Consider the following 44,395-nt stretch of genomic DNA (forward strand, 5'->3'; position numbering starts at 1 on the left):
CGAGGGCCGGTTTTACCGGCCCTCTCCCTTTCAAGCCCCCCGAGGCCATGCCGCCCCTGGCTTGCGCCCGCCCGGAGTTCACCCCTTGAGCATCCTGCACTGTGGCCGTTTCCGCCTCGATCTGGCGGAGCCGAAGATCATGGCGATCATCAACCTCACCGATGATTCCTTCTCGGGGGATGGTCTTCGTGCGGACACCCGCGCCGCGCTCGTGCGTGCGGAGCAGGCTCTGGAGGAGGGTGCGGACGTGCTCGACATCGGCGCGGAGTCATCGCGCCCGGGTTCAGACCCGGTACCCGAGGCGCAGGAGCGCGAGCGCATCGTGGCTTTCCTTCAGGCCGCGCGGGCATGGGGGGTTCCGCTGTCGGTTGACACCCTCAAGCCCGCGGTGATGTGCGCGGCGCTGGACGCCGGGGCGGACATGATCAACGACATCAATGGTTTCCGTGCGCCCGGCGCGGTGGAGGCCGTGGCAGGGGGCGAGGCCGGTCTGTGCCTGATGCACATGCAGGGGGAGCCCCGCACCATGCAGCAGGACCCGCGCTATGAGGACGTTGTGAGTGAGGTCGCGCGGTTTTTCGCCGAGCGTGTGGCCGTCCTCGTGGCGGCGGGTGTCGGACGCGAGCGGCTCGTGCTCGACCCCGGCTTCGGTTTCGGCAAGAACACCTCGCACAACTACACCCTGCTCCGCGATCTAGGCCGCCTTACCCTGGGTGGCCTTCCCTTGCTTGCGGGGTTGTCGAGAAAATCGATGCTCGGGGCCGTCACTGGACGACCGGTGGAGGATCGCTTGGCCGCGAGCGTTGCCGGCGCGCTGATCGCGGTGCAGAACGGTGCGGGCATCGTGCGCGTGCACGACGTTGCGGCGACCCGCGACGCTTTGCGTGTATGGAAAGCGACGCAGAATCCGTGCTGAAGCCCGTCTCCCGGAGTGTCATAATTCAGCTCTTTTGACGTCTTCGGAGCGAGGATGGGACGCAAGTATTTCGGTACCGATGGGGTTCGTGGCAAAGTGGGCGAGGCACCGATCACACCCGAGTTCGTGATGAAGCTCGGCTATGCTGCGGGTGTGACCCTGGTGGCGCGGGAGCAACTGCCCCCGGGAGAGCACCCTGCAGTCCTGATCGGCAAGGACACCCGCATCTCGGGCTACATGCTCGAAGCGGCCCTCGAGGCCGGTTTTGCGGCAGCCGGGGTCGATGTCATGCTCGCAGGGCCGATTCCCACGCCGGCGGTGGCGTACCTGACGCGCGCACTGCGCCTGCAGGCGGGTGTGGTCATTTCGGCGTCGCACAATCCGTTCTACGACAACGGAATCAAGTTCTTCTCCGCCAGCGGCAGCAAGCTGCCCGACGCGATTGAAGCCGAGATCGAGGCTAGGATCGAAGAACCCATCGGCTGCGCCGAGTCGGCCAGGCTGGGCAAGGCGCGTCGCATTGCGGACGCGGCGGGACGCTACATCGAGTTCTGCAAGAGCACGTTCCCGAACGAGCTAGACCTGCGCGGCATGCGCATCGTGGTCGATTGCGCGCATGGCGCGGCGTATCACATCGCCCCGAAGGTCTTCCATGAACTGGGCGCCGAGGTGGTCGCCGTGGGGGCGGAGCCGAATGGCTTGAATATCAATGACGGCGTTGGTGCGACCCGTCCCGAGAATCTGCGCAAGGCCGTGCTTGCGCAGGGTGCCGATCTGGGGATCGCGCTCGATGGTGACGCCGACCGGATCGTCATGGTGGATCAGACTGGCGAGATTTACGATGGCGACAAGCTGCTCTATGTCGTGGCACGGTCGCGGCACGCCGAGGGGCGGCTCGATGGGGTCGTCGGCACCCTGATGAGCAATCTGGGTTTCGAGCATGCGATCAAGCGCTTGGGTACACCCTTCGCTCGCGCGAAGGTGGGCGACCGCTACGTGCTCGAGATGCTTCAGGCGCGTGGCTGGAAGCTGGGGGGCGAGAATTCGGGTCACATTATCTGCCTGGACCAGCACACCACCGGTGATGGCATCGTCTCTGCACTGCAGGTGCTCGCCGCGCTCAAGCAGCGCGGCGTGTCCCTCGCCGAGGCTTGCGGCGACCTTGTCTTCTATCCGCAGCGGCTGATCAATGTGCGTATGCCGAGCGGTTTTGACTGGGGTGCTGACGATGGCATCGCGAGCGCGAGGCGCCGCGCAGAGGCAATGCTGGGCGAGCGCGGGCGGGTGCTGCTCCGCGCGTCGGGCACCGAGCCCTTGCTGCGTGTGATGGTGGAGGGTCAGGACGGCATGCTCGTCGAGCAACTCGCGCGCGAGATCGCAGACGCCGTGGAGCATGCCTTCGGTTGATGGCCGGAGTAGAGGCGCAGTGCATCCAGCGCTGCGCCCAGTCGGAGCGCGAGCAGGCATTTGCTCCTGGCCTCCGTTCTGTTTCGATGACATGAAACGTCGCTGTAACAATGCATTGCTACCTTACGGGCTCAGTCTTCCAACCCGAGGTAGTGACCATGCGTTTTTCCACCAAGTTTGCACTCGCCGCGTTCTCCACCGCATTCATCGGCCTCAACGCCCACGCTGCGGACATCACCGGCGCAGGTGCGTCCTTCCCGGCGCCGATCTACGCCAAGTGGGCGGATGCATACCAGAAGGCGACCGGCAACCGTGTGAATTACCAGTCGATCGGCTCCGGCGGCGGCATTCGCCAGATCGGTGCCAAGACGGTCGACTTCGGTGCCTCGGACATGCCGCTCAAGCCTGAGAAGCTCGATGAAGGCGGTCTGCAGCAGTTTCCGACCGTGATCGGTGCGGTGGTGCCCGTGGTCAATATCGAAGGCGTCGAGCCTGGTGAGATGAAGCTCACCGGCGAGGTTCTGGCTCAGATCTACCAGGGCAAGATCACCAAGTGGAACGATCCGGCCATCGTCGCGTTGAACCCGGACGTAGGCCTCACCGACCAGGATATCGGCGTCGTGCGCCGTGCAGACGGTTCTGGCACCACCTTCGTGTTCACCAACTACCTTTCGAAGGTCTCGGCCGAGTGGAAGGAAAAGATTGGTGAAGGCACCGCGGTGCAGTGGCCGGTGGGTCTGGGTGGCAAGGGTAACGAGGGGGTTTCTGCCTTCGTGCAGCGTCTGCCTGGCTCGATCGGCTACGTCGAGTACGCTTATGCCAAGCAGAATAAGCTGTCGCACACCAACATGCAGAACAAGGACGGTCAGTTCGTCGCGCCGAGCAATGAAACCTTCGCTGCGGCCGCCGAGGGTGCGGATTGGTCCAAGTCTGCGTTCTACGAGATCCTGACCAATCAGCCGGGTGCAAAGTCGTGGCCGATCACCAGTGCCACCTTCATCCTGATGCATAAGGTGCAGGACAAGCCCGCGCAGGCAGCCGAAGTGCTGAAGTTCTTCGACTGGGCGTACGAGAATGGCGGTGATATGGCGCTCGAACTTGAGTACATCCCGATGCCGAAGGCAACGGTAGATCTCATCCGTGCCTCGTGGGGTGGAATGAAGGGCGCGGATGGCGCGGCTGTGTATCAGGCCAAGTAATCCGGGTCCGCACGCGTGGCTCAACCCAGTGCTCAGCCAAAGGCCCATGGGGCCTTTGGCGGTGATCTTTACGCGGGTGGCGGTGATGCCGCCCGCTCTGGTAATCAAATGCGAACGACCGAGTTCAAATCTCCGGCGTCGAGCAAGCTCGCCGACAAGGTGTTCGGCGGCATGGCGAAGTCCTTCGCCTGGCTGACCCTGATCCTGCTTGCGGGCATCATCATCGCCCTCGTCTTTGCCTCCTGGCCGAGCATCCAGGCCTTTGGCATCGGCTTTCTGTTCTCCGATGCGTGGAATCCGCCGATGGAAGAGTTCGGGGCGCTGATCCCGATCTACGGCACCATTGTGACGTCGGTGATCGCGTTGCTGATCGCCGTGCCGGTCAGCTTCGGCATTGCACTCTTTCTGACCGAACTCGCGCCCGTATGGCTGCGCCGCCCGCTCGGCACGGCGATCGAGTTGCTCGCCGCCATCCCATCGATCGTCTATGGCATGTGGGGTCTGCTCGTGTTCGCCCCCATCTTCGCCAAGTACATTCAGCCCGCGCTGCAGTCCTCGCTCGGCCAGTTGCCATTGATTGGCCATCTGTTCGCCGGACCGCCTTTGGGTATCGGTCTGCTCTCTGCCGGCATCATCCTCGCAATCATGATCATTCCGTACATTGCCTCGGTGATGCGGGACGTGTTCGAAGTGACGCCGCCGATGCTCAAGGAGTCGGCCTACGGCGTGGGCTGCACGACCTGGGAGGTGATGTGGGGCGTGGTGCTCCCTTACACCAAGACCGGCGTGATCGGTGGCGTGATGCTCGGCCTGGGCCGGGCGCTGGGCGAGACGATGGCGGTGACCTTCGTCATCGGCAACACGAACTTCCTCAACTCGGCCTCGCTGTTTGCGCCGGGCAACAGCATCACCTCGGCGCTGGCGAACGAGTTCGCCGAAGCCGATCCCGGCCTGCATACCGCCGCGCTGATGGAGCTGGGCCTGATCCTGTTCTTCATCACCCTGGTCGTGCTCGTCGTGTCCAAACTGCTGCTGCTCAAGCTCGCCAAGGGCGAGGGTGCGAAGACCTGAGCGAGAACGAACATGAACCTGCTTGCAAGACGCAAATTCACCAACCGGCTCGCATTGACGCTGTCCCTTTCGGCGATGGCGTTCGGTCTCTTCTGGCTGGCCTGGATCCTGTGGACGGTGTTCGAACTGGGTCTTTCCGGGCTGTCGGTGAGCCTCTTCACCGAGATGACGCCGCCGCCGGGGGCGGAAACGGGTGGCCTGCTCAATGCGATCGTCGGTAGTCTGGTGCTGGTCGTGCTCGCGACTCTGCTCGGGACCCCAATCGGCATCCTGGCCGGGGTGTATCTCGCTGAGTACGGGCGCTACCACTGGCTGGGGGCGACCACGCGTTTCATCAACGACCTGCTGCTGTCGGCACCCTCGATCGTGATTGGCCTCTTCGTCTATGCTGTGGTCGTGGCGCAGACGGGCAAGTTCTCGGCGTGGTCAGGCGTGATTGCGCTCGCCCTGATCGTGTTGCCCGTGGTCGTGCGCACGACCGAGAACATGCTCCAGCTTATCCCCAACACGCTGCGTGAGGCCGCCTTCGCGCTCGGCGCACCCAAGAGCGTGGTGATCTCCAAGGTCACGCTGCGAGCGGCACGAGCAGGGGTGCTGACGGGAGTGCTGCTTGCCGTTGCACGTATCGCGGGCGAGACCGCGCCCTTGCTCTTCACGGCGCTGTCCAACCAGTTCTGGACGCTCGACCTGAACGAACCGATGGCCAACCTGCCGGTGACCATCTTCAAGTTCGCCATGAGCCCCTTCACCAACTGGCAGGAACTGGCCTGGGCAGGCGTGTTCCTGATCACCATGGGCGTGCTCGTACTCAACATCATCGCGCGCGTTTTCCTGCGCGCCGAGAAGATCAACTAAGGCATTGGCCGCATGCAATCCGCGCCCGCCGCGACGGCGGACCGGGATTGGAGAAGAGAATGGAAATCAACGACGCGCAGATCGAGTTCAAGGACTTCAACTTCTACTACGGCAAGTTTCACGCGCTGAAGAACATCAATTTCAAGATGGCGCGGCACAAGTGCACAGCGTTCATCGGTCCCTCGGGCTGCGGCAAATCGACGCTGCTGCGCACGATCAACCGCATGTACGACCTCTATCCCGAGCAGCGCGCCGAAGGGCAGTTGCTGTTCGATGGCCGCAACCTGCTGGCCTCGGAGATCGACGTGAGTGTGCTGCGCGCCAAGATCGGCATGGTGTTCCAGAAACCGACGCCATTTCCGATGTCCATCTATGACAACATCTCGTTCGGAGTGAAGCTGCACGAGAAGCTGTCGAGCAAGGACATGGACCAGCGCGTTGAATGGGCGCTGCGCAAGGCCGCCCTGTGGGATGAGGTCAAGGACAAGCTCAACCAGAGCGGGATGAGTCTCTCCGGCGGTCAGCAGCAGCGTCTTTGCATTGCGCGCGGCATTGCAGTCAAGCCTGAGGTGATCCTGCTCGACGAGCCGACCTCGGCGCTGGACCCCATCTCGACAGCCCGCATCGAGGAACTGATCGACGAGCTGAAGGAAGAATTCACCATCGTCATCGTGACCCACAACATGCAGCAGGCGGCGCGGATTTCCGATTACACCGCCTACATGTACTTGGGCGAGATGGTCGAGTTCGGCGTGACCGACGAACTGTTCGTGAAACCGAAGAAAAAGGAAACCGAGGACTACATCACCGGGCGCTTCGGCTGACCGGGTGAGCGCACGCCCCGCGGGGCGTCCACGTGGCCGGCGGGCGCGGGTGGGAGGGCAGCCCCATTCGCGCCCGCAGTGGTTTCAGCCCCCGCGCAGTGCCACGCTGAGTTGATCTACGAGCTCTGCCCAGTCAGCGTCATTCGCCAGTTGTTCGCGCAGGAAGGCAGCTTGGGCCGTGGTCCAGAACGGTGCATCGCAGAGCTTGACGGCTTCGGCGAGTGGTGCGTGCGTGCGGATGAAGGACTCGATCGAGGCCGCATCGTTCGGCAGGCCGAGTTGTGCGAACAGGTCGCTGAATACGTGAATCGGCTTTTCCATGGGCTGCTCCTTCGGGTGTGTGAGATCGGAAGAGAGACTGCGGAGTGTCACGGGCCGGGGCTTGAGTCCTCCACGGATGCTCGAGCGTACTTTTTCCAGTATGGTTCGCGTCGTGCGCCGAGGCAAACCGGGCGGTCGGTGTTGGTCCCCGCGTGCTTCGTGGCTGGGCAGGCACTTTGATGCGCCGATGCGGCTGGCTCGCGGGGTCGGTTGGCTTGTGCTCGCGCGGCCTGCATTTGCAGCATCGGCGCCGGCAGCCCTATAATCCTGCGGTTTATCCCCGATCGCATGATTCGACAAATGACCAGGCTCGTCGCCGGCAACTGGAAGATGAACGGCAGCCTCGCTGCCAACCGCGAGCTTCTGCGCTCGCTGTCAGCCGTATCGGGCGTCGAGATGGTCATCTGCGCGCCTTTTCCCTATTTGGCGCAACTGCAGAAGCGCCCCGAGGGTCTGGCGCTCGGCGCGCAGGATGTGAGCGAGTTCGAGGAGGGTGCCTATACCGGCGAGGTCAGCGCGGCGATGCTCGCCGAGTTCGGCTGCAGCTACGTGATCGTAGGTCACTCGGAGCGCCGTGCGCTGTTCGGTGAGGGCGACGCGCTCGTCGGGCGCAAGGCCGTTGCAGTGCTTGCGCACGGCATGGTTCCCGTGGTGTGCGTTGGCGAGACGCTGGCCGAGCGCGAGGCGGGTGAAGTGATGTCGGTCATTGGCCGGCAACTCGGCGCGGTGTTCGATGTGCTTGGGCGGGCTTCGATGCGAAAGGTGGTCGTGGCCTATGAACCCGTGTGGGCGATCGGCACGGGGCGCTCGGCGAGCGTCGAGCAGGTCGCCGCGGTGCATGGCGACATCCGCGCCTGGCTCGAGGCGAACGGTATCGCCGGGGACGAGGTCCGCATCCTTTACGGTGGTAGCCTCAAGCCCGAGAATGCCGCTGCGCTGTTCGCGGTGCCAAATGTGGATGGCGGGTTGATCGGCGGGGCGTCGCTGATCGGGGAGGATTTCATGGCCATCTGTCGCGCTGCGGCGGATGCGGTTTGATTGTTCAACGTTGGGTTTAATTCAGGGTTTGAGATGGGTGATTATCTTTTTTCTCTCGTGCTGACGGTTCATGTGCTCGTCGGCATTGGTGTCATCGGCTTGGTGCTCGTGCAGCACGGCAAGGGGGCCGACATGGGGGCTGCGTTCGGCGGCGGTGCATCGGGTAGCCTGTTCGGCGCATCGGGTTCGGCGAACTTCCTCAGCCGCACGACCGCCGTGCTTGCAACGGTCTTTTTTCTGACGAGTCTGGGTCTCAGTTTCCTCGCCAGCAACAAGCCTGCTGCGCCCTCGAGCGTGATGGAAGGTGCTCAGGTCGCGCCGGCCGTGGAGTCGCAGCCTGTGGCCCCGGTGGATACTTCGCCGGCCCAGTCGATCCCGAAATAATTGCTCGCCTGGCTTTGCTCAGTCAGGGAAAACTCGTATAATTACGAGGCTTTCAACGTGAAGCGCCGACGTGGTGAAATTGGTAGACACGCTATCTTGAGGGGGTAGTGGCGAAAGCCGTATGAGTTCGAGTCTCATCGTCGGCACCATATTCCGGAAGCGCCCGCAACTGCGGGCGTTTCCATGCAGAACAGCAAAAACAATAATGACGGCGCGCCAATGATGCCGTTCAACGCAAACGGGGGTTTCTGGACATGCTGGAAAACTATTTTCCTGTCCTGATGTTCATGCTCGTCGGTCTTGGCTTTGGCCTTGCGCCCGTCATTCTTGGGCGACTGATTGCCCCCTATCGTCCCGATTCAGAAAAAAACTCTCCCTACGAATGCGGCTTCGAGGCGTTTGAAGACGCCCGAATGAAGTTCGACGTTCGCTATTACCTGATCGCAATTCTTTTCATCCTGTTCGATCTTGAAATCGCCTTTCTCTTCCCGTGGGCGACGGTCTTCCAGGAGTTTATTGCCGCCGGTGAAATTGCCTGGTTCGTGTTTGGATCGGTCATGGTCTTTCTGGCGATTCTGGTAATTGGCTATATCGTCGAGTGGAAGAATGGCGCACTCGACTGGGAGTAATGCATGAGCATTGAGGGCGTATTTCGCGAGGGGTTCGTCACCACCTCGCTGGATGCGGTCATCAACTGGACGCGCACGGGTTCGCTCTGGCCGATGACTTTCGGTCTGGCCTGTTGTGCGGTCGAGATGATCCACGCGGGCTGTTCCCGCTATGACCTGGACCGCTTCGGGGTGGTTTTCCGTCCGAGCCCGCGTCAATCCGATCTGATGATCGTCGCTGGTACCCTGTGCAACAAGATGGCGCCCGCGCTGCGCAAGGTCTACGACCAGATGTCGGAGCCGCGCTGGGTGATCTCCATGGGGTCCTGTGCCAACGGTGGTGGCTACTACCACTACTCCTATTCGGTCGTGCGTGGTTGCGACCGGATCGTGCCGGTTGACGTCTATGTGCCGGGCTGTCCGCCCACGGCCGAGGCGCTGATCTACGGCATTCTCCAGCTCCAGAACAAGATCAAGCGCACGAACACGATCGCGCGCTGAGGGGTGTCCCAGACATGAGTGCCAAGCTTGAACGCCTGAGCCAGTCCCTGCGCGAAGTCTTCGGCGACCACATCCGGTCGCTGGTGCTCGATCGGGGTGAGCTCACCATCGAGGTGCCTGCCTCGGAATACCTGCGCATCTGCCGTCGCTTGCGCGACCATGCCGAGTTGCATTTCGAGCAGCTGATCGACATTTCGGGTGTCGATTATTCCACTTATGGCAACGCGCCATGGGCGGGAAAACGCTTCGCATCGGTGGCGCATCTCACCTCGGTGAAGCACAACCAGCGCCTGCGCGTCCGCGTGTTCGCGGAAGAAGATGCCTTCCCGGTGGTGGATTCGGTGGCAGAGGTCTGGCCAGCCGCCAACTGGTACGAGCGCGAGTCCTTTGATCTGTACGGGATCCTGTATTCCGGCCATCCGGATCTGCGCCGGATCCTGACCGACTACGGTTTCGTCGGCCACCCATTCCGCAAGGACTTCCCGGTGTCGGGTCATGTCGAAATGCGCTACGACCCCGAGCAGGGCAGGGTCGTCTATCAGCCGGTCACCATCGAGCCGCGCGAGAACACACCGCGCATCGTGCGCGAAGAGAATTACGGGGACGTCGGCCATGGCTGAAATCCGCAACTACACGATCAACTTCGGTCCGCAGCACCCTTCGGCACACGGCGTGCTTCGTCTCGTGCTCGAGCTGGATGGCGAGGTGGTCGAACGTGCCGACCCGCATATCGGCCTGCTGCATCGCGGCACGGAAAAGCTTGCCGAGACCCGTACCTGGGTGCAGTCCGTGCCCTACATGGATCGTCTCGACTACGTGTCGATGATGTGCAACGAGCACGCCTACTGCATGGCGATCGAGAAGCTGCTCGGCATCGAGGTTCCGTTGCGCGGTCAGTACATCCGGGTGATGTTCGACGAGATCACCCGCATCCTGAACCACCTGCTCAACATCGGCACGCATGCGCTCGACATCGGCGCCATGACGATGGTGCTGTATACCTTCCGCGAACGCGAAGACCTTATGGACGCCTATGAGGCCGTCTCGGGCGCGCGGATGCACGCGGCCTACTACCGGCCCGGTGGCGTCTATCGTGATCTGCCGGACCGCATGCCGAAGTACGAGGCCAATCGTTTCAAGAACGAGAAGGCGGTGCGCGAGCTCAATGCTGCGCGCGAAGGCTCGATGCTGGATTTCCTCGAGGACTTCACGAACCGCTTCCCGACCTATTGCGACGAGTACGAGACGCTTCTCACCGAAAACCGGATCTGGAAGCAGCGCACGGTCGGCATTGGTGTGGTTTCGCCCGAGCAGGCGCTGGCCTGGGGATTCACCGGCCCGATGTTGCGTGGTTCCGGAATCGCGTGGGATCTGCGTAAGAAACAGCCTTACGAGGTTTACGACCGGCTGGATTTCGACATCCCCGTTGGCAAGAACGGCGACTGCTACGACCGTTACCTGTGCCGCATGGAAGAGATGCGCCAGTCGAACCGCATCATTCGCCAGTGTATCGACTGGTTGCGCAAGAACCCCGGTCCGGTCATCACCGACAACCACAAGATTGCGCCGCCTTCGCGCGAGGCGATGAAGTCGAACATGGAAGAGCTGATTCATCACTTCAAGCTCTTCTCCGAGGGCATCCATGTGCCGAAGGGTGAGGTCTATGCTGCAGTCGAGCACCCGAAGGGCGAGTTCGGGGTGTATGCGGTTTCGGATGGTGCGAACAAGCCGTATCGCCTGAAACTGCGTGCCCCAGGGTTTGCGCACCTCGCGGCGATGGACGAACTCGCGCGTGGCCACATGATTGCCGACGTTGTGGCGATCATCGGCACGATGGACGTGGTGTTCGGCGAGATCGACCGCTGATCCCCCCGCGAACGCACCACACGAATACGAATCGGCAGGCTATCCGGAAGATCAAGACGACATGCTGAGCCAGGAATCGCTGCAACAGATCGATCGAGAGATCGCGAAATATCCGCCAGATCAGAAGCAGTCCGCGGTCATGGCCGCGCTGCGGATCGCGCAGGTCGAAAAGGGCTGGTTGCCGAAGGAGCTCATCGAGTTCGTCGCCCAGTACATCGGCATGCCGGCGATCGCAGCCTACGAGGTCGCGAGCTTCTACAACATGTACGACCTGGAGCCGGTGGGGCGTCACAAGATCACGGTCTGCACAAACCTGCCCTGTGCGCTGTCCGGCGGCGTGCATGCCGCCGACTACCTGAAGCAGAAGCTCGGCATCGATTTCAACGAGACCACGCCCGATGGCAAGTTCACGCTGAAGGAAGGTGAATGCATGGGTGCGTGCGGCGATGCCCCGGTGCTGCTGGTGAACAACCATCACATGTGCAGCTGGATGACCACCGAGAAGATCGACCAGATCCTGGCCGACCTGGACAAGAAATGAGCACGCAAGGAATGATTCTCGCCGGCTGTGACGGCGACCGCACCTGGCGGCTCCAGGACTACGTCGCCCGCGGCGGCTACTCGGCGTTGAAGAAGATCATCGGCGAGAAGGTCACGCAGGACGCCATCATCGCCGAGCTCAAGTCCTCGGTGCTTCGCGGCCGTGGTGGTGCGGGTTTTCCGACCGGACTCAAGTGGAGCTTCATGCCGCGCTCGTTCCCGGGCGACAAGTACCTCGCCTGCAACTCGGACGAGGGCGAACCGGGAACCTTCAAGGACCGTGACATCCTGCGCTACAACCCGCATTCGGTCATCGAGGGCATGATCATCGCAGCTTATGCGATGGGTGCTGCACGCGGATACAACTACATTCACGGCGAGATCTTCGAGGTGTACCAGCGCTTCGAGGAGGCGCTCGCCGAAGCGCGCGAGGCGGGCCTGCTCGGGCAGAACATCCTGGGTTCCGGCTTCTCCTTCGAACTGTTCGCGCATCACGGCTACGGTGCCTACATCTGTGGCGAGGAAACCGCCCTGCTCGAGTCGATCGAGGGCAAGAAGGGGCAGCCGCGCTTCAAGCCGCCGTTCCCGGCGAGCTACGGCCTGTACGGCAAGCCGACCACGATCAACAACACCGAGACCTTTGCCTCCGTCCCGTTCATCATGAACATGGGCGGCGAGGCCTTCCTCAACCTCGGTAAGCCGAACAATGGCGGCATGAAGCTGTTCTCGGTGTCGGGGCATGTCAATCGCCCGGGCAACTACGAGATCCCGCTCGGCACGCCGTTCTCCGAACTGCTCGAGATGGCAGGCGGGATGCGCGGCGGTCGCAAGCTCAAGGCGGTGATCCCGGGAGGGTCCTCCGCGCCGGTGGTGCCGGGTGCGGTGATGATGGACTGCACGATGGACTATGACTCCATCTCCAAGGCCGGGTCGATGCTCGGCTCAGGCGCGGTCATCGTCATGGACGAGACCACCTGCATGGTGAAGGCGCTCGAGCGGCTGTCCTATTTCTATTTCGAGGAATCCTGCGGTCAATGCACGCCTTGTCGCGAAGGCACAGGCTGGCTGTATCGCGTGGTGCACCGTATCGAGAACGGCCTTGGCCGTCCGGACGACCTCGACCTGCTGAACTCGGTCACGACCAACATCATGGGGCGCACCATCTGTGCGCTGGGTGATGCGGCTTCCATGCCGGTACAGAGCTTCGTCAAGCACTTCGGTAGCGAGTTCGAATACCACATCGAAAACAAGAAGTGCCTCGTGCCGCCCGAAGTGCAGCGCGCAGGCAGTCAAATCTACGTGAGCCCGTCATGCTAGAGATCGAAATCGACGGCAAGCAGATCCAGGTCGAGGACGGCAGCACCGTGATGGATGCCGCCTCGGTCGCCGGGGTGTATATCCCGCATTTCTGCTACCACAAGAAACTCTCCATCGCGGCGAGCTGCCGCATGTGCCTGGTTCAGGTCGAGAAGGCGCCCAAGCCGCTGCCGGCCTGTGCGACCCCGGTCACCAATGGCATGAAGGTGTGGTCACACTCCGAGCTCGCCGTGAAGGCGCAGAAGGGGGTGATGGAGTTCCTGCTCATCAACCACCCGCTGGACTGCCCGATCTGCGATCAGGGCGGCGAGTGCCAGCTGCAGGATCTCGCGGTCGGTTACGGTTCCACCGCTTCGCGCTATCAGGAAGAAAAGCGCGTCGTCTTCAACAAGAACCTCGGTGCGCTCGTCTCCACCGACATGACGCGCTGCATCAACTGCACCCGCTGCGTGCGCTTCACCGCCGAGATCGCCGGCGAGATGGAACTGGGCCAAGCCTTCCGTGGCGAGCACGCGGAGATCATGCCCTTCATCGAGAAGACGGTCGATTCCGAACTCTCGGGCAACATCATCGACCTCTGCCCGGTCGGTGCGCTCACCTCCAAACCCTTCCGTTTCGCTGCCCGCACCTGGGAGCTCTCGCGCCGCAAATCGGTGAGCCCGCACGACTCGCTGGGCGCGAACCTGATCGTCCAGACCAAGCACGATGTGGTCAAGCGCGTGCTGCCGCTGGAGAACGAAGAGGTCAACGAGTGCTGGCTGTCCGACAAGGATCGTTTCTCGTATGAGGCGCTCAACGGTGAGCAGCGTCTCACCACGCCCATGGTCAAGCAGGGCGGGCAGTGGAAGCAGGTCGACTGGCAGGCGGCGCTCGAGTTCGCGGCCAACGGACTGCGTGGGATCGCACATGATCACGGCGCCCCCGCGATTGGTGCCCTTGGCTCGCCGCACGCGACGGTCGAAGAACTCCATCTGTTGCAGAAGCTCGTTCGCGGCCTCGGCTCGCAGAACGTCGATTTCCGCCTGCGCCAGTCCGATTTCCGCTGCGACACGCATCGCCTTGGCGCGCCGTGGCTGGGCATGCCGATCGCCGGTGTCAAAGACCTCACCCGACTGCTCGTGGTCGGCAGCTTCCTGCGCAAGGACGCACCGCTCCTCGCGCAACGCGTGCGGCAGGCGGCAAAGAAGGGACTGCACGTCAGCGCCATCGGGCCAAATGCCGAGCAATGGTTGATCCCGGTGCGCAACCGAGCGCTTGTCGCACCGTCGGCGATGGTTGCCGTCATGGCCCAAGTGGTGGTCGCGCTGTCGCAGGAGAAGGGTGTCGAGGTCAGTACCGCGCTGCAGGGCAAACTGCCGGTGGACGTTTCCGATGACGCCCGGGCGATCGCCCAGAGCCTGGCCAGCGGCCGCAAGGTAGCGGTGTGGCTCGGCAACCTGGCCGTCCAGCACGAGCGCTACAGCGAATTGCAGACCCTGGCGCAGGAGATCGCGCGCATTTCCGGTGGCAGCTTCGGCGTCATCGGAGAAGCTGCCAACAGCGTTGGCGGCTATCTTGCCCGCGCCGTGCCGGGCGAGGATGGCCTGAACGCCGCCGCGATGATCGAACAGCAGCGCAAGGCCTACGTGTTGCTCGGCGCCGAACCCGATCTCGATTTTGCCAACCCGGTCGCCACGCTCGCAGCGATGCGCGCGGCGCAGCTCGTCGTCGCGATGAGCGCCTTCGACTCGCCCGCGTTGCGCGAGGTGGCCGACGTGCTGCTGCCGATCGCGCCCTTTACCGAAACCTCCGGAACCTTCGTCAACACCGAGGGCAGGGCACAGAGCTTCACCGCGGTTGCCCGTCCCTTGGGTGAGGCGCGGCCGGGCTGGAAGGTGCTTCGCGTCCTGGGCAACCTGCTCGCCCTCGAAGGCTTCGAGTACGGCGACTCGGAAGCCGTGCGCGCCGAAGCGCTCGGTGGTGACATTCCGGCACGCTTGGACAACGAACTGCGTGGCATCGTGGTCAATGCGGCGCTGGGTGAAAACTCCAGGGTCGAGCGCGTGGCCGATGTCCCGATCCACTTCGCCGATCCGATCGTGCGTCGTGCGCCTTCGCTGCAGAAAACGCGTGATGCAGCCGCACCCGTGGCGCGCATCGCACCGGCGACCATTGCGGCCCTCGGCCTCAGCGACGGAGATCGGGTGCGGGTGACGCAGGGTGGTGGCAGCGTCGAACTGGTTCTTGTGGCCGACAGCGGCCTTGCCGAAGGCTGCGTGCGCGTGGCCGCAGCGCATCCCTCGACCGCCGCGCTTGGCGCGCTGAGCGGTGACCTCAGCGTGGAGCGTGTCTGATGGATTCGATGCTTCAACCCGTAGCCGATTTCTTCGGCCCGAGCTGGACGGCGATCTGGACGCTGATCAAGATCGTCGCGATCATCGCCCCGTTGATGATCTGCGTGGCGTACCTGACCTTGGCCGAGCGCAAGGTGATCGGTTTCATGCAGGTGCGGATCGGCCCCAACCGGGTCGGCCCGATGGGTCTGCTGCAGCCGATCGCGGACGGCATGAAACTGCTGTTCAAGGAAATCATCGTCCCGAGCGGGGCAAGCAAGGGGCTCTTCATCCTGGGCCCAATCCTTGCCATCGCGCCTTCGCTGGCCGCCTGGGCGGTCATACCCTTCGATGACGGGCTCGTGCTCGCCAATGTCAATGCAGGGCTGCTCTTCCTGCTCGCGATCACTTCGCTCGAGGTGTACGGCGTGATCGTCGCGGGCTGGGCATCGAACTCGAAGTATCCCTTCCTCGGCGCCATGCGTGCGGCGGCACAGATGGTGTCTTACGAAGTTGCGATGGGCTTCGCACTGATCTGCGTGCTGCTGATCTCGGCCAGCCTCAACCTCACCGACATCGTGATGTCTCAGTCCCAGGGACGTTTCGCCGACATGGGTCTGGGCTTCCTCTCCTGGAACTGGCTGCCGCTGTTCCCGATGTTCGTCGTGTATGTGATCTCCGGCATCGCCGAAACCAACCGCGCCCCGTTCGACGTGGTCGAAGGCGAGGCAGAGGTGGTTGCCGGACACATGGTCGAGTATTCGGGTATGGCGTTCGCGCTGTTCTTCCTCGCCGAATACGCCAACATGATCCTGGTCTCCATCCTGACCGCGGTCCTGTTCCTTGGCGGATGGCTCTCGCCCGTGGGCTTCCTGCCCGACGGCTTCCACTGGCTGGCGGTGAAGACGGCATTCATCCTGCTGCTGTTCCTGTGGGCGCGTGCCACCTTCCCGCGCTTCCGCTACGACCACATCATGCGTCTTGGTTGGAAGGTGTTCATTCCCGTCACCCTGGTGTGGGTGTTGGTGGTGGCGGTCTGGATGATGTCGCCGTTGTCGATCTGGAGTTGAGAAGACCATGGATGCCAAGGATTACATCGGCAGTCTGTTCCTGAAGGAACTCGTCAAGGGCATGGCCCTGACCGGACGGCATTTCTTCCAGCGCAAGATCACGATCCAGTATCCGGAAGAAAAGACTCCGCAGAGCAACCGTTTCCGCGGTTTGCACGCCCTGCGCCGTTACCCGAACGGTGAAGAGCGCTGCATCGCGTGCAAGCTGTGCGAGGCCATCTGTCCGGCAATGGCGATCACGATCGAGTCCGCGCAGCGGGACGACGGATCGCGTCGCACCACGCGCTACGACATCGATCTGACCAAGTGCATTTTCTGCGGTTTCTGCGAGGAGGCGTGCCCGGTTGATGCGATCGTGGAGACGCGCGTGCTCGAGTACCACGGTGAGCAGCGCGGCGATCTCTACTACACCAAGCAGATGTTGCTGGCAGTGGGGGATCGTCACGAGGCGCAGATCGCCGCCGACCGCGAACAGGACGCCAAGTACCGCTAAGGGGAGGGCGCGCGAGCGCCACAGCCGAGAACATGGAATTCAAGACCTTCGTCTTCTACTTTCTAGCCGCGATCATGGTGTTCGCGGCACTGAAGGTGATCACCGCCCGAAATCCGGTGCATGCAGCGCTGTATCTGGTGCTGACTTTCTTCAACGCCGGCGGCCTGTGGCTGCTGTTGCAGGCAGAGTTCCTCGCCATCACGCTCGTCATGGTCTATGTGGGCGCGGTGATGGTGCTGTTCCTGTTCGTGGTGATGATGCTGGACATCAACCTGGACCGCCTGCGTGAGGGGTTCTGGAGCTATCTGCCGGTGGGGGCACTGGTTGGCGTGCTGATGCTCGTCGAGATGGTGATGATCCTCGGTGGGCCTTACTTCGGCCTGGACGCGATGCCGGCGCCTCCGGCCGCGGCCGAGACCTACAGCAACACGCGCGAACTCGGCCGTGTGCTCTACACCGACTACGTCTATGCCTTCGAGCTCGCTTCGCTGGTGTTGCTGGTGGCGATGGTGGCAGCGGTTGCGCTGACGCTTCGCAAGCGCAAGGGGCTGAAGTACATCCAGCCTTCCCAGCAGGTTTCGGTCACGCGTGAAGGTCGTGTCGAACTCGTGAAGATGCAGGCCGAGAAGCAGGACTGACATCGTAGCTGCGCAAAACAAGAACCGCACCTGCCGGGGGCAGGTGCGATCAGGGGGTCACTGATGCTTTCGCTTTCCCATTTCCTCATCCTGGGCGCGATCCTGTTCGCGATCAGCGTGGTCGGGATCTTCCTCAACCGGAAGAACCTGATCGTGCTTCTGATGGCCATCGAATTGATGTTGCTGTCGGTGAACATGAACTTTGTCGCTTTCTCGCATTACCTCGGCGATATCGCAGGCCAGGTTTTCGTTTTCTTCATCCTCACCGTCGCAGCGGCCGAATCCGCGATTGGCCTCGCGATCCTGATCGTGATGTTCCGCAGCATGCGCACGATCCATGTGGATGATCTGGACAGCCTCAAGGGTTAAGGAAGCGTCACGATGACGGACATGAAAGCACTTTATCTCCTCGTGCCGCTGGCGCCGCTGGCCGGCGCGATCCTTGCGGGCCTGTTCGGCAAGCAGATCGGCAGGGCGGGGGCGCACATCGTCACCATCCTCGGCGTGGCGATCGCATTCGTCGCCTCGGTGGTGATCTATCAGGACGTAGCTGCGGGGAATACCTTCAACGGCACGGTCTACACCTGGATGCAGGCGGGCGGCATCGACTTCGAGGTCGGCTTCCAGATTGATTCGCTGACCGTGATGATGATGCTGGTCGTCACCTTCGTATCCCTGATGGTGCATATCTACACGATCGGCTACATGTCCGAGGACCCCGGCTACCAGCGTTTCTTCAGCTACATCTCGCTGTTCACCTTCTCCATGCTGATGCTGGTGATGTCGAACAACTTCCTGCAGCTGTTCTTCGGCTGGGAGGCGGTGGGCCTGGTGTCCTACCTGCTGATCGGCTTCTGGTACGAACGTCCGACGGCCATCTACGCCAACATGAAGGCCTTCCTGGTCAACCGCGTGGGTGACTTCGGCTTCCTGCTCGGCATCGGTCTGATCGCGGCCCACACCGGCAGCCTCAACTACCAGGAAGTGTTCGCCCAGGCGCAGGCGCTTTCCGCGACCGAGATGGTTGTCACCGGCTGGCCGCTGCTCACCGCGATCTGCATCTGCCTGTTCATCGGTGCGATGGGCAAGTCGGCCCAGGTCCCGCTGCACGTGTGGCTGCCCGACTCGATGGAAGGCCCGACCCCGATCTCGGCGCTGATCCACGCCGCGACCATGGTTACCGCGGGTATCTTCATGGTGGCGCGGATGTCGCCGCTGTTCGAGCTCTCCGATACCGCGCTGTCCTTCGTGCTCGTCATCGGCGCCACCACCGCGCTGTTCATGGGTTTCCTTGGCATCGTGCAGAACGACATCAAACGCGTGGTCGCGTACTCGACGCTGTCGCAGCTCGGCTACATGACCGTCGCGCTCGGCGTGTCAGCCTACTCTGCGGCGGTGTTCCACCTGATGACGCACGCCTTCTTCAAGGCGCTGCTGTTCCTCGGCGCGGGCTCGGTGATCATCGGCATGCACCACGATCAGGACATGCGCAACATGGGCGGCCTGCGCAAGTACATGCCGATCACCTGGATCACCTCGCTGCTCGGTTCGCTGGCCCTGATCGGCTTTCCGTTGTTCTCGGGTTTCTATTCGAAGGACTCGATCATCGAAGCGGTGCATGCGTCCGAGATCGCAGGCTCCGGCTACGCGCTGTTCTGCGTGCTACTCGGCGTGTTCGTGACCGCGTTCTACTCCTTCCGCATGTATTTCCTCGTCTTCCACGGCGAGGAGCGCTTCGGCAAGGCGCATAACCACGCCCATCACGACCACCACGGCGACCATGACGACGAGGAGCCGTCGGCGGACCATCACCACGGTCTCGCGCCGGGCCAGAAGCCGCACGAGTCGCCCTGGGTGGTCACCGTGCCGCTGGTCCTGCTCGCCGTCCCCTCGGTGCTGATCGGGTTCTTCACCATCGATCCGATGTTGTTCGGCGGGTGGTTCAAGGACGTGATCTTCGTCGGTGACAACCACGCCGGCCTGAAGGAACTTGCGGCCAGCTTCCACGGGCCGGTCGCGATGGCGATCCACGGCCTGCAGACGGCACCGTTCTGGCTCGCGCTGGGTGGCGTTGCGCTTTCCTGGTTCTTCTACATGAAGCGCCCCGACATCCCGGCGGCGATCCAGCAGAAGTTCAAGCCGATCCACACCCTGCTGGAGAACAAGTACTACTTCGACCGCTTCAACGAGATCTTCTTCGCGGGTGGTGCGCGTGCGCTCGGCAAGGGCCTGTGGAAGGCCGGCGATCAGGGGCTGATCGACGGGGTCATGGTGAACGGCTCGGCGAAGCTGGTTGGCTGGGTCGCGCAGATGTCGCGCCTGTTCCAGACCGGCCATCTGTACCAATACGCCTTCATGATGATCATCGGCGTGTTCATCCTGCTCACCTACTGGTTCAACAAGGGTTGAGCGGCACATCCCGATGCCGAAACACATAACAAGATCGAACGCGCCGTGCGCGGCGCACTGAACGGAAAGCAACGATGACGGACATTCCTCTCCTCAGTCTGGCGATCTGGGTACCGATCCTCGGTGGCCTGCTGGTGCTCGCGACCGGCTCGGATCGCAATGCCCCGATGGCGCGCATGCTCGCTCTCGCGGTCGCGGTGGCTGGCTTCGTCGTGACGATTCCGCTCTATACGGGCTTCGACGTGACGACCAGCGCCATGCAGTTCGTCGAACTGACCGCGTGGGTGCCGCGCTTCAACATCAACTACCACCTTGGCGTTGATGGCCTGTCGGTCCTGTTCGTGATCCTCAATGCCTTCATCACCATCCTCGTGGTGGTCGCAGGCTGGCAGGTGATCCAGGACAAGGTAGCGCAGTACATGGCGGCTTTCCTGATCATGTCGGGCCTGATGAACGGCATCTTCTCTGCGCTCGATGGCGTGCTGTTCTATGTGTTCTTCGAGGCCTCGCTGATCCCCCTGTACCTCGTGATCGGCATCTGGGGTGGCGCGAACCGCGTGTACGCCGCAATCAAGTTCTTCCTCTACACGCTGCTCGGCTCCCTGCTGATGCTGATCGCACTGCTGTACCTGTTCATGCAGTCCGGTGGCAGCTTCAGCATCCTCGACTGGCACCAATTGCCGCTCCCGATCGAGCCGCAGATCCTGATTTTCCTCGCCTTCCTCGTGGCTTTCGGTGTCAAAGTCCCGATGTGGCCGGTGCACACCTGGCTGCCCGATGCACACGTCGAGGCGCCCACGGGCGGTTCGGTGGTGCTGGCGGCGATCGGACTGAAGCTTGGCGCCTATGGCTTCCTGCGCTTCTCCCTGCCGATCGTGCCCGACGCCGCGCAGCAACTGGCGCCGCTGGTGATCACGCTGTCGCTGATTGCGGTGGTGTACATCGGCTTCGTCGCCCTCGTCCAGGCGGACATGAAGAAGTTGGTGGCGTATTCGTCGATCTCGCACATGGGTTTCGTCACCCTGGGCTTCTTCATCTTCAACCCGCTCGGCGTGGAAGGCGCCCTGGTACAGATGATCTCGCACGGTTTCGTGTCCGGCGCAATGTTCCTCTGCATCGGTGTCCTGTACGACCGCATGCACTCGCGCCAGATCGCCGACTACGGCGGGGTGGTGAACACCATGCCGAAGTTTGCCGCCTTCTTCATGCTGTTTGCGATGGCCAACTCAGGGCTACCCGCCACTTCTGGCTTCGTGGGCGAGTTCATGGTGGTGCTCGGCGCGGTGCAATACAACTTCTGGATCGGCTTCGTTGCAGCCACGACCCTGATCCTCGGCGCGGCCTACTCGCTGTGGATGTACAAGCGCGTCGTTTTCGGCAAGGTTGCGAACAAGCATGTGGCCGAGCTCACCGACATCAACGGGCGCGAGTTCGCCTTCCTTGCAGTGCTTGCGTTCTGCGTGCTGGCGATGGGTCTGTACCCCTTCCCGTTCACCGAAGTGATGCATGCCTCGGTCAACGAACTCCTGCGGCATGTTGCCGTGAGCAAGCTCTGAGCGCTGCTTGGCGCTGGCGCAATAGAGACACTTAACGGACTGGTCAGAAGATGAATTTCGTCGTTCCCGACTTCTACCCCGCAGCGGCCGAGATCTTCGTTGCCGTGATGACGCTGGTGATCATGCTGGCGAGCACCTTCGCGCGCAGCATTGCACGCAACCTGTCCTACCTGTTGACGCAGGCGACGCTGATCGTGGCGGCCTTCATCACCATCTTTACGATGGATGGCGAAGTGGTCTACACCTTCAGCAATCTCTTCATCAGCGACCTGATGGGCGACTTCCTGAAGCTGATGATCTACGGCTCCACGGCCGTGGCGCTGCTGTACGGGCGCGGCTACATGGCCGACCGCAAGCTCGACAAGCCTGAGTACTACATCCTCGCGCTGCTGATGACCCTGGGCATGATGGTGATGGTTACCGCCAACCACATGCTGCCGATGTACATCGGCCTCGAGATGATGTCGCTCGCGCTGTACACGATGGTCGCCTTCGACCGCGATTCTCCGCGCTCGACTGAAGCGGCGATGAAGTACTTCGTGCTCGGTGCGCTCGCCTCCGGCCTACTCCTGTACGGGATGTCGATGGTGTACGGTGCCACCGGTACGCTCGAGTTCTCGGCCATTGCGCAGTCCCTGCACAACCAGACCGCCAATACCACGGTGCTGATGTTCGGCCTGGTGTTCCTGGTTGCGGGCATCAGCTTCAAGCTTGGTGTGGTGCCCTTCCACATGTGGGTTCCGGACGTCTATCAGGGCGCACCGACCGCGGTCACCCTGGTCATTGCAACGGCGCCGAAGCTTGCTGCGTTTGCGATGGCGGTGCGCCTGCTGATCTGGGCGCTGTTCGATCTCGCCCAGGAATGGCAGATGATGCTCATGCTGGTCGCTGGCGCCTCGATCGTGCTCGGCAACCTGGCCGCGATCGCGCAGCAGAACATCAAGCGCATGCTGGCGTATTCGGGGATCTCGCATATGGGCTTCGTGCTGCTGGGGCTGCTCGCCGGCGTAGTGGAAGGGGATCGCCAGTTCGCGCTCAACGCCTACAGCTCGGCGATGTTCTACGCGGTGGCGTATGTGATCATGAGCCTGGCCTCTTTCGGCATGGTCATCCTGCTGTCCCGCGCGGGCTTCGAGGCCGAAAACGTCGAAGACTTCAAGGGCCTGAACAAGCGCAGTCCGTGGTACGCGCTGATGATGTTGTTCGTCATGTTCTCGATGGCGGGCGTGCCCTTCTTCATCGGGTTCTTCGCGAAGCTGTCGGTGCTGCAGGCCGTTGTCGCTGCAGGGTATTTCTGGCTGGCGGTGCTGGCGGTGGTGATGTCGGTGATCGGGGCGTTCTATTACCTGCGCGTGGTCAAACTGATGTACTTTGATCAGCCCGTCGACGCTTCGCCCATCCGCGCGCCGGCCGAAGTTCGCGTCATGCTGTCGGCCAACGGCCTCGCAATCGCAGGGCTTGGCCTGATGCCGCAGATGCTGATGTCGGTATGCGCCTACGCGCTGCTCGCATCGCTCTGAACCTGACGTGAGCAACTCCGAGTCGAGTCTTTTTCTGCTGTTGGCCATCGCGTTCACGATGGCCAATCTGCCTTTTGTCTTCGAGCGCATCTTCTTCGTACGCAAGCCCGCTGCGGGCAAGCGCAAGGCGCTCGGGTGGAGCTTGGTCGAGCTCGTAGTGCTGTATGCCGCCCTCGGGGTGGCCGCGGCGCTGCTCGAGATTCGTGCGAACGGAAGCCTGTATGAACAGGGTTGGGCCTTCTACGTGACGACCTTCTGCATGTTCCTCGTCTTTGCCTTTCCAGGCTTCACGTACCGCCACCTCTGGCATCCTCCCCGGGCTGGACGCGCATCCGAATGAACGCGGGGCAGGCAGACGACCCGCTGGCCGAGCACACACTCGGTTCGGAGCCGGTGTTCGACGGACGTCTGCTTCACGTACGACGCGATCGTGTGCGTCTGCCCGACGGGAGCGACGCGATACGCGAGTACATTCGCCACCCGGGTGCTGTGGTGATTGTCGGTATGCTTGACAGTGGGCGGCTGCTCTTCGAGAGACAGTTCCGTTACCCGCTGCGACGTGCCTTTGTCGAGCTTCCCGCGGGCAAGCTGGATGCGGCGGAGCCGCCGCTCGCGTGCGCGTGCCGTGAACTGCGGGAGGAAACCGGCTACGAAGCCTCGACCTGGATTCACCTTGGGGTGATGCATCCCTGCATTGGCTATTCCGACGAGCGCATCGAGATCTTTTTCGCACATGGCCTGACACCCGGCTCAAGCGCGCTCGATGAGGGCGAGTTCCTCGAAGTGCTCGAACTGTCCATCGACGAGGTCGAGCGCCAGATCGATGCCGGCGAGATCACGGATGCGAAAACGATCACCGCCTTTTTCCGTGCCCAGCCGCTGATTCGCGCGTATCTTCCCGCATAGTCTGCTCGGGCCTCGGTTTCCCAGCGCAGTCTGCATCTCCGCTCACTCCACACGACCCGGTCGGATGGCGCCAGCCGTTCGATGCATGTCCCACCGTTCGAAATCATGAATACATCCATCCAGTCTTCCATCGGGATCGCGATCGCGCAGCTCAACCTGACCGTCGGTGATCTCGGCGGCAACGCGGACAGGATCATCGCGGCGGTCGGGCGTGCGCGCGCGGCCGGAGCGAGCCTGTTGCTGACCCCGGAACTCGCGCTCTCGGGTTATCCGCCAGAGGATCTGCTGCTTCGGCCCGATTTCTACCGTGCGTGCGCGCGCGAAATGCAGCGCATCGCTGACGCTGCAGTCGGCATCGTAGTGGTGCTAGGCCACCCGGTTGAGGAAGGGCTGCAACGTTTCAATGCTGCATCCGTGCTGTTCGAGGGGCGGGTGCTCGCGCGTTACCACAAGCGCCTGCTGCCAAACTACGAGGTGTTCGACGAGGAGCGTTACTTCCAGGCGGGTGACGAGACCTGTGTGTTCGAGTGGCAGGGCATTCGCTTCGGACTGAACATCTGCGCCGACGTGTGGGAGAGCGGCCCCGCCACCGCGGCGCGCGCGGCCGGGGCGCAGGTATTGCTCGCCCTGAACGCCTCGCCCTATCACATGGGCAAACAGGCGCTCAGAAGGCAGATCCTGCGCGAACGCGTGCGCGAGGCGGGATTGCCGGTGGTGTACTGCAACATGGTGGGTGGCCAGGACGAACTGGTCTTCGACGGGGCGTCCTTCGTTCTCGCGGCAGACGGTGAATTGGCGCATCAATCGGAGCCGTTCGAGGAGCAGGTCGACGTAGTGCGCTTCGACGGGGGAGGCTGGCAGGGCGGGCGCAGCGTCCCCGAATGTGGCTGCGAAGAGGAAGTCTACGAGGCGCTCAAGATCGGGGTGCGCGACTACCTGGGCAAGAACCGCTTCCCTGGGGCCATCATCGGGCTCTCTGGCGGAATCGACTCAGCCCTTACCCTGGCCATCGCGGTCGATGCGCTCGGTGCGGACAAGGTCCGGGCGGTGATGCTGCCCTCTCCTTACACCTCGCAGATGAGCTTGGACGATTCGCGCGAGATGGTTCGGCGGCTGGGCGTGCGTTACGACGAGATTCCGATCGAGCCTGCGATGAAGGTATTCGACGGACTGCTCGCATCCCAGTTTGCCGGACTGCCCGCAGATGCCACTGAAGAGAACCTCCAGGCGCGCATCCGCGGCATGATCGTGATGGCGCTGTCGAACAAGACGGGCGCGATCGTCCTCACCACGGGCAACAAGAGCGAGATGGCGACCGGCTATGCCACGCTCTACGGGGACATGGCGGGCGGGTTCGCGGTGCTGAAGGATCTCTACAAGACCTTCGTGTTCAGGCTGTCGAACTGGCGCAACACGGTGAGTCCTGTGATTCCGCAGAACATCATCGACCGTCCGCCGTCGGCTGAACTCAAGCCTGACCAGAAGGATCAGGACAGCCTGCCGCCCTACGAAATCCTGGATGCGATCATCCAGGCCTACATGGAGCGCGACCAGTCGCCGCGCGAAATCATCGCAGCAGGCTACCCCGAGGCCGATGTGCGGCGCACCGTCACCCTGCTCAAGCGCAACGAGTACAAGCGCCGGCAGGCGCCCGTGGGGATCCGGGTCACTCAGCGGGGCTTCGGCAGGGATTGGCGTTATCCGATAACATCGCGCTACCAGGACGAATACTGAGACGAGGAGGAGTGGATGAAGAAGATCGAGGCGATCATCAAGCCGTTCAAGCTGGACGAGGTGCGTGAGGGACTTTCAGAGGTGGGCATCACCGGCCTCACTGTCACCGAGGTGAAGGGTTTTGGTCGGCAGAAGGGCCATACCGAGTTGTACCGCGGCGCCGAATACGTGGTCGACTTCCTTCCCAAGATCAAGGTCGAGGTGGTGCTCGCCGATGACATGGTCGACCAGGCGGTGGAGGCGATCGTCAAGGCCGCGCACACGGGCAAGATTGGTGACGGAAAGATCTTCGTCACGCCCGTGGAGCAGGTGATCCGCATCCGTACGGGTGAAACCAACGAGGCGGCCATCTAGGTCTTACGGGTCTTAGCGCTCCGCCGGCACGCTGATCTGGTGTTGCCGGCGCCCGGGCGGGGTAGGTGTGGAGCGGCGAGTGCCGGTCCCTGCTCAGCGCGGCGCGGCGTTTTGCGCCCTGAGGAGCACCAACAGCGCTCCACCGCCTCCGTCGTGCGGGCCGGCTTGGCAGAAGGCGAGGATCTCCTCGCGCTGCGCGAGCCACCCACGCGAGAGTTGCTTCAGGATTGAGACCTTCCCCGGGGAGCCGTGTCCTTTTCCGTGGATCACGCGGATGCAGCGTTTTCCCTGGCTCAGCATGTCGTGCAGAAAATGTGCGAGCGCCGACCGAGCCTCATCGCGGGTGAGGCCATGCAGGTCGATCTGCCCCTGCAGCACCCAACGGCCGCGGCGCAGGTCTGTGAGCACCCGGCGTGGCAGGCCCGTGCGCAGGAAAGCGGCCTCTTCGCCCATGTCGAGGCGGTCTTCGAAGGTCAGGGGCGCAGCGAGCGTTTCGCTCAGTGCGGCACGCTCGTCTTCCTCGCGCTTGAGCGGGGCCGGTAAGGGCGCGGGTTTGGCCAGTTCGACACGGTTGGCTTGATCCAGAGGTTTCGCCTCGCCGATCACGGTGCGAAAGAGCGCAGCCGGGTCATGCAGGTCGGCATCGGCAGGCAGCACCAGCGCGTCGGGTCGCAAGGCCGGGCCCGCGTGCGGACGGTCCCGCTCATGGTGGCGCCGTGGCGTGTCGAGCACCACGCGGCCGCTGTCGCGCAGGGGCATCACGCCTTCATAGGCGAGCTGCAGCGGGTCCTGCCTGCGCGCGCCTGCGGGGCGGTCCGTTGGTGCATCCTCTTCGACGACGCGTGGGCGAGGAACTGGCGCGGGGCGGGCACCCTGAACCTCGACCCGCCCGCCAGTCCGTACTGGACGGACCGGTCCAACTGCCTTGCGAAAGGCTTCCAGCTCCGCAGCGTCGCATACCGCAGCCGGGCCCTCGCGGTCAGGGGGCGCGTCGGCCGGTGCGGAGGGCTTGCCCGGCGTCGTCTGCGCCGTCGCGGGTCGTTCCTCGGAGGACGGCTGAGTACGCGGCTGAGTATGCGGCTGGGCGCGCAACTGCTTGCGCAGGTCGGCAAAGGGCGCATTGAGCGCCTTTGTGCTCGCGGCGGGGACTTCCCCTCCACGCCCCTTGCGCGACTTACCGGATGCTGCTGCGCCCTTGCGGCTCACCCGGGTGCCTCAGCCGCCCAGGGCGTCGAGGTAACGCTCGGCGTCGAGCGCTGCCATGCAGCCGGTCCCGGCCGAAGTCACGGCCTGGCGATAGATGTGATCCTGCACATCACCGGCGGCAAAGACACCGGGAATGCTGGTCTGCGTGGCATTGCCGTTGCGCCCGCCCTGGGTGACGATGTAGCCGCCCTCCATCTCCAGCTGCCCCTCGAAGATATCGGTGTTGGGCTTGTGGCCGATCGCGATGAACACGCCCTGCAGGGCGACGTCACGGGTGGCGCCGGAGTTGACCTCCTTGATGCGCATGCCGGTCACGCCGCTGTTGTCGCCCAGCACCTCGTCGAGCGTGGTGTTGAGCGCGAGTTCGATCTTGCCGGCCGCGACCTTCTCCATGAGCTTGTCGATCATGATCTTCTCGGCGCGGAACTTCTCGCGTCGATGCACGAGCGTGACCTTCTTCGCGATGTTGGCGAGGTAGAGCGCTTCCTCGACCGCGGTATTGCCGCCGCCGATCACTGCCACTTCCTGGTTGCGGTAGAAGAACCCGTCGCATGTCGCGCAGGCCGACACACCCCGCCCGGAGAACTTCTCTTCGGAGGGCAGGCCAAGGTACTTGGCGGTCGCCCCGGTTGCGATGATCAGGGCATCGCAGGTGTATTCGCCGTTGTCACCGATGAGGCGGAACGGGCGCTCGCCCAGCTTCACCGTGTGAATATGGTCGAAGATCATCTCGGTGTTGAAGCGCTCGGCGTGCTTCTGAAACCGCGCCATCAGGTCGGGCCCCATCACGCCGTCGGCGTCAGCGGGCCAGTTGTCGACCTCGGTGGTCGTCATCAGTTGCCCGCCCTGGGCGAGGCCGGTAATGAGCACCGGATTCAGATTTGCGCGCGCTGCATACACTGCGGCGCTGTAGCCGGCCGGGCCAGAGCCGAGGATGAGCAGGCGGGCGTGCTTGTTCGTCATGGGGGCTTTCCTGCGGGTTGGGGTGAAGTGCGTGATTATAGCCGAGCGTCGGGACCCTCCCGAGGTACGGAAGGGCTTGATCCGCAAGGTTCGGCGGATTGGGTCGCCGATAATGAAAGCTTGCACGGAGGCGTGCGTGTGACGAATATCACACCTGCTCCTCGCGACGGCTTGCATTCGATTACAATCGGATGCCCGTTGTCGGGGACGGGACATACACCGCAAACCGGAGTACGCATGACGCAAGCCACCGCCGTTTCCGTGGTCGCACTCAAGACCATCCCCTTGTTCCAGGGACTGTCCGACGACGCGCTGGGCACCATCGCCCGTGTGGCGATGATGCGACGTTTCCCGCGCGGGCAATCGGTCGTCTGTGCTGGTGACCGGTCCGACTACGTTTATCTGGTGCTGACCGGCAGCCTCAAGGTCGTTGTCAGCGACGAGGATGGTCGTGAAGTCATCCTCTCGATCCTGGGGCAGGGTGAGCTCTTCGGCGAAATGGGCATGTTCGACGAGCGCCCGCGTTCGGCGTCGGTGATCGCGGTCGTTCCTGCGGATCTGGTGCTGATCTCGAAGCAGGATTTCCGCCGCATCCTGCACGACAGCTTCGATGTGTCGTGGCGAATCATGTGCAACCTGGCCGAGCGGCTGCGCAACGCCGACCGCAAGATCGAAAGCCTTGCCCTGATGGACGTCTATGGGCGGGTCGCGCGGCTGCTCATCGAGATGGCCGAAATCGTCGGCGCCGAGACGGTGGTGGTGCGCAAGGTCTCGAAGCAGGACATTGCCAAGATGATCGGCGCCTCGCGTGAAATGGTCAGCCGGGTGATGAAGGATCTTGGTCAGCAAGGACTGATCGAGGAACGGCCCGATGGCATCGTGCTGCGCGACCGTATCAACGATCTCTGAGCTGCGACGGGCGTGTCAGGGCGGGGCAGGGGTTCTCGTCTGCACTATGACGCCTTTGTGAGCAGCCGCAACATCGGGCCTGGATGAGACGGTCGATCCCGTATAATCCCGGGGTCTCTCCAAGCCATCCCGGTGCCCCGATTCGATGTTGTCCCGCTCGTCTTCCCGTTCGCAGCCGTTGCCGGAAAAGATCTCCTTGCTGTTGCAGGAGGCACGCTGGCTCATCCTCGGGGTGATGTCGCTCTACGTCGGACTGATCCTGATCGGTTACAACCAGGCTGACCCAGGTTGGTCGCATGCCTCGGATGTGGCCGGGGTGTCCAACCCCGGCGGGCGCTTCGGAGCCTGGCTCGCCGACCTGCTGCTGTATCTGTTCGGGGTCTCGTCCTGGTGGTGGGTCGTCTTCCTTGGCTACAGCCTGCTTTGGGGCTTTCGCCGCATCAAGAACCAACTTGAGCTCGACCGCCGTTCGTTCGCCTTCGTCATGGTCGGGTTCCTCGTTGTGCTGCTTGCAAGCAGCGCGCTGGAGTTCCTTCGTTTCCATTCCCACGGAGCGGCCGTTCCGCTCGAGCCCGGTGGACTGCTCGGCATGGAGATCGGGCGCGCCACGCAGCGCTACTTCGGCTTCACCGGGGGGACACTGCTTCTCCTGACCCTCCTTGCCACGGGGCTTTCGGTATTCACCGGAGTCTCCTGGATTGCGGTGGCGGAGCGCACGGGGCTCGGGCTCGAACAACTGGTGGTCGGTACCCGGCAGGCATGGCTGAGCTGGCAGGACCGGCGCATGGGGCGCGAAGTTGCGCAGAAGCGCGAAGCCGTGGTGCAGACCCGTCGTCGCAAGGTGGAGAAGGAGGCGCCGGCGCCCTTGCGCATCGAGCCTGCGGTCGTGGCGGTGGTGCGATCGGATCGCGTCGAGAAGGAGCGTCAACAGACCCTGTTCGAGGACGCCCCGGAGGGCATGATTCCACCCGTGGGGCTGCTTGACCCGGCAAGCGGCGGTGTCGAGCCGCCTTCGGCCGAATCGCTCGAGTTCACTTCCCGCCTGATCGAGACCAAGCTCGCCGACTTCGGCGTGGAGGTCAAGGTGCTTGCCGCCTATCCCGGCCCGGTGATCACCCGCTACGAGATCGAGCCAGCCACCGGAGTGAAGGGCAGCCAGGTGGTGAACCTCGCCAAGGATCTCGCCCGAGCGCTGTCCCTGGTGTCGATCCGCGTGGTCGAGACCGTGCCCGGCAAGTCGTGCATGGCGTTGGAGTTGCCGAACCCGAAGCGACAGATGGTGCGCCTGTCGGAAATCGTCGGTTCCAAGGTTTATCAGGATGCACATTCGCCGCTCACCGTAGTGCTCGGCAAGGACATCGGCGGTCAGCCGGTGGTGGCAGACCTCGCCAAGATGCCGCACCTGCTTGTGGCCGGCACCACCGGCTCGGGCAAGTCGGTGGGCATCAACGCGATGATCCTGTCGCTGATCTACAAGAGCGAGCCCGAGCGCGTGCGGCTGATCATGGTCGACCCGAAGATGCTCGAACTCTCGATCTACGAGGGCATCCCGCATCTGCTCGCCCCCGTCGTCACCGACATGAAGCACGCGGCCAATGCGCTCAACTGGTGCGTGGCCGAGATGGACAAGCGCTACAAGCTGATGGCTGCGGTGGGCGTGCGCAACCTGGCCGGTTTCAACAAGGCGGTGCAGGAGGCACGCAAGGCCGAGAAGCCCCTCACCAACCCGTTCTCGATCAGCCCGGAGAACCCTGAGCCGCTCGAGCAGCTGCCCTATATCGTGGTCGTGGTCGACGAGTTGGCCGACATGATGATGGTGGTCGGCAAGAAGGTGGAAGAACTCATCGCTCGCCTCGCGCAAAAGGCGCGTGCCGCCGGCATCCACCTCATCCTTGCCACCCAGCGCCCCTCGGTGGACGTGATTACGGGCCTGATCAAGGCCAACGTGCCAACGCGAATCGCTTTCCAGGTGTCGAGCAAGATCGACTCGCGCACCATTCTCGACCAGATGGGTGCGGAGACCCTGCTCGGCATGGGCGACATGCTTTACCTTGCGCCCGGGACGGGGCTGCCTGTGCGGGTGCACGGTGCATTCGTCGCGGACGACGAGGTGCACAAGGTGGTCGATCACCTGAAGAAGGCCGGTCCGCCCGATTATGTCGAAGGCATCCTGTCGGCGTCCGAGGACGAGCTCGACGGCATGGCCGGTGGGGGCGAGGGCGATGCCGATGGCGAAGCCGACCCCCTTTACGATCAGGCAGTCGAAGTCGTGGTGAAGACGCGGCGCCCGTCCATCTCGCTCGTGCAGCGACACCTGCGCATCGGCTACAACCGCGCCGCACGCCTGATCGAGCAGATGGAGCGGGCCGGGCTGGTGTCGCCGATGGGCAGCAATGGCAACCGTGAAGTGATCGTTCCCGCAAAGGACAGTGAATGAAGACCGGCTACCGCTTCTCCGGCGCGCTCGCGAGTGCTGCGCTGCTTGTCTCCATGGCAGGCCTTGCCTTTCCGGCGTTTGCCGCCGATGGCATCGCACAGCTGCAACGCTTCGTCTCCGCCGTTCAGGGTGCCGAGGGCGAGTTCGAGCAGGTGGTGACCAGCCAGTCGGGACGGCGCCCGCAGGAAGCGAGTGGCAGCTTCGCGTATTCGCGCCCCGGGCGCTTCCACTGGGAGTACGCCACACCCTACCGGCAGGTGCTCGTGGGTGACGGGCGCTCGCTCTGGTCCTGGGACCCGGACCTCAACCAGGTCACGGTGCGAGAGATCGGCGACGCACTGGGCGCGACACCGGCCGCAATCCTGTTCGGCAGCACGGTGCTCGAAGATGGCTTCGAGCTCGCGGAGGGCGGAGAGCTCGATGGTCTGGCCTGGGTCGATGCGCGTCCGAAGAACCAGGAGAGCGGCTTCGAGGCCCTGCGCATCGGTATGGCGAATGGCGAATTGCGACGCATGGAGATGCGTGACCACTTCGGGCAGACGACCGTGATCCGGTTCCTTCGCCTGCGCGCCAACCCGGTGTTCGATGAAGACCGCTTCCGTTTCTCGCCGCCGCCCGGCGCCGATCTGATCGGCGAAGCGCCGGGCGTCACGCGCTGAACCGGCGCGCATGAGCGATCTTTTCGACGCGCTCGAGCCGCCGCGCGTCCCGCTGGCGGAGCGCATGCGCCCGCAAACGCTGGACCAAGTCGCGGGGCAGGCGCATCTGCTCGGCCCCGGCAAACCGCTGCGCCTGGCCTTCGAAGCCCGCAGACCGCACTCGATGATCCTGTGGGGTCCGCCGGGCGTGGGCAAGACCACGCTCGCGCGGCTGATGGCGGACGGCTTCGATGCGGAGTTCGTGGCACTCTCGGCGGTGTTTTCCGGCGTCAAGGAAATCCGCGAGGCCATCCAGCAGGCTCAGGCGGCGAAATCGAGAGGGCGGCATACGATCCTTTTCGTCGACGAGGTGCACCGCTTCAACAAGGCCCAGCAGGACGCCTTTCTGCCCTATGTCGAGCAGGGGCTGGTGACGTTCATCGGTGCCACCACCGAGAACCCGTCCTTCGAGGTGAACTCGGCCCTGCTGTCACGGGCGGCGGTGTACGTGCTGGAGTCGCTCGATGCGGCTGCGATGAGGCTGCTGTTTGAACGTGCGCACGCGATGGCCTGCCCGGACCTCGTGTTCGAGGACGACGCGCGCGAGCGCATTGTCGGCTTTGCCGATGGCGATGCCCGCCGGCTTATGAACCTTGTTGAACAACTCCAGGTGGCCGCCCAGACCGCGGGAGCCGATACGATCACTGCTGCTTTTGTCGACGCTGCGCTGTCGCGAGATTTGCGCCGCTTCGACAAAGGCGGCGAGGCCTTCTACGACCAGATCTCGGCACTGCACAAGTCGGTGCGTGGCTCGAGCCCCGATGCGGCCTTGTACTGGCTTTGCCGCATGCTGGACGGTGGGGCAGATCCGCTGTATCTGGGGCGGCGCATCGTTCGCATGGCAATCGAGGACATCGGCCTTGCCGATCCTCGTGCCCTCGAGATTGCGCTCAACGCTTGCACTACGTACGAACGGCTGGGGTCGCCCGAGGGCGAACTCGCGCTGGCGGAGGCGACCCTGTTCCTCGCCTGCGCCGCAAAATCGAACGCGGCCTACAAGGCCTACAATGCCGCCCGCGCCTTCGTCGCACGCGATGGCTCACGCCCGGTGCCGCTTCATCTTCGCAACGCTCCCACCAAGCTGATGAAGGCGCTCGAGTACGGCAAGGCCTATCGCTACGCGCACGACGAACCCGACGCCTACGCCGCGGGCGAGAATTACCTCCCGGAAGGCATGACGCCACCCGGCTGGTACGCGCCCGTGCCACGCGGCATGGAGCTCAAGATCGCCGAAAAGCTCGCCCGTCTCCGCGAACGCGATGTGGCCGCATCCGCAAAGGCAACAGGAACGAGGCCCGGCCAAGGTGTCGGTCAGGCCTCGCCGAAAGGGCCGCCTCGTGGAAACGAGCCGGACGAGGAGCCCTAATGGGGGAGTGGGTGATCCTGCATGAAGCGGGCGCAGACCTTGGCAGCGCGCTCGGCCTTGCCGTTATCGCCGCACGCGTTGGCACGCTCGATCAGGTCGAGCATGAAATTGGTCAGCACCATGACGCCCTCCGGCGTTTGCACCATGCCGCAGCACACCTGCGCGGCGGCTGCATCAGGAATGTCCTCATGTTCTGCGATGAGAGCGATCTCTTCCTCGGTCAGGTCGCAGTAGTCGAGACAGTCGCGAATCGATAGCATGCCGAACTCCTCCAATGATGTGCCGTCTGTTGCGGCTTCATATCTCCTTCAAGGATAGTTGACGTTCCGGCGGCTGCAAGTTCGATACATCTTGCCCTGCAGTGCTCCGGTTCCGATTGCCCAGTTTTATCCAGGCCCGGGTCAGACGACCCCTTCAGGCGCATAGAGTCATTTGAAAACAGATGCTTGCAGAGCACACGCTGCCTCCGCTTCTGCAGCATCGAGAGTATTCGTTTCGCAACGTTCAGGATCCGATTCATGCTAGACATCCAGTTACTCCGTACCCAGCTCGACACCGTCGCCGCCCGTCTCGCCACCCGTGGCATGACGCTGGATACCGCCGCTTTCCAGGCGCTTGAGGATGAGCGCAAGCAGCTACAGACCCGCACGCAGGAACTCCAGGCTCGCCGTAATGCGCTGTCCAAGCAGATCGGCATGCTGAAGGGCAAGGGTGAGGATGCGTCGGCAGTGATGACCGAGGTGGCTCAACTGGGGGACGAGCTCAAGGCTTGCGAGCAGGCGCTTCCGCCCTTGCTCGAGCGCATCAATGCCTTCCTGGCCACGCTGCCGAACCTGCCGCAGGAAGATGTCCCGATTGGGGAGGACGAGCACGGCAACGTGGAAGTGCGCCGTTGGGGCACGCCGCCCACCTTTGACTTCGAAGTGCGCGATCACGTGGATCTTGGCGCGCCCCTCGGACTGGATTTCGAAACCGGCGCCAAGCTTTCGGGCTCGCGTTTTGCCTTCCTGCGCGGCCCGGTGGCGCGTCTGCATCGCGCCCTCGCGCAGTTCATGCTCGATACGCACACCCGCGAGCACGGGTACACCGAGTGCTACACGCCCTACATCGTCAATGGCTCGGCGCTGTTCGGTACCGGACAGCTGCCCAAGTTCAAGGAAGATCTGTTCTGGGTGCTGCGTGGCGGCGACGAGGAGGGGCTCGAGCAGTACCTGATTCCGACCGCGGAGATCACGCTCACCAACAGCGTACGCGACGACGTGCTCGCGCTGGACCAGTTGCCGATCCGCCTGACTGCGCACAGTCCCTGCTTCCGCTCCGAGGCGGGCAGCGGCGGACGGGATGTACGCGGAATGATCCGCCAGCATCAGTTCGACAAGGTCGAGATGGTGCAGATCGTGGAGCCGTCGAAGAGCAATGAGGCGCTCGAGCAGATGGTTGGGCACGCGGAGGCGATCCTGCAGAAGCTCGAGCTGCCGTACCGCGTGATCACCCTGTGCACCGGAGACTTGGGCTTCGGCGCGGCGCGGACCTACGACCTCGAGGTCTGGCTACCGGCGCAGGATACCTACCGCGAGATCTCCAGTTGCTCGAACTGCGAATCCTTCCAGGCCCGTCGCATGCAGGCCCGCTTCAAGAATGCGCAGGGCAAGAACGAACTGGTGCACACGCTCAACGGTTCCGGCCTTGCTGTCGGGCGCACCCTGGTTGCGGTGCTGGAGAACCATCAGCAGGCGGACGGGTCGATCGTGATCCCGAAGGCGCTTGTGCCCTACATGGGTGGTGTGGAGCTGCTCGAAGCGCCACTCTGACCTTCGGCGGCGTTCATGCGCATTTGGCAAAGGGGGCGCAGGCCCCCTTTGTTGTAGAGCCCGCGCTCATGCAGGGCCGGAGGTGCTCGCGGTGGCGACTGACCTGCGCATCGCCATCCAGGCGCGCGCACTCTCGAGCAGCGACAGCAATGCGGGCACGAAGAAAAGCACCAGCAGGGCCGAGAAACCCAGGCCGAATGCGATCGAGGTCGCCATCGGGATGAGGAATTGCGCTTGCAGGGACCGTTCGAACAGCAGCGGCGTGAGGCCTCCGATCGTGGTCAGCGAGGTCAGCAGCACTGCCCTTAGCCGGCCGCAGGATGCACCCACGAGCGCATCGTGCAGGCTTGCGCCCTTGTGTTGCAACTCCTTGAACAGCGACACGAGGATGATCGAGTTGTTCACCACGATGCCGGCGAGGCCGAACAGTCCGAACATGGACAGGATCGTCAGGTCGATGCCCAGCACCCAATGGCCGAAAATGGCGCCGGCCAGCCCGAGCGGAATCGCCGACATCACCACCAGGGGCCAGGTCCAGGACGAGAAGGACCACACCAGGACCAGGTAGATCAGGCCGAGGCCCAGAACCAGTCCGTCGCGCATGTCGGCCATGGTCTCGCGCTGGTCGGCGGAGCGCCCCTCGAAGCTGAAATCGAAATCGTAGCGTTCGGCAAGCGCAGGCAGTGTGTTGCGTTCGAGTTCGGCTTGCACGGTGTTCGCGTTGCTTACGCTCGGATCGACGGCAGCTGAAACTTCCACCGCGAGCCGCCCTTCTGCATGGCGCAAGGCTTCGAAACCCCGCCGAGCCTCCCAGCTCGCGACCGTTGCCAAGGGAACGAATCGCCCATCCGGGAGGCGGACGGTGATGCGCTCGAAGACGTCCAGGCGATAGCGCTCGGAACGCGGCAGCATCACGCGCACCTCGAGTTCGTCGCGCCCGACCTGCACCAGTTGTGCGAGCGCACCGTCGAATGCCGCGCGCAACTGCTGGCCCAGGCTCTCGGTGGTCAGGCCGAGTGCCTCGCCGGCTGGTGTCAGCCGGTAGATGAGCTGTTCGCGGCCATAGGGCATGTCGTCCTCCGTCTCGCTCACGCCGGGGATGCTGCCCAGGGTTTCCGCAAGCTCCAGTGCCGCCGCCTTCAGGGCGTCGGCATTGTCACCGGTGAGCCGGATGTTGATGTCGCGCCCCGGCGGGCCTGACTGCCGCGCAGTGAAGGTCAGCAGTTCGAGCCCCGCCACCGGCGGCAGCTTCTCGCGCCACTTTGCCAGGAAGTGCTCGTTGCGCACCTCGCGCGCGTCCGGCGGGGTCAGCTCGACCATGATGCCGGCGAGCTGATCGCCACGCGCACTGCTGCCGGAGCCGCTGCTGATGGTGCCCCCCAGTCGCGCCACCGCGGTTTGGATGAGCCCTCCGCCAAGTTCCGCCTCGGCTGCATACAGAGCCTGCTCAAGTTGGGCGAGGAAGGCTTCGGTGTGCGCGCGCGGCGTGCCCGCGACGAACGTCGCGTTGGCGAAGACGACCTGACCCTCTGGCGTGGGAAAGAACACGAAGCCGATGCGCCCCCCGACGATGAGCCCCACCGCGAGCACCATTGCCGCCAAGCTGATCGCCACCGTCGCACTTCGCCAGTGCAGCGCGCGCTCGACCAGGCGCCTGAAGGGGCCGTCGCGAAAATGTGTGAACCCCGCATCGAGCCGATTGCGTAGCGCGGAATGCTTGAGTGCCGCGTTGCCGGCAAGCGCTACGCGCAGGTGCGAGGGCAGGATCAGGAAGCTCTCGAGCAGGGAGGCGGTGATCACTGCGACCATCACGAACGGGATGTCGCCAAGGATGTTGCCGATGATCCCGCCGACCATCATCAGCGGTAGGAAGGCCGCGACCGTGGTGAGCGAGGCTGCGACCACTGGCCAGAGCATGCGCCGGGCTCCGCCGAGTGCGGCCTGGGCGGGGCCTTCGCCCATGTGGCGGTGGGTGTCCGCATCCTCGCTGACCACGATGGCATCGTCGACGATGATGCCCAGCGCCATGATCAGCGCGAACAGGCTCATCATGTTGATCGTGCCGCCCAGCATGAACATCATCGCCAGCGTAGCGAGAAAGGCGGTGGGCACCCCCACCATGACCCAGAACGCGACTCTCGCAGGCAGGAAGAAGTACAGTACGGCGACCACCAGCAGCAGTCCGGAGACGCCGTTGGCGACGAGCAGTTCGATACGGTCGCTGATCAGCTGCCATTGCGCGTCGAATACCTCCAGCCGGATCGAAGGTGGAAGGGCGGGGCGGGTCGTTTCGAGCCAGGTGTCGAGCACCCGGGCGGCCTTCAGGGAATGGCCCGTCTCGCTGCGTTGCAACTGAAGTTCGACCACGGTGTCGCCGCGCTCGAACAGGGCGAGTTCGTTGCTGCGCGGCTCGCGCTGGATGCGGGCGATTTCACCGAGGCGGACGAGCCCGTGCTCATCGCTGGTGACGGGCAGAGAGCCGAAGGCCTCGGCGGTGCGCCGTTGTTCCAGGCCGCGAATTTCGCGCGCGCCGTCGGCCTGCCCTGCAATGCCTGCGGGGACATCGCGTGCAAGCTGGTTGATCCGGTCGCCCACCTGGACGAGCGACAGGCCGAGCGTTTCCAGCGCCGCGGACGGAATCTCGATGGCGATGCGCTCCTCAGGCAGGCCCGTGATCGTCACGCGATCGATGCCCGCCGCAAGCAACTCGCTCTCGAAGCGCCGCACCCACGGCCTGAGCTCCTCCACACTGCTGCCGCGCACGAGCAGCCGTGCAATCGGCTCATAGCGGGAGACCCGGCTGACTTCGGGGGTTTCCGCGTCGCGAGGGAGGTTGCGGAACTCATCGACGCGCTGACGGACCTGGTCGAGCGCGGTCAGCGCTTCGGTGTCCTCCTCCAGTTCCAGGGTGATGCTCGATACCCCCTGCGCCGACGTGGAGCTCATGCGTTTCAGGCCGTCCACGGTCTTGAGCCGCTCTTCGAGCGGTGCCGTGATCCCGGCCTCCACGTCTTCCGCCGCGGCACCGCTCCACACCACCCGCACGGAGATCACGTCCAGTTCGAAGGTGGGGAAGAACTGCACGTTCATGCGCGTGACGCCGAGAACGCCGAGCACGAAGGCAAGCAGCATCAGCACGTTGGCGGCAACCTTGTGTCCCGCCAGGCGTTCGAGCAGGCTCACATGCTTCATTGTGTCGCCCCGTCGCCGACCACCTCGACTGCCAGGCCGTCGATCGCATGCGGGAGGTGGGTGCCGAGAATGCGCTGGCCGTTGGCCAGAAGCACTCCCTCGTCGCGCGGGCGAACGAGCAGGGTGAGCACGTCGCCCTCTCGTCGCTCACCGGCGCGGATCACGGGCAAGGCACGCAGTCTGCCGCCGTCGATCAGATAGAGGCGATCGCCTCCGTGCAGGGCTGAAGGCGGTACCGCAAGCACCTGCGTGGCGACGGGGCGCTCGAGTACGGCGTTCACGAAGGCCCCGATCGGGACGCGGCTGGCGTCCTCCAGCCTGAGCAGGACTTCCACTCCGCGCGCATCGGCTTCGCCGCTGATGCGCTCCAGTCTTGCGAGGAGGGGGGTGGTACCGAACGCCGCGTGTGCTTGCAGCGCCTTGCCGCCCGCCAATGCCGCACGTAACTCCTCGGCGTAGATTGCTGGCACCCGGGCGCGCAGGTAAAGGGCGTCCGATGGATAGAGGCTGAGTATGGTCTGCCCTGTCTGCACCTGATCACCGGCCGCCACCTCCACCCGCCCGATCCGCGCAGGAAAGGGGGCAGTGATCGCCCCGCGTGCGGCATCGCGCTGCATCTCCAGCAGCTTCGCCTCCAGTTGGGCAAGCCGGGCAGGGTGTTCAGCAATGGCCTGCTCGCGCTGGGTAAGGGAAAGACGCACGCGGGCGAGCTCTTCCCAGGCTTGATCAAGCGCGCTCTCCGCCCCCAGGCGGGCATTCTTCAGGCGTTCGAAACGCTCTACCTTCGCCTGCGAAAGGCTGAGCAGGGTTCGCTCCTGCTGGATCGCCCGTTGATCGTGCTGGTGCCGGATGCGCTCGCGTTCGACCTCCGCAGCGGCTTGTGCAACGCGAGGTTCGAGGTCGCTTGGATCCATGCGGGCGAGCACCGTCCCTGCCTCGACCCGGTCGCCGTCGCGCACCCGCACCTCCAGCAGCCGCCCGCCGACCGGCGATGCAGCGCGCACGCGATCAGGTGCTTCGATGCGACCGTACAGAACCAAGGTCGGCGCAAGGTCAGTCGGCGTGAGCGCGTGCGCCTCGACACGCCACACCCGTTCGCGTGCCTCGACCGTGGGGGCCGCGGGCTTGGTTGCGCGCAGAAAGGCGAAACCCGCAATCGCCAGGAGGAGGATGAGCAGGGGGAGGGCGCGACGCATGGTGGGGGCCTTGGGTCTGTCGTTTTTTATTAGAGGGCGCTTATTTTAGGCCTTTGATGCGCCCAGCGCGAACAGCTTCGTTTCCGGGGCAGGATCGAGGTGGCGCGACGGCGTGAACGGTCCGGTTCTTGAGCGGCAGGGATTGCGCAGGGGGGCGGATTCCGTTGCCGCAGCGCGCAGGGACACGGCCAGGTCGGGCGTGCAGAGCCCGATGCGGATGAAGGCGGGCAGAAAAGGGCGCGGCTTGCGTCAGATGGACGAAGGGCCCGGTCCATGGACCGGGCCCTTCTGGTGTCTGGCGCGCCCGGAAGGATTCGAACCTCCTACCCCCTGGTTCGTAGCCAGGTACTCTATCCAGATGAGCTACGGGCGCGTAGCCGAAATCGTTTTAAGCCTGAAATCGGAAAGGCTTTTTCACAGTGCGTTGTGGCGCGCCCGGAAGGATTCGAACCTCCTACCCCCTGGTTCGTAGCCAGGTACTCTATCCAGATGAGCTACGGGCGCTTTGTACTGCGTCACTGCGAAGGAGCGGCATTATAACGACAAACGCCACGACTTCAAGTGTTTCGTGGCGAAGACGGTTGGAATGGATGAGTCAATAAACTTTCGCATAAAAAACAATCGTTTACTGATATACATCGATTCCGTGTATCACCATCTTGTTACACCAGAACCAACAGCGGTCGCCACTATGCCAGCTATGGCGCCCTGACGCAAGCGCTTCCTGGCTGCGGCTTCCTGGGCGCCGCTGGGTCGTATCGTACGCGCCCACGACGGAGGCCGAGCGACGTCCTTCACACGTATTGCCGGCGATTCATGCAGTATGCCTGGCAGCACGGAGGGGAGGATTCAATCCTCTTGGCGGGTGTCGCCCTGGCCGTCATCGTCGCCGACCACTGCATCGACGCCCGCAACTGCGATGTCGACTGTGGTCTCCACTGCACTTGCCGTAACGCTGACCGCGGTCGCAGCTACCGAAACGGCGGCCCCGGCAACGGTAACAACCGCGCATCCGTGCAGTCCGAAAGCAAGCAGCAGAGCGGAGATGAGCGGGCCCGCCCCGAGCCGGCGCGCGCAGGGTGGTGCCGAAGCGCAGTCGTCCTGATCAGATGGCAGCCGAGCGCTTCTGTGACCGTGGTGATGGAGTAGGGGAGAGCGCCTCATCCACCCGCTCCGGCAAGGTTTCCCTGCAGGCCGTCGCGGTGATGAATCTCGATCGTGGAGTGGACGATCTCCTCATGCACTGCCAGCCGCTCGCGTATCGCCTCGGGGGTGAGTCCGGCATCCTTTGTGACCACCGCGATCGCGCATGAGTATGCCTCCTTGCCAACGCGCCAGACATGAAGGTCGGTGATTCGCGTATCGCTCGCCTCCGGGCCGGATTCGACCACTTCGCGTATCTCGGCGACGACCGGGTGATCCATCTCGCGGTCGAGTAATACCCTGCCGGTCTCCACGAGCAGGCCCTTGGCCCAGATGGCGACCAGCACTGCACCGACGATGCCCATCACCGGATCCAGCCAGGACCATCCGTAGATCCACCCCCCGACGAGTGCCACGATAGCCAGCACGGAGGTGGCCGCATCGGCGATGACGTGAAGGTAGGCGGACTTCAGGTTGAGGTCGTGATTGTGGCGTTCGCTGCCGTGATGAGGATGATCGTGCCCGTGCGGGTGGCCGTGCCCGTGGTGGTGATCATGCCCGTGATGATGCGCCTTGCCCAGGATCAGCGCGCAGACGAGGTTGACCGCCAGGCCCAGGATGGCGACCGTGACCGCCTCCTTGTACTGGATGGGTTGCGGCGACACGATGCGTTCGATCGAACCGATGACCATCATCGCGGCCACGCCGAGCAGGAAGATGGCACTGGCAAAGCCGCCCAGGATCTCGATCTTCCAGGTCCCGAATGCGAAGCGGGGATCCTTCGCGTAGCGTCGCGCAGCCGCATAGGCCAGCGCGGATAACCCAATTGCGAAGGCGTGCGAACTCATGTGCCAGCCGTCCGCCAGCAGCGCCATCGAGTTGAACCACCAGCCGGCGGTGATCTCGATGACCATCGCCGCTGCGGTGATCCACATCACCACCCAGGTGCTGCGTTCGGCAAGCGCGTTTCCGGTATCGAAGACGTGTTCGTGCGTCCAGGCCGAGAGGTTGTCGGTATGCATGGGGGGTCACTTGAGATAGGTGCGCAGGACGCCGATCAGCTCGTCGGCGCCCTTGGTGCGCTCGGCGGCGTCGGTGATTGCCGGGTCTGCGATGTGGGTGCGAACGTGCTCCTCGAGTACCTCCGCCATCAGGCCATTGGTGGCGCCGCGCACGGCGGCGATCTGGTGCAGGATCTCGGCGCACTCCCTCTCGGCCTCGAGCGCGCGCTCGAGTGCTTCGACCTGGCCGCGTATCCGTCGGACACGGGCCAGCAGTTTGGTCTTGTCACGGATGGTGTGGCTCATGTAAGAACGCGATAGATAGTATAGGGGGGTAGGGTATTCAAATAACGAGGTTCTGTCCAGGGGCAGCGCTGGGCGGTGCAGAGCGGGGAGGTCAGTCCCAATCGGAGTTGCAGTGTGCAGATGCGCAGGACAAGGGCAATCACGTCAAGCGGACGATCAGCGAGTAGGTCATCCTGTCATTTGCGCCGCTGGGTTTGAGCCAGGAGCTTGAAGAATGTTGCTCGTGCAAACGCGCGGAATCCTGAGACTGTTTCAGGAGCCCGACGACACCGTCGAGACGCTCGCCGGGTTGGTTCGGCGGCTGGAAACAGTGCTGAACCAGACTTGACGTCCACCTGAAGTGGTCCGCAGCCATGTTTCATCGATCCTTGGCTGCATGTGCAGCGATGAAGGCATAGCAAAACGGCGGATCGTCGGCAAGGTCGAAGAAGCTCAAATTGCGTTTCTGCCGGGCAGTGAGATCAGCGTTGATTCGGTCATGGTCGAGCGTTAGCAACACCATGCCCCAGTCCGTGAAGGTACGTCGATGCATGGGGCCTTCCGCCACGATCCGAAAATCACGATGCCGAACATCGCTGCGGATGCGTTCGCTCAGCGCCAGTACGGTTTCCTTTGTGCCTTCAAGGAGTTGAATGAACTCCCCATTCTTGTATAAGAGGGAGCCGGAGATGCCATCCCGCCGATTCCTCTGCTGGAACTGGAGCATCAGCGCAGAAACGTCATCCTCGGACATGGGCTGGGTGCTACGGCTCACGTAGATCAGGAAATAGAGCCCCGTTTCGGCAGCGCCGCCAGGCTGGAGGATCTCGTGTTCGAACATTTCGACAAAGGTCTTCTCAGCCAGGGGGCGGTGGAAGAAGTAACCCTGGATCATTTCGCAGCCGTAGGTGCATAGCTCCCGCCTCTGGCCGGCGTTTTCCACGCCTTCTGCGACCAGTTTCAGGCCCAGGGAACGCCCGATTCCGATGACTGCGCGGATGATGGTCCGGCTCTCCTCGTTTTTCTCGATGCCGTCGACGAAAGCTCTGTCGATCTTCAGGACATTGACCGGCAAGCGGGTGAGCTGTGCAAGCGACGAGTAACCGGTTCCGAAGTCATCGACCGCCACGCGCAGACCAATATCCGCAAGACGACGGAGGATGCGCAGGTTCGCCTCGACGTCGGCCATCAGCGATGTTTCGGTGATCTCGAGCAGCAGGCGTTTCGGGTCGGCGCCGGTCTCAAGCAAGATCGCAGAAAATTCATCCACCAGGGTGGGCTCGTTCAACTGGCGAGCCGAGACATTGACGGAGACGTAGGGGGCCGCCTCGCCCCAGCGGTGCCGCCATTCTGCCTCGGCGCGACACGCTTCCCGGAAGACCCACAAACCGATCGGCACGATGGCACCGGTCATCTCCGCAATGGGGATGAAGGCCGCAGGCGAGATTGCACCGCTGTCCGGGTTCCAGCGCAGCAGCAACTCGGCGCCCGCAATGCGCCCTGTCTCGGCGTTGACGATGGGCTGAAACAGGGCAGAGAGCTCCTGTCTTTCGATGGCGGTGCGCAGACCATTGATGATGGTGAGGCGCTGTCGAGCCTGCTCCTGCAGCGTTTCGCTGAAAAACTGCCAGCCATCGCGGCCGCGCTCCTTGACCGTATACATCGCGGTGTCGGCGTAACGCAGCAAGTCGTCCGCAGAATGGTTGATGCCGTTGCCGATGGCAACGCCGATGCTCCCCGACACGAAAAGATCCGAGCCCCGAAAAGGTACGGGCTGACGCACGATGTCGTTCAATCGAGCGGCAAGCACGGACATGTTGATGGGTTGTTCGACCTTCTCGCAGAGGATGACGAACTCGTCACCTGCAAGGCGGGCAACGGTATCGCCGGGGCGCACCTGCTCAAGCAACCGGCTGGCGATCGCCTTCAACAGTTCATCGCCCGCTTCATGGCCGTGGGCGTCGTTGATCAACTTGAATCCGTCGAGGTCCAGGAACAACAGCGCGATGCTTTCACCGCTGTGTCGTGAGCGTTGCAGGGCGTTGCACAGGCGCTCGTGGATCAAGGCCCGGTTCGGCAGTCCGGTCAGGACATCATGGGTGGCGCGGCGGGTCAGTTCCTCCTCCGCCCGCTTGCGCTCGGTGATGTCGCGCATGGTGACGACCAGTAGCCCGACGTTGCCATCGTGAAACTTTGCAATCGAAGCTTCGAGCGGGAAAAAGCTGCCGTCCTTGCGGTAGCCAATGACTTCATTGTGAGCTGCCCCACGGATTTCGTCTTCCAACGTAGTCGTCGTACGATCGACGCAAAGACAGGAAGAACGACATGAAGCGCATCCCGAAACAGGAA

The 44,395-nt window shown here is 63.4% G+C and carries 40 protein-coding genes and 3 tRNA genes; 32 read left to right on the top strand and 11 right to left on the bottom strand.

Annotated elements, in window-relative coordinates; translation table 11 throughout:
- Positions 1–85 precede the first annotated feature (85 nt).
- The 6 genes from folP (at position 86) to pstB (ending at position 6,272) form a co-directional block, all read left to right on the top strand.
- Entirely contained in the window at positions 86–916 is an 831-nt protein-coding gene (gene folP, locus ACPT9U_RS08580; RefSeq protein WP_435750602.1) for a dihydropteroate synthase, read from the top strand.
- Between the two features lie 54 nt (positions 917–970).
- Positions 971–2,323, top strand: a complete 1,353-nt coding sequence (gene glmM / locus ACPT9U_RS08585) for a phosphoglucosamine mutase (RefSeq protein WP_435750603.1) — start codon at positions 971–973, stop codon at positions 2,321–2,323.
- A gap of 158 nt (positions 2,324–2,481) precedes the next feature.
- On the top strand, positions 2,482–3,522 hold the full coding sequence (gene pstS / locus ACPT9U_RS08590) for a phosphate ABC transporter substrate-binding protein PstS (protein ID WP_418362829.1): 1,041 nt from the start codon (positions 2,482–2,484) through the stop codon (positions 3,520–3,522).
- Between the two features lie 108 nt (positions 3,523–3,630).
- On the top strand, positions 3,631–4,593 hold the full coding sequence (gene pstC, locus ACPT9U_RS08595; protein ID WP_435750604.1) for a phosphate ABC transporter permease PstC: 963 nt from the start codon (positions 3,631–3,633) through the stop codon (positions 4,591–4,593).
- Positions 4,594–4,605: 12 nt separating this feature from the next.
- Positions 4,606–5,448 carry a phosphate ABC transporter permease PstA gene (gene pstA / locus ACPT9U_RS08600; protein ID WP_418362827.1) on the top strand — a complete coding sequence of 281 codons (843 nt, stop codon included), beginning with the start codon at positions 4,606–4,608 and terminating at the stop codon, positions 5,446–5,448.
- 59 nt (positions 5,449–5,507) lie between these two features.
- Entirely contained in the window at positions 5,508–6,272 is a 765-nt protein-coding gene (pstB, locus tag ACPT9U_RS08605; protein WP_435750606.1) for a phosphate ABC transporter ATP-binding protein PstB, read from the top strand.
- 84 nt (positions 6,273–6,356) lie between these two features.
- Here pstB and ACPT9U_RS08610 read toward each other — a convergent pair whose 3' ends face one another.
- Positions 6,357–6,593 carry a DUF2789 domain-containing protein gene (locus ACPT9U_RS08610; RefSeq protein WP_435750607.1) on the bottom strand — a complete coding sequence of 79 codons (237 nt, stop codon included), beginning with the start codon at positions 6,591–6,593 and terminating at the stop codon, positions 6,357–6,359.
- Between the two features lie 300 nt (positions 6,594–6,893).
- On the opposite strand from ACPT9U_RS08610, the gene tpiA reads away from it, so the two are divergent.
- From tpiA to ACPT9U_RS08715, 21 genes are all read left to right on the top strand, one after another.
- Entirely contained in the window at positions 6,894–7,631 is a 738-nt protein-coding gene (gene tpiA, locus ACPT9U_RS08615; RefSeq protein ID WP_435750608.1) for a triose-phosphate isomerase, read from the top strand.
- Between the two features lie 33 nt (positions 7,632–7,664).
- A complete protein-coding gene (secG, locus tag ACPT9U_RS08620; protein ID WP_418363346.1) occupies positions 7,665–8,015 on the top strand; it encodes a preprotein translocase subunit SecG in 351 nt (116 codons plus the stop codon).
- Positions 8,016–8,079: 64 nt separating this feature from the next.
- Positions 8,080–8,164 (top strand) — tRNA-Leu (locus tag ACPT9U_RS08625).
- Between the two features lie 105 nt (positions 8,165–8,269).
- Positions 8,270–8,644 (top strand): NADH-quinone oxidoreductase subunit A, encoded by a 375-nt coding sequence (gene ndhC, locus ACPT9U_RS08630; protein WP_138861751.1) that lies wholly within the window; start codon positions 8,270–8,272, stop codon positions 8,642–8,644.
- Between the two features lie 3 nt (positions 8,645–8,647).
- Entirely contained in the window at positions 8,648–9,124 is a 477-nt protein-coding gene (locus tag ACPT9U_RS08635) for a NuoB/complex I 20 kDa subunit family protein (RefSeq protein ID WP_002926530.1), read from the top strand.
- Between the two features lie 14 nt (positions 9,125–9,138).
- On the top strand, positions 9,139–9,744 hold the full coding sequence (locus ACPT9U_RS08640; RefSeq protein ID WP_435750609.1) for an NADH-quinone oxidoreductase subunit C: 606 nt from the start codon (positions 9,139–9,141) through the stop codon (positions 9,742–9,744).
- Positions 9,737–10,990: an NADH-quinone oxidoreductase subunit D gene (locus ACPT9U_RS08645; protein ID WP_435750610.1), complete on the top strand. Its 1,254-nt coding sequence runs from the start codon at positions 9,737–9,739 to the stop codon at positions 10,988–10,990. The genes ACPT9U_RS08640 and ACPT9U_RS08645 overlap by 8 nt, the downstream gene beginning before the upstream one ends.
- Before the next feature lie 61 nt (positions 10,991–11,051).
- Positions 11,052–11,531 (top strand): NADH-quinone oxidoreductase subunit NuoE, encoded by a 480-nt coding sequence (gene nuoE / locus ACPT9U_RS08650; RefSeq protein ID WP_435750611.1) that lies wholly within the window; start codon positions 11,052–11,054, stop codon positions 11,529–11,531.
- A gap of 11 nt (positions 11,532–11,542) precedes the next feature.
- On the top strand, positions 11,543–12,847 hold the full coding sequence (gene nuoF, locus ACPT9U_RS08655) for an NADH-quinone oxidoreductase subunit NuoF (RefSeq protein ID WP_435750628.1): 1,305 nt from the start codon (positions 11,543–11,545) through the stop codon (positions 12,845–12,847).
- Positions 12,841–15,180 carry an NADH-quinone oxidoreductase subunit NuoG gene (nuoG, locus tag ACPT9U_RS08660; protein ID WP_435750612.1) on the top strand — a complete coding sequence of 780 codons (2,340 nt, stop codon included), beginning with the start codon at positions 12,841–12,843 and terminating at the stop codon, positions 15,178–15,180. Before nuoF ends, nuoG begins: the two co-directional genes overlap by 7 nt.
- Positions 15,180–16,229: an NADH-quinone oxidoreductase subunit NuoH gene (gene nuoH / locus ACPT9U_RS08665; RefSeq protein ID WP_435750613.1), complete on the top strand. Its 1,050-nt coding sequence runs from the start codon at positions 15,180–15,182 to the stop codon at positions 16,227–16,229. The genes nuoG and nuoH overlap by 1 nt, the downstream gene beginning before the upstream one ends.
- A gap of 7 nt (positions 16,230–16,236) precedes the next feature.
- The gene (nuoI, locus tag ACPT9U_RS08670) at positions 16,237–16,722 is read left to right on the top strand and encodes an NADH-quinone oxidoreductase subunit NuoI (RefSeq protein ID WP_435750614.1); all 486 of its coding nucleotides are present in this window, start codon (positions 16,237–16,239) and stop codon (positions 16,720–16,722) included.
- Positions 16,723–16,754: 32 nt separating this feature from the next.
- Positions 16,755–17,360 carry an NADH-quinone oxidoreductase subunit J gene (locus tag ACPT9U_RS08675; protein WP_418362817.1) on the top strand — a complete coding sequence of 202 codons (606 nt, stop codon included), beginning with the start codon at positions 16,755–16,757 and terminating at the stop codon, positions 17,358–17,360.
- Between the two features lie 63 nt (positions 17,361–17,423).
- A complete protein-coding gene (gene nuoK / locus ACPT9U_RS08680; RefSeq protein WP_002926502.1) occupies positions 17,424–17,729 on the top strand; it encodes an NADH-quinone oxidoreductase subunit NuoK in 306 nt (101 codons plus the stop codon).
- A gap of 12 nt (positions 17,730–17,741) precedes the next feature.
- The gene (gene nuoL / locus ACPT9U_RS08685; RefSeq protein ID WP_435750615.1) at positions 17,742–19,769 is read left to right on the top strand and encodes an NADH-quinone oxidoreductase subunit L; all 2,028 of its coding nucleotides are present in this window, start codon (positions 17,742–17,744) and stop codon (positions 19,767–19,769) included.
- Between the two features lie 74 nt (positions 19,770–19,843).
- Positions 19,844–21,325 carry an NADH-quinone oxidoreductase subunit M gene (locus ACPT9U_RS08690; protein WP_418362815.1) on the top strand — a complete coding sequence of 494 codons (1,482 nt, stop codon included), beginning with the start codon at positions 19,844–19,846 and terminating at the stop codon, positions 21,323–21,325.
- Between the two features lie 50 nt (positions 21,326–21,375).
- The gene (gene nuoN / locus ACPT9U_RS08695) at positions 21,376–22,845 is read left to right on the top strand and encodes an NADH-quinone oxidoreductase subunit NuoN (protein WP_435750616.1); all 1,470 of its coding nucleotides are present in this window, start codon (positions 21,376–21,378) and stop codon (positions 22,843–22,845) included.
- A 7-nt stretch (positions 22,846–22,852) separates the two neighbouring features.
- Positions 22,853–23,185: a DUF2818 family protein gene (locus tag ACPT9U_RS08700; RefSeq protein ID WP_435750617.1), complete on the top strand. Its 333-nt coding sequence runs from the start codon at positions 22,853–22,855 to the stop codon at positions 23,183–23,185.
- On the top strand, positions 23,182–23,751 hold the full coding sequence (locus ACPT9U_RS08705) for an NUDIX domain-containing protein (RefSeq protein WP_435750618.1): 570 nt from the start codon (positions 23,182–23,184) through the stop codon (positions 23,749–23,751). Before ACPT9U_RS08700 ends, ACPT9U_RS08705 begins: the two co-directional genes overlap by 4 nt.
- Positions 23,752–23,856: 105 nt before the next feature.
- Positions 23,857–25,485, top strand: coding sequence for an NAD+ synthase (locus ACPT9U_RS08710; RefSeq protein WP_435750619.1), 1,629 nt, complete (start codon positions 23,857–23,859; stop codon positions 25,483–25,485).
- A gap of 15 nt (positions 25,486–25,500) precedes the next feature.
- The gene (locus ACPT9U_RS08715; protein WP_418362810.1) at positions 25,501–25,839 is read left to right on the top strand and encodes a P-II family nitrogen regulator; all 339 of its coding nucleotides are present in this window, start codon (positions 25,501–25,503) and stop codon (positions 25,837–25,839) included.
- Between the two features lie 93 nt (positions 25,840–25,932).
- Here the strand turns inward: ACPT9U_RS08715 and ACPT9U_RS08720 are convergent, their stop codons facing one another.
- Positions 25,933–27,045, bottom strand: a complete 1,113-nt coding sequence (locus ACPT9U_RS08720) for a Smr/MutS family protein (protein WP_418362809.1) — start codon at positions 27,043–27,045, stop codon at positions 25,933–25,935.
- Positions 27,046–27,054: 9 nt separating this feature from the next.
- Positions 27,055–28,008 (bottom strand): thioredoxin-disulfide reductase, encoded by a 954-nt coding sequence (gene trxB / locus ACPT9U_RS08725; protein WP_418362808.1) that lies wholly within the window; start codon positions 28,006–28,008, stop codon positions 27,055–27,057.
- Positions 28,009–28,245: 237 nt separating this feature from the next.
- Between trxB and ACPT9U_RS08730 the strand changes: the two genes are divergently transcribed.
- The 4 genes from ACPT9U_RS08730 (at position 28,246) to ACPT9U_RS08745 (ending at position 33,418) form a co-directional block, all read left to right on the top strand.
- Positions 28,246–28,917 carry a Crp/Fnr family transcriptional regulator gene (locus tag ACPT9U_RS08730; RefSeq protein ID WP_418362807.1) on the top strand — a complete coding sequence of 224 codons (672 nt, stop codon included), beginning with the start codon at positions 28,246–28,248 and terminating at the stop codon, positions 28,915–28,917.
- Between the two features lie 145 nt (positions 28,918–29,062).
- A complete protein-coding gene (locus ACPT9U_RS08735) occupies positions 29,063–31,354 on the top strand; it encodes a DNA translocase FtsK (RefSeq protein ID WP_418362806.1) in 2,292 nt (763 codons plus the stop codon).
- Complete coding sequence (gene lolA, locus ACPT9U_RS08740; protein WP_435750620.1) at positions 31,351–32,013, top strand: outer membrane lipoprotein chaperone LolA; 663 nt, start codon at positions 31,351–31,353, stop codon at positions 32,011–32,013. Before ACPT9U_RS08735 ends, lolA begins: the two co-directional genes overlap by 4 nt.
- 10 nt (positions 32,014–32,023) lie before the next feature.
- Positions 32,024–33,418 carry a replication-associated recombination protein A gene (locus tag ACPT9U_RS08745; protein ID WP_418362804.1) on the top strand — a complete coding sequence of 465 codons (1,395 nt, stop codon included), beginning with the start codon at positions 32,024–32,026 and terminating at the stop codon, positions 33,416–33,418.
- Here ACPT9U_RS08745 and ACPT9U_RS08750 read toward each other — a convergent pair.
- Positions 33,415–33,678 (bottom strand): hypothetical protein, encoded by a 264-nt coding sequence (locus ACPT9U_RS08750; RefSeq protein WP_418362803.1) that lies wholly within the window; start codon positions 33,676–33,678, stop codon positions 33,415–33,417. The genes ACPT9U_RS08745 and ACPT9U_RS08750 overlap by 4 nt on opposite strands.
- 258 nt (positions 33,679–33,936) lie before the next feature.
- Between ACPT9U_RS08750 and serS the strand changes: the two genes are divergently transcribed.
- Positions 33,937–35,229, top strand: coding sequence for a serine--tRNA ligase (serS, locus tag ACPT9U_RS08755; protein ID WP_435750621.1), 1,293 nt, complete (start codon positions 33,937–33,939; stop codon positions 35,227–35,229).
- 66 nt (positions 35,230–35,295) lie between these two features.
- Here serS and ACPT9U_RS08760 read toward each other — a convergent pair whose 3' ends face one another.
- From ACPT9U_RS08760 to ACPT9U_RS08790, 7 genes are all read right to left on the bottom strand, one after another.
- Positions 35,296–38,421 (bottom strand): efflux RND transporter permease subunit, encoded by a 3,126-nt coding sequence (locus ACPT9U_RS08760; RefSeq protein WP_435750622.1) that lies wholly within the window; start codon positions 38,419–38,421, stop codon positions 35,296–35,298.
- A complete protein-coding gene (locus ACPT9U_RS08765) occupies positions 38,418–39,617 on the bottom strand; it encodes an efflux RND transporter periplasmic adaptor subunit (RefSeq protein ID WP_435750623.1) in 1,200 nt (399 codons plus the stop codon). The genes ACPT9U_RS08760 and ACPT9U_RS08765 overlap by 4 nt, the downstream gene beginning before the upstream one ends.
- Before the next feature lie 296 nt (positions 39,618–39,913).
- A tRNA-Arg gene (locus ACPT9U_RS08770) sits at positions 39,914–39,990 on the bottom strand.
- A gap of 54 nt (positions 39,991–40,044) precedes the next feature.
- Positions 40,045–40,121 (bottom strand) — tRNA-Arg (locus tag ACPT9U_RS08775).
- 656 nt (positions 40,122–40,777) lie between these two features.
- Positions 40,778–41,782, bottom strand: a complete 1,005-nt coding sequence (gene dmeF / locus ACPT9U_RS08780) for a CDF family Co(II)/Ni(II) efflux transporter DmeF (protein WP_435750625.1) — start codon at positions 41,780–41,782, stop codon at positions 40,778–40,780.
- A gap of 6 nt (positions 41,783–41,788) precedes the next feature.
- Positions 41,789–42,067, bottom strand: a complete 279-nt coding sequence (locus ACPT9U_RS08785; RefSeq protein WP_418362798.1) for a metal/formaldehyde-sensitive transcriptional repressor — start codon at positions 42,065–42,067, stop codon at positions 41,789–41,791.
- A gap of 358 nt (positions 42,068–42,425) precedes the next feature.
- Positions 42,426–44,330: an EAL domain-containing protein gene (locus ACPT9U_RS08790; protein WP_435750626.1), complete on the bottom strand. Its 1,905-nt coding sequence runs from the start codon at positions 44,328–44,330 to the stop codon at positions 42,426–42,428.
- Positions 44,331–44,395 lie beyond the last annotated feature (65 nt).

The sequence above is a fragment of the Thauera sp. AutoDN2 genome, assembly GCF_051280715.1.
Classification (GTDB): domain Bacteria; phylum Pseudomonadota; class Gammaproteobacteria; order Burkholderiales; family Rhodocyclaceae; genus Thauera.

Excerpts from the sequence above, each read along its gene's own strand:
- glmM (WP_435750603.1), top strand. The coding sequence starts at position 971 with ATGGGACGCAAGTATTTCGGTACCGATGGGGTTCGTGGCAAAGTGGGC.
- pstS (WP_418362829.1), top strand. The coding sequence starts at position 2,482 with ATGCGTTTTTCCACCAAGTTTGCACTCGCCGCGTTCTCCACCGCATTC.
- pstC (WP_435750604.1), top strand. The coding sequence starts at position 3,631 with ATGCGAACGACCGAGTTCAAATCTCCGGCGTCGAGCAAGCTCGCCGAC.
- pstA (WP_418362827.1), top strand. The coding sequence starts at position 4,606 with ATGAACCTGCTTGCAAGACGCAAATTCACCAACCGGCTCGCATTGACG.
- pstB (WP_435750606.1), top strand. The coding sequence starts at position 5,508 with ATGGAAATCAACGACGCGCAGATCGAGTTCAAGGACTTCAACTTCTAC.
- ACPT9U_RS08610 (WP_435750607.1), bottom strand. The coding sequence starts at position 6,593 with ATGGAAAAGCCGATTCACGTATTCAGCGACCTGTTCGCACAACTCGGC.
- tpiA (WP_435750608.1), top strand. The coding sequence starts at position 6,894 with ATGACCAGGCTCGTCGCCGGCAACTGGAAGATGAACGGCAGCCTCGCT.
- secG (WP_418363346.1), top strand. The coding sequence starts at position 7,665 with ATGGGTGATTATCTTTTTTCTCTCGTGCTGACGGTTCATGTGCTCGTC.
- ndhC (WP_138861751.1), top strand. The coding sequence starts at position 8,270 with ATGCTGGAAAACTATTTTCCTGTCCTGATGTTCATGCTCGTCGGTCTT.
- ACPT9U_RS08635 (WP_002926530.1), top strand. The coding sequence starts at position 8,648 with ATGAGCATTGAGGGCGTATTTCGCGAGGGGTTCGTCACCACCTCGCTG.
- ACPT9U_RS08640 (WP_435750609.1), top strand. The coding sequence starts at position 9,139 with ATGAGTGCCAAGCTTGAACGCCTGAGCCAGTCCCTGCGCGAAGTCTTC.
- ACPT9U_RS08645 (WP_435750610.1), top strand. The coding sequence starts at position 9,737 with ATGGCTGAAATCCGCAACTACACGATCAACTTCGGTCCGCAGCACCCT.
- nuoE (WP_435750611.1), top strand. The coding sequence starts at position 11,052 with ATGCTGAGCCAGGAATCGCTGCAACAGATCGATCGAGAGATCGCGAAA.
- nuoF (WP_435750628.1), top strand. The coding sequence starts at position 11,543 with ATGATTCTCGCCGGCTGTGACGGCGACCGCACCTGGCGGCTCCAGGAC.
- nuoG (WP_435750612.1), top strand. The coding sequence starts at position 12,841 with ATGCTAGAGATCGAAATCGACGGCAAGCAGATCCAGGTCGAGGACGGC.
- nuoH (WP_435750613.1), top strand. The coding sequence starts at position 15,180 with ATGGATTCGATGCTTCAACCCGTAGCCGATTTCTTCGGCCCGAGCTGG.
- nuoI (WP_435750614.1), top strand. The coding sequence starts at position 16,237 with ATGGATGCCAAGGATTACATCGGCAGTCTGTTCCTGAAGGAACTCGTC.
- ACPT9U_RS08675 (WP_418362817.1), top strand. The coding sequence starts at position 16,755 with ATGGAATTCAAGACCTTCGTCTTCTACTTTCTAGCCGCGATCATGGTG.
- nuoK (WP_002926502.1), top strand. The coding sequence starts at position 17,424 with ATGCTTTCGCTTTCCCATTTCCTCATCCTGGGCGCGATCCTGTTCGCG.
- nuoL (WP_435750615.1), top strand. The coding sequence starts at position 17,742 with ATGACGGACATGAAAGCACTTTATCTCCTCGTGCCGCTGGCGCCGCTG.
- ACPT9U_RS08690 (WP_418362815.1), top strand. The coding sequence starts at position 19,844 with ATGACGGACATTCCTCTCCTCAGTCTGGCGATCTGGGTACCGATCCTC.
- nuoN (WP_435750616.1), top strand. The coding sequence starts at position 21,376 with ATGAATTTCGTCGTTCCCGACTTCTACCCCGCAGCGGCCGAGATCTTC.
- ACPT9U_RS08705 (WP_435750618.1), top strand. The coding sequence starts at position 23,182 with ATGAACGCGGGGCAGGCAGACGACCCGCTGGCCGAGCACACACTCGGT.
- ACPT9U_RS08710 (WP_435750619.1), top strand. The coding sequence starts at position 23,857 with ATGAATACATCCATCCAGTCTTCCATCGGGATCGCGATCGCGCAGCTC.
- ACPT9U_RS08715 (WP_418362810.1), top strand. The coding sequence starts at position 25,501 with ATGAAGAAGATCGAGGCGATCATCAAGCCGTTCAAGCTGGACGAGGTG.
- trxB (WP_418362808.1), bottom strand. The coding sequence starts at position 28,008 with ATGACGAACAAGCACGCCCGCCTGCTCATCCTCGGCTCTGGCCCGGCC.
- ACPT9U_RS08730 (WP_418362807.1), top strand. The coding sequence starts at position 28,246 with ATGACGCAAGCCACCGCCGTTTCCGTGGTCGCACTCAAGACCATCCCC.
- ACPT9U_RS08735 (WP_418362806.1), top strand. The coding sequence starts at position 29,063 with ATGTTGTCCCGCTCGTCTTCCCGTTCGCAGCCGTTGCCGGAAAAGATC.
- lolA (WP_435750620.1), top strand. The coding sequence starts at position 31,351 with ATGAAGACCGGCTACCGCTTCTCCGGCGCGCTCGCGAGTGCTGCGCTG.
- ACPT9U_RS08745 (WP_418362804.1), top strand. The coding sequence starts at position 32,024 with ATGAGCGATCTTTTCGACGCGCTCGAGCCGCCGCGCGTCCCGCTGGCG.
- ACPT9U_RS08750 (WP_418362803.1), bottom strand. The coding sequence starts at position 33,678 with ATGCTATCGATTCGCGACTGTCTCGACTACTGCGACCTGACCGAGGAA.
- serS (WP_435750621.1), top strand. The coding sequence starts at position 33,937 with ATGCTAGACATCCAGTTACTCCGTACCCAGCTCGACACCGTCGCCGCC.
- ACPT9U_RS08760 (WP_435750622.1), bottom strand. The coding sequence starts at position 38,421 with ATGAAGCATGTGAGCCTGCTCGAACGCCTGGCGGGACACAAGGTTGCC.
- ACPT9U_RS08765 (WP_435750623.1), bottom strand. The coding sequence starts at position 39,617 with ATGCGTCGCGCCCTCCCCCTGCTCATCCTCCTCCTGGCGATTGCGGGT.
- dmeF (WP_435750625.1), bottom strand. The coding sequence starts at position 41,782 with ATGCATACCGACAACCTCTCGGCCTGGACGCACGAACACGTCTTCGAT.
- ACPT9U_RS08785 (WP_418362798.1), bottom strand. The coding sequence starts at position 42,067 with ATGAGCCACACCATCCGTGACAAGACCAAACTGCTGGCCCGTGTCCGA.